Below are 56,166 nucleotides of genomic sequence, written 5' to 3'. Positions count from 1 at the left end.
GTGGACGAGCTGGCCCACAGCAACGCCCCCGGCAGCCGCCACGAGAAGCGCTGGCAGGACGTGGAGGAGCTGCTCGGTGCCGGTATCGACGTCTATACCACCCTCAACGTGCAACACCTGGAGAGCCTCAACGATCTGGTGTGGCAGCTGACCGGCGTCAGGGTCAAGGAGACCCTGCCCGACCAGGTGCTGCTGGAGGCCGACAGCCTGGTGCTGATCGACCTGCCTCCCAAGGAGCTGCTCGGCCGCCTCAAGGAGGGCAAGGTCTATGTGCCCCACCAGGCCAAGGCCGCCCTGCAATCCTTCTTCTCCCTCAACAACCTGACCGCCCTGCGGGAGCTGGCGATGCAGACCGCCGCCAGCCACGTGGAGGGGGATCTGCAACTGCAGTGGCAGGCCGCCGGCAAGACCACGCTGCCGCTGCGGGGCAAGCTGATGGTCTGCCTCGGTGACGAGCACGGCGCCGCCCTGGTGCGCTACGGCCACCGCTTCGCCCAGCGTCGGCAACTGCCCTGGCTGGTGGTGCACGTCGACAGCAAGGGACAGCGTTCGGCCGAGCAGGAACAGGCGCTGGCGCTCGCCTCCCAGCTGGGGGCCAGGGTGCTGACCCTCTCCAGCCCGGCGGTGGCCGACACCCTGCTGGAGACGGCCGAACAGCAGCAGGTGTCGCAGCTGCTGCTGGGCAAACCGCACAAGGCGCCCTGGCGCCGCTCCCTGGCGCAGCACCTGCTCAAGAAAGCTGAGGGACTCGAGATCACCTTGGTGGACACGGAGCAGCAAAAAACCGGACCGAGGTTGCAGCCGCTCCACCCCAAGGATATTCGCCAGAGCCTGCTGGCGGTGGCCATCATGGGGACCACCTCGGCCGCCGTCTGGGGCCTCTCCCACTGGCTGCCGCCCGCCTCCCTGCCCATGCTGTTCGTGCTGGGGGTGCTGGCCACCGCGCTCACCACCAGCCTGGTGCCCGCCATCCTGGCTGCCGTACTGGGCTTCGTCGGCCACAACCTGTTGTTCACCGTCCCCTATTTCTCGTTGAGCGTGGCCAGCCACAGCGACCTGCTCACCCTCTTCGTGCTGCTCATCGTCGGCATCACGGCCGGACGGCTCGCCTCCCGTCAGCGCCAGCAGCTGGTCGGCCTGCGCGAGACCCAGCAGCTGGGCAACGCCCTGCTCTCCCTGAGCCAGGGGCTGGCCACCGCCAGCAGTCCGGTCGAGGTGCTCAGGCAAGGTTGCCAGGCCATCTCGCTGGCGCTGGGCCAGCCGGTGTTCGCCCTCGACCACCACTACCAGTACTGGGCGGGCTCGACCGAGCACAAACCGGGACAGACCGACAAGGCAGCCATCGACTGGTGTCTGGCCCAGAAGCAGAGCGCCGGGGCCCACACTGCTACCCTCAACGCGGCCGAGGCCCAGTACCATCACCTCAGCGATGATCTGGTGCTGGGCATACTGCTGGCCAATCCGCTCGCCTCCTCGGCCGAACATCAGCTGCAGGCGCTGCTCACCGACATCCGCGCCGCCCTGGCACGGATCGACCTCAACGAGCGGCTGGCCGACAGCCAGCTGCAGGCAGAGACCGACCGGATGCGCGCCGCCCTGCTATCTTCTGTTTCCCACGATTTGAAGACGCCGCTCGCCACCATCATGGGCGCCGGCAGCACCCTGCAGGAATATGGCGACCGGATAAGTGCGGAGGACCGCGACGAGTTGCTCCACTCGGTGCAGGAGGAGGCGCGCCGCCTGCACAGCTATGTGCAGAACCTGCTGGACATGACCCGCATCGGCTCACCCGACTTCCAGCTGAAACGGGACTGGGTCGAGCTGGCGGATCTGGTGGAGAATGCCCGCCGCCGGCTCGACTCCTCCTGGCGCCAGCACAAGCTGCTGGTGCACTTCGATCAGCAGATCCCCCGGCTCTATGTGCACGGCGCCCTGATCGAGCAGGTGCTGGTCAACATCCTCGACAACGCCTCCCGCTACTCGCCGGCCGGCACCCCCATCGAGTTCAAGGTGATGCTGGCGGACCCCGACCTCATCATCGATATCATCGACATCGGGGTCGGTATCGCCGAGTCTGACCGGGACAAGATCTTCAACCTCTTCTACACCCAGCCGGTCGGGGATTGCGGCAGCCGCGGCACCGGACTTGGCCTCGCCATTTCCCGCGCTATGATAGAGGTCCACGGGGGCCGCATCTGGGCCTTTTCCGGCCCCAACGGCAACGGCACCTGCATGCGCATCTCACTGCCGCTGGCCCTCAACGCTCCGGCGGCCTGATGGTCGCCGCCCTTTTTCATCTGCGAGCTGGAGGTTGAATGGCTCACATACTGGTCATCGACGACGAGGCGGCCATCCGCCGTTTTTTGCGGATCAGCCTGGTCGCCGAAGGCCATCAGGTCAGCGAGGCGGTCGGCGTCAACGAGGGGCTGGCGCAGTATCGCCACCTCAACCCCGACCTGGTGATCCTGGATCTGGGTCTGCCGGATGGGGATGGCCTTCAGGTGTTGCAGGCCATTCGCAAGCACCATCAGCATCCGGTACTGGTGCTGTCGGCGCGGGACTCGGAGCAGGAGAAGGTGCGCCTGCTGGATGCGGGAGCCAATGACTACATGAGCAAGCCGTTCGGCGTCGGCGAGATGATGGCCCGTATCCGGGTGCTGCTGCGCCAGCGGGCCGGGGTCAGCAGCGGTGAGTGCCGCCACTTCCCCCAATGCGGGCTGACCCTGGACAGCAGCAGCCACAGGGTCACCCTGGGGAAGGAAGAGGTGGCCCTCTCCCGCAAGGAGTTCGCCCTGCTGCAGGCCCTGGTGTGCCACCCCGGCAAGCTGGTGTTGCAGACCCAGCTGCTCAACGACATCTGGGGGCCGAGCCACAAGGAGGACACCCACTACCTGCGCATCGTCATCGCCAGCCTGCGCAAGAAGCTGGGGGATAACCCTCAAGACCCCGCCCTTATCGAGACCGAATCCGGCATCGGCTACCGCTTTATCGGCAGCTGATGTTTCACGTGGAACGTCGCCAGCAACAACACAGGGCCAACAGACCGCAGCCACCGAGCAGCAGACCGAGATCCTGCAAGCTGGCAGCAACCGCCAACCCCAGGCTGAGCAACAGGTAGTAACCGAGCCCGAACAGGGCGCCGGCACTGCCCGCCACCTCCCGATAGGCCAGCAGCGCCTGACTCAGCACATTGGGGATGGCCAGCCCGAATGCCACTACCACTCCCGTCATGGGCAGCAGAAACCAGAGCGACGCCTGACTCGCCCACACCAGCCAACCCGAGCCCAGCGCCAACACGGCGGCGAGCCGGATCAGGGAGGCAGGCGACCAGCCAAGCCCCAACAGACGCTTGTTGAGCAAACTGCCCCCCAGGGTCGCCAGTGCCAGCACGATACCGGAGTAACCAAACTCACCCGCGCTCAACCCCAGCCCGGCAAACAGAAAGGGCGCCAGACTGTAGTAGCCGAACAGCATGGTGTTGAACAGCGCCACCAGAGCGGCGCTGCGCCACAAACCGGTATCACGCACCATCCGGCATGCCAGTGGCCAGAGTGCCACTCGCTGGGTGGTGATCGGCCGGGTTTCCGGCAACTGCCGGCAGGCCATCAACAACAAGCCGATTGCCAGCGCCAGCAGGGCGCCAAATACCCCGAGATAACCAAAACCATCGGCCAGCAGGCCGCCGCTCACCAACCCCAGCACAGGGCTGACGGAGAGCGCTATGCCCATCACCGAAAAGACCCGCGCCAGATCGCTGCCCTGATAGCTGTCGCGCAGCATGGTCTGGGTCACTACTGAGCCCACGGCGGCACCGAAGGCAGCAATGACCCGGGCCAGCAGCAGGGTTTCAAACTGGGTGGCCAGCAACGCCAGCAGGGTGCCGGCGCCATAGGTCAGCAACCCCGCCAGCATGGCTGGGCGCCGACCGATGAGATCGCACAACCGGCCCCAGCAGACCACGCCCGCCGCAAACGCCAGAAAATAGACCGACAGGGTCTGGGACGCCTGCCCTTCGCTCACCCGAAACTGGCTGGCGATATGGGTCAGTACCGGGCTGTAGATGGTCTCCACTATCTGGGGAAACATCATCAGTCCGACCACCAGCCAGAGCGGTGGCAACTTGTTGTTCATGACAAACCTCCTTCACTAGAGGCCGTCATTCTAGAGCGACGCCGATTGTCCGATTACAATAAGCAATACTATAAACATCAAGAATCGGACACATGGCCTTTATTCTTCCCGATCACCCTTTTGATCCGGACCAGCACGACGGCAGTGCCATCGGGATCGCCGCCGCCCTCGGCTGGCACGACTCCGGCCGCCACCAGCACAGGCGCCATCAGCTGCTGTTCGCCCAGGCCGGCTGCATGACCATAGAGCTGGACGATCAGGTCTGCCTGCTCCCGCCGACGCGGGCGGCCTGGTTGCCGGCGGGTCTGCCCCATCGGGTGCTGATGCGCGGGGTGGTGGCCTATCGCTCCCTCTATTTCAGACCCGAGCCCGGCTTGCCGGCCGAGATGGCGGTGCTGGCGGTCAACCCGCTGCTGCGGGAGATCATCGAACGGATGGCGCTCTGGCCGTGGGACAAGCCGGAGGCAGAGCAGACCTGCACGCTGGCATTATTGAAAGAGGAGCTGGCGCAAGCGCCGCGGGAATCCTGGCTGTTGCCGCTGCCGTCAGACGTTCGTCTGGCCGTCTGGCTGCAGGAGGTGAAACAGGGTGGCACCCTGCCCGATCGGCTCAACCGGCTGGCCGAACGGGTGGGGGCCAGTGACAAGACCATAGGCCGCATCTTCATGCGGGAGACCGGCATGAGCTACCAGGCCTGGCGTCAGCAGTGGCGACTGCTGCGGGCTCTGGAGCTGCTGGCAGAAGCCGAGCCCATCAGCCGGGTGGCGGCTGCGCTGGAGTTCGCCAGCGACAGCGCCTTCATCGCCTTCTTCAGGCAACATACGGGGCAGACCCCCTTGCGCTATCTCAACTCTCGGGGTGAGTCGCATCGGCCGAGCTCGCCTCCACCACCAGGGTCTCCAGCGCCAGCGGCTTGAGATTGTGAATGGCTTCCGCCACCACGGCATGGGAGGCCTGCAGCTGCTGGGCCAATATTTCCTGCTCCAGCTTGACGCTGTCCAGTTCGGGTCTGGGGTATTCGTCGGCCATGACGTTCAGGCTCAGGCTGCTGGCAATCAAGGTTGCGATCAGGATTTTCATCTGGTGTGCTCCGGTGTGGTTGAGATGACCAGATAACTAATCCAATAGATGTGCCAGATTTATAAGTTGATGATTTTAATGATATAAGTATTTTTTTATGCTATTGATGACACTCAGATCGTGTCTATTGGTTATTTTAAAACCAACAGATGGTTGTTTTTACCACACCCAGGGAACAACCCCTGTTTCACGTGGAACGCTCCATTTTTTTGATCGACACCCGCTTTTGAAGTGAGCTATGGTGCTAGCTCCCCCCTAACAACTGACTCTGGATTTGCCACCGAATGGAATTCTCCTTGTTCGGCGAGAAGTTCACTCGCCACGCCGGTATTACCCAACTCATGGACGACCTCAATCAGGGACTGCTCAACCCCGACGCCATCATGCTGGGAGGCGGCAACCCTGCTCCCATCCCCGCCATGCTTGAGCGCTTCCAGACCGAGGCAAAGACCCTGCTGGACAACGGCGAACTAATCAAGGCCATGGCCAACTACGACGGCCCGCAAGGCAAGGACAGGTTTACCAGAGCGCTGGCCGGGCTGCTCAGCAAGGAGCTGGGTTGGGAGATCTCGGCCCGCAACATTGCCCTGACCAACGGCAGCCAGAACGCTTTCTTCTATCTGTTCAACCTGCTGGCCGGTGAGTTCGCCGACGGCCGCAAGAAGAAGGTGCTGTTCCCGCTGGCCCCCGAATACATCGGCTATGCCGACTCGGCCCTCTCGGACGATCACTTCGTGGCCTACAAACCCACCATCGAGAAGCTGCCAGACGGCCAGTTCAAATATCACGTGGACTTCGAGAGCCTGCAGGTAGGCGATGACATCGGGGTGATCTGCGTCTCCCGTCCGACCAACCCCACCGGCAACGTGCTGACCGACGAGGAGATCGAGCACCTCGATCAGATCGCCCGCGACAAGGGGATCCCGCTGCTCATCGACAACGCCTATGGCGTGCCCTTCCCCGGCATTATCTTCAGCGAGGCCAAGCCGTTCTGGAATGCCAACACCATCCTCTGCATGAGCCTCTCCAAGCTGGGGTTGCCTGGCACCCGCTGCGGCATCGTCATCGCCGACGAGAAGATCATCCGGGCCATCACCAATCTGAGCGGCATCATCAACCTGGCACCCGGTAGCCTGGGCCCCGCCATCACCATTCCGATGATCGAGAGCGGTGACATCATCACCCTGAGCGAACAGGTGGTGAAACCCTTCTACCAGCAGAAAGCCACCTTCGCGGTGCAGCTGTTGCGGGATGCCATCCCCGATCCCCGCTTCCACATCCACAAGCCGGAAGGCGCCCTCTTCCTCTGGCTCTGGTTCGAAGACCTGCCGATCCACTGCCAGGAGCTGTATGAGCGACTGAAGGCGAAAAACCTGCTGATCGTGCCTGGCCACTACTTCTTCCCCGGCATCGACGATCCCGAGTGGCGTCACAGCCGGGAGTGCATCCGCCTCAACTACTCCCAGAGCGAGGAGCTGGTGCGCCGCGGCATCGCCATCCTGGCCGACGAGATCAACGCCCTCTACGCCGGCTAAGCCAGTCAGGCGTACAAAAACAGAGAGGCCTGCAAATGCAGGCCTCTCTTCTATCGGGTGGTCAGTGATACTGTTTAGCCGGGCAGCGCCAGTTGCTCGGGTTTGCCGATGGGGATGGCGCGGGGCTTGAGCGCCTCCGGCAGCTCCCGGGCCAGCTCTATGGTCAGCAGACCGTGCTCCAGTTTGGCCCCCTGCACTTCCACGTGCTGGCTCAGCTTGAAGGCGAGCTCGAAGTCCCGCTCGGCGATCCCCTGATGAAGGAACTGGCGCTCGCCCATGGAGGCGACCTTGCGCCCCTTCACCTTGAGGGTGCCGTTTTCGGTCTCCAGCTCCAGCTCATTGCGATCGAAACCAGCCACGGCAACCGTGATGAGGTAGCTGTCATGATCGCGTTTTTCGATGTTGTACGGGGGGTAAGCCGAGGTCTTCTGATCGAACAGGCCTTCCAGCTCACGGGCCATCCGCTCGAAGCCGACGGCATTGGAATAGAGATGAGAAAAATCGAGGTTACGCATGATCCTATCCTTCTATAAAGCAACAGGGTTTACTCTCCACGGGCCCGTCAATCGGCACCCGGGAAACATCAACAATGCAACGAGGTCAGGCTGTCAGCCGTTGATTTCGATCTTGCGGGGCTTCATCGCCTCGGGCACTTCGCGCACCAGGTCGATGTGCAGCAGACCGTTTTTCAGGTCGGCGCCCTTCACCCGCACATAGTCGGCCAGCTGGAAGCGACGCTCGAAGCCGCGTTCGGCTATGCCTTGATAGAGGTAGTTGCGCTCGGTGTCGGCCTGTTTGTTGCCCTTCACCGTCAGCAGATTCTCCTGGAAGCTCAGCTCCAGCTCTTCCTGGGTAAAGCCCGCCACCGCCATGCTGATGCGGTAGTCGCTGTCACCCAGCTGCTCGATGTTGTAGGGGGGATAACCGGCATTGCCATTGCTGGCCGCAGATTCGATGAGAGTGGCCAGACGATCGAAACCGATGGCAGAACGATAGAGCGGAGAGAAGTCGATAGAACGCATAGTATTATCCTCTTTTGAGCGATAACGAATTGTTTGCCCTCCTGATGGACGGGCGCCTGGTCGAAACCTCTGCCGAGCGTTCCGGCCTTGTTACCTATATAGGGGCCCGCTCTCGGCTTTCAAGACCCTTGATCGAAAAATCTTCTTGTTGTCCGTTGCAGGCTGTTTTCTCACCATTGCTACAGCCGTTCCTCCAATCCTGCAACCGAATGGGATAAGCGGAGTCCATGTTCCACGTGGAACGAGTGGATGTAGCTCAAGATGCCAAGAACAAAAAGCCGCTCACAAGGAGCGGCTTTTTTTTATCGCACTAACCGTATCGAATTAGACGTCCAGGTTGGCCACGCGCAGGGCGTTGGTCTCGATAAAGTCGCGACGGGGCTCTACGGCGTCCCCCATCAGGGTGGAGAAGAGTTGGTCGGCACCGACGGCATCGTCGATGGTGACGCGCAGCATGCGGCGGGCTTCCGGATCCATGGTTGTTTCCCACAGCTGGTCCGGGTTCATCTCGCCCAGCCCTTTATAGCGCTGGATGTAGATGCCACGCTTGCCTTCCCCCATCAGCCACTCGACCGCTTCCACGAAGTTCGCGACCGGTTTGACCTTCTCGCCACGCTTGATGTAACCGCCTTCCTCGATCAGGTTGGCAATCTCCTTGCCCAGGGAGACCAGTTGACGGTACTCGCCGGATTGCAGGAAGTCGTAGCTGAGCGGGTATTCACGGTCGACCCCGTGCTGGCGCACCACGGCGTGCGGCACGAACAGGCTGCGCTCTTCGTCGCGGCGTACCTGCATCTGGTACTGGATGCCGTGGTTGCTCTCGTTGAGTACGGCTTCCATGCTCTGGCACCAGGCCTGCAGATCGCTCTCGCTGGCCAGCAGGGTTTCGTCCAACTCAGGCTGATAGATCAGCTGGGTCAGCACGGCTTCCGGCGCACGGCGGGACATGCGGGTGATGAGGTGAGAGACGGCACGATGCTGGTTCACCAGACGCTCCAGCGCCTCGCCACCGATGGCCGGGGCAGACTCGTTGACGTGCAGGGTCGCACCGTCCAGCGCCATGGCGGTCTGGTATTGCAGCAGCGCGTCCTCGTCTTTCAGGTACTGCTCCTGCTTGCCCTTCTTCACCTTGTAGAGCGGCGGCTGGGCGATGAAGACATAGCCACGCTCGATGATTTCCGGCATCTGACGATAGAAGAAGGTCAGCAGCAGGGTACGGATGTGCGCACCATCGACGTCCGCATCCGTCATGATGATGATGTTGTGATAGCGCAGCTTGTCCGGGTTGTACTCGTCGCGACCGATGCCGCAGCCCAGGGCGGTGATCAGGGTGCCCACCTCCTGGGAGGAGATCATCTTGTCGAAGCGGGCCTTCTCCACGTTCAGGATCTTGCCCTTGAGCGGCAGGATGGCCTGGTTCTTCCGGTTGCGACCCTGCTTGGCGGAACCACCCGCAGAGTCACCCTCCACTATGTAGAGTTCGGACAGGGCCGGGTCTTTCTCTTGGCAATCCGCCAGCTTGCCGGGCAGACCTGCGATGTCCAGCGCGCCTTTACGGCGGGTCAGTTCGCGGGCCTTACGGGCTGCCTCGCGGGCACGTGCCGCATCGATGATCTTGTTGACCACGATCTTGGCGTCGCCCGGGTTTTCCAGCAGGAAGTCGGCCAGCTTCTCGCCCATCGCCTGCTCGACGGCAGTCTTCACCTCGGACGAGACCAGCTTGTCCTTGGTCTGGGAGGAGAACTTGGGATCCGGCACCTTGACGGAGATGACGGCGATCAGACCTTCACGGACGTCGTCACCACTGGCGGCGGACTTGGCCTTCTTGCTGTAGTCCTCCTTGTCCATGTAGTTGTTCAGCGTCCGGGTCAGCGCGGTACGGAAGCCCACCAGGTGGGTACCGCCATCCCGCTGCGGGATGTTGTTGGTGAAGCAGTAGACCCCTTCCTGATAGGCGTCGTTCCACTGCATGGCGACTTCGACGCCGATGCCGTCCTGCTCTGTGGTGAAATGGAACACCTTGGGGTGGATCGGGGTCTTGTTCTGGTTCAGGTACTCGACGAAGGCCTTGATGCCCCCCTCGTAGCAGAAGTGCGCCTCACGGCCGTCACGCTCATCCATCAGGCGGATGGAAACGCCGGAGTTGAGGAAGGAGAGCTCGCGCAGACGCTTGGCCAGGATCTCGTAGTGGAACAGGGTGTCGCTGAAGATGGTAGGGCTCGGCCAGAAGCGCACCTCGGTCCCGGTGCCGGTGCTGTCGCCGATCTGCTTGAGCGGCGCCTGCGGCTCGCCCAGGTGATAGGTCTGCTCGTAGACGTGACCGTTGCGGCGGATGGTCAGCAGCAGCTTGTCGGAGAGCGCGTTCACCACGGAGACGCCCACGCCGTGCAGGCCGCCGGACACCTTGTAGGAGTTGTCATCGAACTTGCCGCCCGCGTGCAGCACCGTCATGATGACTTCAGCGGCGGAGCGGCCCTCTTCCGGGTGAATGTCCACCGGAATGCCACGACCGTTGTCGCGCACGGAGACGGAGCCGTCGGAGTGGATCTTGACCTGGATATCGGAGCAGTAGCCAGCGAGCGCCTCGTCAATGGAGTTGTCGACGACCTCGAACACCATGTGGTGCAGACCCGATCCATCGTCCGTATCGCCGATGTACATCCCCGGGCGCTTGCGGACCGCATCCAGGCCCTTCAGCACCTTGATATTCGAGGAGTCGTAAGTATTTTCACTCATAGCTTACTCTCTGCCTTCTCTAACGTTTCGGAGATCTTGCCTTGTTCCACGTGGAACAACTTGCAGTCACTCGCATCCATCATGTCTGCGAGCTGGCCGGTATCGATGGCGGTAATGAACACCTGAGACGCACACTGCTTCAGCCTTGCAGCCAGCAGACGACGCTTGTCGACATCCAGTTCAGAGGCAAAATCATCAATTAAAAAAATACAGCCGCGGCTGCTATGTTGATTCAAATAGAGCCCTTGGGCCAGTCGCATGGCGCAGACCAGCAACTTCAACTGACCCCTGGACAAAATATCCTGAGCGGGAACGCCGTTTGCCTTGAGCCGCACGTCCGCCTTCTGCGGACCGACCCCAGTGTACCCCATGGCACGATCCCGTTCGAACCCCGCCTCCAGCAACTCATTGAGAGGCGTGTCTTTTTCCCAGCCTCGATAGAATCCAAGACTGATGTCGAATTCCGGCAGGAAATCTGCCGTCATCTCCTTGATCAGGGGGGTAATGGCCTGACAATAACTGGCGCGAAAGCCGGCCAGCTCACCACCCAGACGTACAAGCTCCTGATCCCAGTACGCCAGCTGGCGATACTGTGTGCTCTGGCGCAGCAGGGCATTGCGCTGCTTCAGCAGCCGCCGCACTCGCCCCCAGAGGGAAAAGAAGGTCGATTCCTGATGAAAGACCCCCCAATCCAGCCAGGCCCGGCGTGCCTGGGGCCCACCGGTCAGCAGGCTGAAACCATCCGGGTGGATCAGCTGCACCGGCAACAGCTCGGCCAGATCGGCCAGGCGCTGGGCCTGGGCGCCGGCAATCTTGAGCTGGGTCTCGCCCCCCTTGTCCTTGGCAAGCCCGATGGGCACCTGACGCCCCTCCAGCTCGCACTGGGCAAACAGGGTAAAGGCCCGTTCGCCCTGGCGGATGACCCGTCCGGTCAAATGAGTACGAAACGAGCGGCCTAGACCAAGGTAATGAATGGCTTCCAGCACGCTGGTCTTGCCGCTGCCGTTGCTCCCGACCAGGATATTGAGGCCGGGCGACAGCGCGAGACTGGCGTGCTGAATGTTGCGAAAGTCGCTGAGCTGGAGTTTGACCAGGGACACGACTAGATCCGCATCGGCATCACCACGTATTGGGCATCTTGGCTGTCAAAATCCTCAATAATGGCGCTGCTGATGGAATCGCTCAGGCTGATCCGGATTTGGTCACATTTTAACGTATTCAACACGTCCAGCACATAGGAGACGTTGAAGCCGATCTCCATCTCGCCAGCGGCATATTGTACGTCAAGCAGCTCTTCGGCTTCTTCCTGTTCCGGGTTGTTGGCGGTGATGCGCAGCAGGTTTTCCTGCAGATTGAGACGCACCCCACGGAATTTCTCGTTGGAGAGGATGGCGGCGCGGGCGAAGGCCTGGCGCAGATCCTCGCGACCGGCGATCAGGGCCTTGTCGCTTCCTCTCGGGATGACGCGACGCCAGTCCGGGAAGCGGCCATCCACCAGCTTGGAGGTGAAAATGAAGCCGTCGAGGGCGGCGCGCAGGTTGCTGCGACCGATCTGCAGGCGCACCGGCTTGTCTTCCGCTTCCAGCAGGCGCACCAGCTCCAGCACCCCCTTGCGCGGCAGGATGACCTGATGATCGGGCAGCGATTCCCCCACCACCTCGCGGCGGCAGGTGGCCAGGCGATGGCCGTCGGTCGCAACCGTGCGCAGGCCGTGGCCCTCGCTCTCGAACAGCATGCCGTTCAGGTAGTAACGCACGTCCTGGCTCGCCATGGAGAACTGGGTGGCGTCGATGAGCTTCTTCAGCTCCAGCTGGCTGATGTCGAACTCGAGCACGGACTCCCAGTCCTCGATGTTCGGGTATTCGGTCGCCGGCAGGGTCGACAGGTTGAAGCGAGAGCGACCGGAGCGGATGATGAGGCGCTCGCCCTCGGTATTGAGACGAATCTCCGCCCCTTCCGGCAGGCCGCGGCAGATGTCCAGCAGCTTGCGGGCCGGCACCGTGGTGCGGCCATCCTGGCTGTCGCTGTTGAGATAAACCTGTCCGATCATCTCCACTTCGAGATCGGTCCCGGTCAGCGACAACAGACCATTGCTGACATCGAGCAGGACGTTGCCGAGGATCGGCAGGGTCGGCCGGCCACCCAGGGCACCGGACACCAGTTGCAGAGGACGTAACAGGGCCTCACGGCTAATTTCGAGCTGCATCTGTGCTCTCCGTTGTTATTGGGAGGAAAGGGTTCGGATCCCGGGCTGCATCGGTGCGCTCCGTTCCGTTATCAGGACGAAAGAGTACGGATCAGGTTGGAATAGTCTTCCTTGATGTCGTGACTCTCCTCCTTCAGCTGCTCGATCTTGCGGCAGGCATGAAGAACGGTTGTATGGTCACGGCCACCGAAGGCATCCCCGATCTCCGGCAAACTGTGGTTAGTCAGCTCCTTGGCCAGGGCCATCGCCAGCTGGCGCGGACGGGCAACGGAGCGGGAACGGCGCTTGGACAGCAGATCCGCCAGTTTGATCTTGTAGTACTCCGCCACCGTCTTCTGAATGTTGTCGATGGTGACCAGCTTCTCCTGCAAGGCCAGCAGGTCGCGCAGCGCCTCGCGCACGAAGTCGATGTTGATGGCGCGGCCGGTGAAGTTGGCGTTGGCGATGACCCGGTTGAGGGCCCCTTCCAGCTCACGGACGTTGGATCTCAGTCGCTTGGCGATGAAGAAGGCCACTTCGTCCGGCAGGTGGATCTGGTTCTCGTCCGCCTTGCGCATCAGGATCGCGACCCGCGTCTCCAGCTCCGGTGGCTCGATCGCCACGGTCAGGCCCCAGCCGAAGCGGGACTTGAGGCGATCCTCGACACCGTTGATCTCCTTCGGATAGCGATCCGAGGTCAGGATGATCTGCTGGTTGCCTTCGAGCAGGGCATTGAAGGTATGGAAGAACTCCTCCTGGGAGCGCTCCTTGTTCGCAAAAAACTGGATGTCATCGATGAGCAGGGCATCGACGCTACGGTAATAACGCTTGAACTCTTCAATGGCGTTATTCTGCAGCGCCTTCACCATGTCCTGCACGAACCGTTCGGAGTGCATGTAGATGACTTTGGCGTCTTTCTTGCGATCCTTGATGGCGTTGCCGACGGCGTGCAGCAGGTGGGTCTTGCCCAGGCCGGTGCCACCGTAGAGGAACAGCGGGTTGTAGGCCCCGCCCGGATTGTCGGCCACCTGACGGGCAGCCGCACGAGCCAGCTGGTTGGACTTACCCTCGACGAAATTCTCGAAGGTATAGTTCACATTGGTATTGCTCTTGTGGTTCGGCTCGGGCTTGGTTTCGGCCTTGTTTTCCCAGCTCTTGGGAGAGTTATTCACAGGATCGACACCGCGCGCCGGGGCCCTTGCGGCCGCGACGGGATGGGGACGATTGCCGATGTCGAAACGCAGGGTAGGCGCATCCGCTCCGCACAGCTCGTTGATGATGCCGTTGACCCGGAGCAGGTACTTGTCGCGTACCCAGTCCAGAACGAAGCGGTTCGGTGCATACAGGGTCAGAGTATTGTCACTCAACTCCGCTTGAAGCGGCCGGATCCACATGCTGAATTCTGCCGAGGGCAACTCATCTTGCAGCCGGTTAAGGCACTGCTGCCATAGCGAAGCAGTCACTCTAGACTCCCGTCAATTGATTAAGTAAAGACCGGCTATTCTACGTTTTTAGTGGCCGGATCTCCAGTTGCCGCCGCACGGATCCAGCAAATAAGATCCTTGACTTTCAAGGATCCAACGCCCCAGGATCTGATTTCATCCCCAAAGTTACCCACAGCCGCCAACCGGCAATGTGGACAGAATGGAACTCTGCGACCACAGTTATTTTATATAACCAAATATCATTTATTTTTTATACTTTATTCCAATAACATCAGCGCCATTCCGTGAATACAACTAAAAATACTGCACTACAGAGAGAGGAATCCCCATGAAATCCACCATCAAGCTGATTTCCGGCGCCGCCATTCTGCTGGCCAGCCTGTCCGGTCAGGCCATCGCCCAGGAAACCATCAAGGTCGGCATGTCCGGCAAGTATTTCCCGTTCACCTTCGTCAAGCAGGACAAGCTGCAAGGCTTCGAGGTGGACATGTGGAACCAGATCGGTGAGCGCACCGGCTACAAGGTCGAGTTCGTGACCGCCAGCTTCTCCGGCCTGTTCGGTATGCTGGAAACCGGCCGCGTCGACACCATCTCCAACCAGATCACCATTACCGACGAGCGCAAGGCCAAGTACGACTTCTCCCAGCCCTATGTCTATGACGGCGCCCAGATCGTGGTGCGCAAGGGCAACAACACCATCCACGGTCTCAAGGATCTGGAAGGCAAGACTGTGGCGGTGAACCTGGGTTCCAACTTCGAAGAGCTGCTGCGCAAGAACGATCCGAACAAGAAGATCGACATCCGTACCTATGACTCCGCCTTCGAACAGGACGTCGCCCTGGGCCGTATCGATGCCTTCGTGATGGACCGCGTCTCCACCGCCCAGCTGATCAAGGAATCCAAGCTGCCGCTGCAACAGGCTGGCGCGCCGTTCGAAACCATCGAGAACGCCCTGCCCTTCCTGAAGACTCCGGAGAAGCAGGCACTGCTGAAGAAGGTCGATGACGCCCTCACCGCCATGCGCAAAGACGGCTCCCTGACCAAGATCTCCGAAAAATGGTTCTCTGCGGACATCACCAGCAAATAAATGATGGAATTTGATCTCGAGTACACACTAGGGCTGTTCCCCATCCTGCTCAAATACCTGGGCACCACGATGGAAATGGCCCTGTGGGGATTCGTATTGGCACTCGTACTGTCGCTGATCCTGGCGATAGTACGGGTCTTTCGCGTTCCCGCAATTCACTGGCTGGCGATGCTCTATATCTCGTTCTTCCGAGGTACCCCCCTGCTCGTCCAGCTGTTCCTGCTCTACTACGGGCTGCCGCAACTCTTCCCTATCTTCGTGGGAATGGATGCCTTCACCGCCGCCATCATCGGCCTGACCCTGCACTTTGCCGCCTACATGGCCGAGTCGATCCGGGCCGCCATCCTCGGCATCCACAAGAGCCAGATGGAGGCCGCCCTCAGCATCGGCATGAGCCGGCTGCAGGCGATGCAGCGGATCATCCTGCCCCAGGCCGCACGCATCGCGACCCCCTCGCTGATGAACTACTTCATCGACATGATCAAGAGCACTTCCCTGGCGTTTACCCTGGGTGTCGCCGAGATCATGGGCAAGGCGCAGATGGAGGCCTCCTCCTCCTTCAAGTTCTTCGAGAGCTTCATGGCGGTGGCCCTGGTCTACTGGGTCGTGGTCATCTTCTTCACCCGCTTGCAGCACCTGCTGGAAGTGCGACTCAACCGCGCCTATTAAAGGAGGGCCATCATGATCAAGCTAACCGGCCTCTCCAAGGCTTATGACGGGAATCAGGTGCTCAACGGCATCGATCTTGAGGTTAAAAAGGGTGAGATTGTCGTCATCATCGGTCCATCCGGCACCGGCAAGTCGACCCTGTTGCGCTGCCTCAACCTGCTGGAAACCCCGGATGCCGGCCGACTCGCCATCGACGATCTGCAGCTGGATCTGGCCAAGGCCAGCGACCAGCAGGCCATCGAGCTGCGCAAACGTGCCTCCTTCGTGTTCCAGAATTACGCCCTGTTTGCCAACAAGACGGCGCTGGACAACATCGCCGAGGGGCTGATCACCGTCTGGAAGCAGCCGAAGGCGGAGGCCCGTGCCACCGCCCTTGGCATCCTCAAGGACATCGGCCTCGCCGAGAAAAAGGATGCCTATCCGGCCTCCCTCTCCGGTGGCCAGCAGCAGCGGGTCGGCATCGGCCGCGCCATGGCAGCACACTCCAAGGTGATCCTGTTTGACGAGCCCACTTCCGCCCTCGATCCCGAGTGGGTCGACGAGGTACTGGGCCTGATGAAGCAGCTCGCCCGCCAGCACCAGACCATGGTGGTGGTGACCCACGAGATCGAGTTCGCCCGTGATGTCGCCGATCGGGTGATCTTCATGGAGGGAGGACGGATCGTGGAGCAGGGTCCGCCGAGCCAGATATTGGTCGATCCGCAGGATCCCCGCACCCGGGAATTCCTGCGCAAAGTACTTAAATAGCTCTCTCTTTGGCGGCTCTGCCGCCTTTTTTCTTGAGGGATCCTTGTTTAACCCCGGGTTGCCAGTATAATTCGGGGCCCTTGATCCTCCGGATCCAGCCAGCTTTTCCTGCTTGTATGACGAGCAGGGCGAGACGGAAGGAACGGCGGATTGACGAGAAGCTGAACTCTGTTTAGAATTCGGCCTCTTTTGCTAGTCGTCACACGCTATAGCTGGCGCGTCGGCTAAGTGTGACAATCAAAACTGTACAGAAATACGGAATCGAATCATGAAACGTACTTTTCAACCGTCCAACCTGAAGCGCAAGCGCTCTCACGGTTTCCGCGCTCGCATGGCTACTGCCAACGGCCGCAAAGTTCTGGCCGCTCGTCGTGCCAAGGGTCGTGCCCGCCTGGTAGTCTAATGCCTACCCAGCACACCTTCTCTCGGGAGTTACGTCTGTTAACTCCCGAACACTTCAAACGCGTTTTCGCCGAGCCTGTCCGGGCCGCTTCTCCGCAAATTACGCTTCTCGCTTGCCCCAATTCCCTCGAACACCCCCGTCTTGGTCTCGCCGTGCCCAAAAAGGCGCTCAAGCGTGCCGTCTGGCGCAACCGTGTAAAACGAGTCGTTCGGGAGAGCTTCCGCCTCAATCAAGCCAATCTGCCCGCTATCGACATCGTCGTGATCGCCAAGGGTGGCGTGAAGGAGATGGACAACGAAGCGCTGTTCAAGTTACTGGAAAAGCTATGGCGCACTCTGTCACGCCGTTGCAATGGGTAGCCATCAAACTGATACGCCTGTATCAGCTAATCATTAGTCCCCTGCTCGGGCCGCGCTGCCGTTTCACCCCGACTTGTTCCCAATTTGCGATAGAAGCAATCCGACTTCACGGTTTCATAAAAGGCGTTTGGTTAGCCAGCAAACGTCTATTAAAATGCCATCCCTTATCCGAGGGTGGTTATGACCCGGTTCCGCAACCAAAGCGAAGAAACTGAAGACTATGGAATCACAACGCAATTTACTCCTGATCGGTTTGCTGTTCGTGAGCTTCTTGCTCTGGCAACAGTGGGAGTCCGACAAGGCTCCGAAGCCGGCCCCGACGACCGTGGCCCAAACCGAACATTTCGTACCTGAAGCCGGTCAGACCGGTGATATTCCTCAGGTTTCCGAGCAAGCAAATGGTAACGCCGCGCGCAAGCTGATCACCGTCTCCTCCGACGTGCTCAAGCTGACCCTGGATACCCAGGGCGGTGACATCGTCTCTGCCGAACTGCTGGCCCACAAGCTGGAAGAAGGCAAGGAACAGCCGTTCACCCTGCTGACCAGCCAACCTGCGCATATCTACGTTGCCCAGAGTGGCCTGGTGGGCCGTAACGGTCCGGACAGCCAGCCAGAAGGCCGTCCGACCTATGAAGCCGCCCAGACCAGCTACCAGCTGGCAGACGGTCAGGATCAGGTCGTCGTCCCGATGACCTGGACCGACAGCAAGGGCGTGGTCTTCACCAAGGAGTTCGTGCTCAAGCGCGGTGACTACGCCGTGGGCGTCGACTACAAGATCGACAACAAGTCTGCCGAGCCGGTCCAGGTGCAGTTCTACGGTCAGCTGAAGCAGACCATGACCACGCCGAAGGATCAGGAAGGTCATGCCATGGTGGCCAGTGCCTACCGTGGTGGTGCCTTCTCCAGCGACGACAGCCGCTACAAGAAGTACACCTTCGACGAGATGAAGGATGCCGACCTGAACAAGACCACCCAGGGTGGTTGGGTCGCCATGCTGCAACACTACTTCGTCTCCGCCTGGGCCCCGAATGCCAACGACAGCAACAGCTTCTACAGCCGCGTGATCCCGGGCAAGGACCAGGCCATCATCGGCTACAAGGCGCCTCTGGTTGACGTCGCTGCCGGCCAGCAGGCCGAGGTGAGCGGCAAGCTATGGATCGGTCCCAAGCTGCAGGATCAGATGGCCAAGGTGGCCAACCACCTGGATCTGACCGTCGACTACGGCTGGCTCTGGTTCATCGCCCAGCCGCTGCACTGGCTGCTGACCGTGTTCCACGGCTTCGTCCAGAACTGGGGTCTGGCCATCATCATGCTGACCCTGCTGGTCCGCGGCATCATGTTCCCGCTGACCAAGGCCCAGTACACCTCCATGGCCAAGATGCGCATGCTCCAGCCCAAGCTGGCGGCGCTCAAGGAACGCTTCGGCGACGATCGCCAGAAGATGTCCCAGGGCATGATGGAGCTGTACAAGAAGGAGAAGGTCAACCCGCTGGGCGGCTGTCTGCCCATCCTGGTGCAGATGCCCATCTTCATCGCCCTGTACTGGGCTCTGATGGAGTCTGTTGAACTGCGCCACGCGCCGTTCGCCCTGTGGATCACCGACCTGTCGGTGAAGGACCCCTTCTTCGTGCTGCCGATCCTCATGGGTGCCTCCATGTGGTACCTGCAGAAGATGAGCCCGACCACCATCACGGACCCGATGCAGCAGAAGGTGATGCAGTTCATGCCGATCATCTTCACCTTCATGTTCCTCTGGTTCCCGGCAGGCCTGACCCTGTACTGGCTGGTGAGCAACGTCATCTCCATCATCCAGCAGACCATCATCTATCGTCAGCTGGAGAAGAAAGGTCTGCATTCCCGCAGCTAATCTTCCCTGATGACAAAAGAGGCGGCCTTCGGGCCGCCTTTTTTATTACAATGTCCGCAATTACCGAACAGACGAGTCAAGCAAGATGACAACAGAGACCATAGTGGCCCAGGCCACCGCTCCCGGCCGTGGCGGCGTCGGCATAGTCCGCGTCTCCGGCCCCGCCGCCGAGCGGGTCGCCGAGATAGTGCTCGGCAGACTCCCCCGCGTGCGTTACGCCGAATACCTGCCGTTCAGGGACGAGCAGGGGCAACCGCTGGATCAGGGCATCGCCCTGCTGTTCAAGGCCCCCAACAGCTTCACCGGGGAAGACGTGCTGGAGCTGCAAGGCCACGGTGGCCCCGTCATCCTGGACATGCTGGTGCGCCGCATCCTGCAGATCGAGGGTGTTCGCCCCGCCCGTCCCGGTGAGTTCAGCGAGCGCGCCTTCCTCAACGACAAACTGGACCTGGCCCAGGCAGAGGCCATCGCCGACCTCATCGAGGCTTCCAGTGAGCAGGCCGCCCGCAGCGCCATGCACTCCCTGCAGGGGCAGTTCTCCGGCAAGGTGCAGCAGCTGGTGGAGAGCCTCACCCGGCTGCGTATCTATGTGGAGGCGGCCATCGACTTCCCGGACGAGGAGATCGACTTCCTCTCCGATGGCAAGGTGGCCGGGGATCTCTACGCCATCATGGCAGAGCTGGACGATGTGCGCGGCGAGGCCAAGCAGGGCGCCCTGCTGCGGGAAGGGATGAAGGTGGTGATCGCCGGTCGTCCCAACGCCGGCAAATCGAGCCTGCTCAACGCCCTCGCGGGCCGTGAGTCCGCCATCGTCACCGAGATCGCCGGCACCACCCGCGACGTGCTGCGCGAGCACATCCACCTGGACGGCATGCCGCTGCACATCATCGACACCGCCGGCCTGCGTGACACCCAGGACAAGGTGGAGCAGATCGGTATCGAGCGCGCCTGGGCCGAGATCGAGCAGGCTGACCGGGTGCTGTTCATGGTGGATGGCACCACCACGGATGCAGTCGACCCCCACGAAATCTGGCCGGAATTTGTCGATCGCCTGCCGAAGAACATCGGCCTCACCGTGGTGCGCAACAAGGCGGACCTGACCGGCGAGGATCTGTCTCCGAGCGAAGAGCTGGGCCACGCCGTCTACCGCATCTCCGCCAAGACCGAGCTGGGGCTGCCCGCCTTGCGCGAGCATCTGAAGGCCTGCATGGGCTTCCAGGGCAACACCGAGGGGGGCTTCATGGCCCGTCGCCGCCACCTGGACGCGCTGGAGCGTGCCGCCGAGCGGCTGCTGGTGGCCAGGGAGCAGCTGGAGGTGTTCGTCGCCGGCGAGCTGGTGGCCGAGGAGCTGCGCCTGGCGCAGGAGTCCCTCTCCGAGATCACCGGCGAATTCAGCTCGGACGATTTGCTGGGCCGGATCTTCTCCAGCTTCTGCATCGGCAAATAACGCCGCACGGCAGGCAATAAAAAGCCCGGGTTCATCCCGGGCTTTTTATTGCATTATTCATCCAAAAACCTAGATTCGGCGCAGGCACCACATGAAGTAAGCACCCCCTAACAGGGTGGAAACCAGACCGACCGGCACCTCCTGGGGGAAGAGGATCTGCTGGCCGACCCAGTCCGCCGACACCATCAAGAGGGCTCCGCAGCCCGCCGCTCCGAGCAGGTGCCAGCGCGCCCGCACCAGTCCCATCATCCTGGCTAGGTGCGGTGCCAGCAGGCCGGCGAAGGAGAGCGGGCCGATCACCATGGTCGCACTGGCGGTGAGCACGGCCACCAGCAGCAGGATGACGAGTTGGGCCCGGCTGAGGCGAATGCCCAGCGCGGTGGCCACCGCCGGCCCCATGGGCATCAGATCCAGCCAGCGGCTCACCAGCAGGCAGCCGGCCAGCATCAGCAGTGCCAATGCGGTCAGGCCAAGGGCCACCGGCTGGGTGACATAGTAGGTGGAGCCGGACATCCAGGAGAGCAGCTGCTGCACCCGCATGTCACCGTTGGCCAGGGCGATGGCCTGCAGCGGCTCGAACAGCGCCGTGATGGCGATGCCGGAGAGCAGGATCCGCTCAGGCTGGAACCCGTTCCTGCGGTTGATCAATACCAGCAGCAGCAGGCAGACGAAGGCACCCAGCACGCCCCCCAGCAGCATCATGGGCAGCGGCAGGGCCGGCAGCAAGACCGCGGTGGCAATGACTCCCATAAAGGTGCCACCACTCACCCCCAGCAGTTCGGGGCTCGCCATGGGGTTGTTGCTGACCCGCTGCAGCAGAGTACCCGCCAGGGCCAGCAGCACACCGGCCGCACCGGCTGCCAGGGTGCGCGGTAGGCGCCACTCCAGCTGGGCCTGCCACCGCAGCCAGCTCGGCCAGCTCCACCCATCCATCCCCTGCCCGAACAGCAGGGAGGCGACCACCGCGGCTACCAGTCCCAAGAACATCAGGCCAAGCAGGCGGGATGGCCCGGGATGCCGCGCCACCACCAATCCGGCGGCAGATCTGGGGGTCGACGACTTCACGCTGAGGCGCGGGATCAGCCAGAGCAGCAGTGGTGCTCCCAGCAGGGCCGTCATGGCGCCGGTCGGGATCAGCACGGGCCAGAAACGGGTCAAGGATTGCAGCAGCAGGTCGGTGGCCGCCAGCAGCAGAGCGCCCAGCACGGGCGCCCACAACAGGCGCAGCCCAAGCCGCCTCACCCCCAGCATGCGTACCATGACCGGCGCCGCCAACCCGATGAAACCGATGAGCCCCACCACGCTCACCACGCAGGCGGTGATGAAGACCGCGAGGCCGAGGCCGGCGAAACGCAGGCGCTTGAGGGAGACTCCCAGGCTGCGCGCGCTGGCGTCATCCAGCTCCAGCACCGTCAGGGGACGGGCCAGCAGCGCAGCCAGCACACCGGCTGCCAGCAGCCGTGGCAGCAGGTAACTCACCCCGCTCCAGCTGGTCTGGGCCAGGGAACCGCTGCCCCATACCAGCAGACCCTTGAGTTCCTCCTGGAAGAACAGCAGCAGCCCCAGGCTGATGGCCGCGAGATAGAGGTTGATCACCAGGCCAGCAAAGACGATGACCACGGGATTGAGCTGGCGGCGCCAGGCCAGGGCGAACACCAGCCCCATGGCCATGCCGCCCCCCGCCATGGCGATCCACTCGCGCCCGATCAGCAGCCAGCCCGGGGCAAACAGGGTCACTACCATCAGTGCCAGCTGGGCGCCGGAGGCGACCCCCAGGGTGGTGGGCGAGGCGAGTGGATTGCGCAGCACCTGCTGCATCAGGGTGCCGGCCAGCCCGAGGGCGGCGCCGGCCAGCAGGCAGAGGAAGAGCCGCGGCAGCCAGCTGAAATGGATCACCGCCTGGCGGGCATCCTCCAGCTGCGGCGCGAAGATCGCCTGCCACCAAGCCCCTTCCGGCAGCTGGTGGGCCAGATCCCAGCCGGCCAGGGCGAGGGTCAGCAACAGCAGGGCCAGGCCGGGGCGCAGCAGGCTGGCGGGAAGCAACGGATTCATCGGGTGGCCCCCTTGGCGGTCACATGGGTTGCCGGTGCGAGAGAAGGCTCCCCTTGCAGGGCCCCGCTCAGCAGATCGGCGAAACGGCGGGCGGCGAGCAGGCCGCCGAAACTCCAGACGGCGGGCAGGTGCACGACCTTGCCCTGCTTCACCAGGGGCAGGTGCTGCCAGAGACCCGGCTCCTGCAGCCGTTCACCCACCCCCACGGGGATGGGGTCGACCACCACCAGTCGGGCGTCTGGCAAGTCCAGGAACTGTTCCAGGCTGACCACGGAGAAGCCCCAGGCATTGGTCTCCCCCTGCCAGGCGTTGCGCAGTCCCAGCCTTTGCATCACCGCCTCGAACAGGCTGTGGCGACCAAACACCCGCACGTGGCGTTCGTCGATGAACTGCACCACCAGCAGGGGTTGCGTGTCGGCGGGCACCTGCTCCTTCATCCGTGCCAGATCCCGCTCCAACGCGGCAAGCAGCTGATCGGCCTCCGCGGTCTTGCCCACCAGGGCGGCTATGGTCAGGGTCGCCTCGTGCAGCCGCTGCCACAGATCGGCATCGGGCTCGTAGAGCGCGATGGATTGTACCGGCGCGATCTGCGACAGGGTCGGCTCCAGCGACGCCATCAGGGGCGAGATGAGGATGAGATCGGGCTTGAGCTCCGCCAGCAACTCGCGATTGGGCTGCATCCGCAGGCCGATGTCCACCACCTTTGCCGGCAGTGCCGGCTCCCCTACCCAAGCGCGGTAGGAAGCCACGTCCCCCATGGCCAGCGGTGTGACGCCAAGGGCCAGCAGGGTTTCCGCGACCGTCCAGTCGACGGTCGCGATGCGGGGGATGGATTGGGCGCGTTGTTCGGTCGCCACAGCTTGTGACTCGGCCAGTGCCGCAAACGGCAACAACAGGCTGACAAGGCAAGGCGCCATCTTCAATAAACGGTTCAAGAGATCCCCCGGTCAGACGATGGCGATGGCGTGGTCATGGGCCGGATGGCGAATGACCTCCATGGGGATGCCGTAAATGTCGTGCAGGGTCTCGCAGGTCATAATCCGCTCGGGCTCGCCGTGGGTCAGCAGGCGGCCGCTGTGCAGCGCCACCAGCCGATCGCAGAAGCGGGACGCCATGTTGATGTCGTGAATGACGATGATGACCCCGAGGTTGAGCTGGCGGCTCAACTGCCTGACGAGGGTGAGCACCTCCACCTGATGAGCCACGTCCAGGGCGGCCAGGGGCTCGTCCAGCAGGATGAAGCGGCTCTCCTGGGCCAGCAGCATGGCGAGCCAGACCCGGCCCCGCTCGCCACCGGAGAGGGTATCCACCAGCCGATCGGCGAAAGTCTCGGTGTGGGTCAGGGCGATGGCCCGATCGACCTGGCGGTGATCCTCAGCCCCCATGCGCCCCAGCAGGCCGCGCCAGGGGTAGCGCCCCATCTCCACCAGCTCGCGGCCGAGCAGGTTCTCGGCGCTTGGCAGGTGCTGGGGCAGATAGGCTACCTGGCGGGCGAAGTCTCGGTTGCCCCACTCGGACAGCGGTTTGTCGTCGAACCGGATCTCGCCACCGCTCAGGGGCTGCTGGCGGGCCAGCAGCTTGAGCAGGGTCGACTTGCCCGAACCGTTGTGGCCGATGAGGCCATAGACCTGGCCCTGTTCGAAGCGCAGGTCGGTGGGGTGGAGCAATGGGCGATCGTTCACCACAAAGCTGGCCGCTTTCATCTCAAACATAATCTGTTCCTGTGCTGGCTTGCTGCCAGTCTCATCGGAGCCAGCATCAGGCCGGCACTTCGCTATCCAGGTGGGCGACCGCATCCCGGCTCACCTGCTCGCGCCGCTCGCCGAGCAGCTCGGTGAGCCGGCCCTGGCGCATCTCCAGCAGGCGATCTGCCTGGGAGAAGTAGAGATCGTCGTGGCTGATGGCGATCACCGTCTTGCCCATCTCCTTGAGACGCGGCAGCAGCACCTGATAGAAGATGCGGCGGAACTGGGGATCCTGATCTGCAGCCCATTCGTCGAACAGCATCACCTCGCGCTGCTCCGCCAGAGCCAGCAGCAGTGCAACCCGCTTGCGCTGTCCCTGGGAGAGGTCGATGTCGGTGATGAAGTCATCCTCGATGCGCAACTTGCTCCCCATCTGCAGACGCTCCAGCCACTCGGCCATCAGCGCGTCCTTGGGCTCGGGCCCCAGCAGATGCTGGAACAGGTGGTAGTCGGTGAAGATGGCGGAGAAGAGCGCCAGGTAGGCGTTGCGATCCGCGATGGGCTCCCCGTCCAGCAGGATCCGGCCAGAGACCGGCTGGTAGAGCCCGGTCAGCAGCATGGCCAGGGTCGACTTGCCGGAGCCGTTGCCCCCGATGATGAAGATCTGCTCTCCCTTCTCGATGGCCAAATTGACGGGGCCCACGGCGAAGCCGCCCTCCCCCGGATAGTGGAAGCTCACCTCCTCCAGCTCGATGCGCCGCCAGGCGCGGGGGGCCGGCGGCAGCGGGAACTCGGAGCTGGGCTCGGCCAGCGTCAGGGCCGCAATCTTGTCAAACGCCACCTGGGCGGCAATCAGGGTCGGCAGGGCGCCGATGCCCTGCAGCAGTGGGGTGCGCAGAAACAGCAGGGTCAGGGCAAAGGTAGCGGCCACATTGGTGTTGGCCCAGCCCAGGCCGTTCGCCAGGAAGAAGACCAGGCCGATGGCCCCCAGCATCATGATGTTCGACCAGTTCACCGCGCTCAGGTGATAGGTGTCGGCGCGGATGATCTCCTGGCGGTAGTCCCGGGCATTCTGTTCATAGAGCTGGTGGTAGACGAAATGCGCCCGCTCGCGATTGAGAGCCAGCTCCTTGCTGCCGGCGATGATGGACTGGTAGTTCTGGTAGAGCTTGTCTTCCGCGAGCCGCATGCGCGACAGATGGCGATAGACATGGTTCACCAGCAGCCAGCCCACCACCATGGTGACGGTGACCCAGAGCGCGGTGACGGTGAGCAGGGAGGGAGAGAGCCAGCCGAGGTAGATGACGGATCCCAGGGTCAGCACCAGCCCCTGCACCAGCTCCGGCAGGCGCACGAAAGCGATGGTGATCTGGCCGATGTCGCTGGAGAGGGAAGCCAGGAGCGGCCCCTGCCCTATCTGGCGAATGCGGGCGACGTCGGTATCCAGCAGCTGCTTGAGCAGGCGACCGCGCAGCTGATAGACGAAGTGGTGGCCCAGGGTGGTCAGGGCCAGCTGGGCGCCCAGGGTGACAACAAGCAGCAGGACAATGAGGCCGAGCAGCTGGCCGAGGATCGGCAGCGGATCGCCAGAAGATTCGATAAGAGATTGATTGATAAAAGCAATGACGCCTATACCGCTCACCGCACTGAGCAGGCTGAGCAGGACGATGGCGATGAAGGGCCAACGGTATTGGCGGTAAACCAGTGACAAGAGTTCCATGACAGGCCTGTAGACAGAAAGAAGGAGGGCGGGAGCCTGATGCCCCCGCCCGGCCTGGATCTTACCAGCGGTAGTTGACGGAGCCGACTATGCTGCGCGGCTCGCCGTAGTAGCAGTAGTAGTCACAGCTCGCCACATAGGTGTCGTCCAGCAGGTTGTTCACGTTGATCTGGGCACGCCAGTTCTTGGCGAAGTCATACCCGATCATCGCATCCCACACGGTCTGGGCCGGCACTTCGGCGGAGCCATAAATGGGATTGTAATTGGCATCCACGGCACCTATGCCGACGCTGGAACCGATGTAGCGTACCCCGGAGCCCACTTCCAGCCCGGCGACCGGACCCTGCTGCACCTTGTAGTTGCCCCAGAAGGAGGCTTGGTGACGCGGGATCAGGCTGGCACGGCGATCGCCGTTGCCGGTGTCGTTGGTCTTGGCATCGGTGTAGGTATAGGCAGCGGTCAGACGCAGGGCCTCGGTGGCCTGCACGCTCCCTTCCAGTTCGATGCCCTGGGAGGTCACTTCACCCGCCTGGGTCTGCTGGCCGGACCCGGTGGAGACGAGGGAGTTGGTCTGCTCCAGATCGAACAGTGCCAGGTTGATGTAGCCATCGAGGAAGCTGGGGGCGTACTTGATGCCTGTCTCGTACAGCTTGCCTTCCAGCGGCTTGTAGGAGTTCTTGGTGTTCGGGTCTATGCCCGGCAACACTTCGAACGACTCCGCATAGGCGAAGTACGGGGAGAGGCCGTTGTCGGCCAGGTACATCAGGCTGCCGGAGAGCGAGAGGTTGTCGTCATACTGCTTCTCGTTCTTGCTGGTGGCCTCGCTGACGTTGTGGGTCTCCACATAGTCGAAGCGGCCACCGGCGGTCAGCAACCAGCGGTCGTCCCAGCGGATCTGGTGCTGGGCGTAGAGGCCGCTCTGACCCTTGGTGTTTTTCTGATAGGTGGCGGTGGATTCGTCGAAGCCGGGGAAGCCGCTGTAATCCGGGTTCATGGTGTTGATGGAGCCCATGCCGTAGTTGTCGGCTTCGTCCCCTTCATTCACATGACGCTGCAGATCGATCCCCATCAGCAGGGTCTGCTCGGTGCGATCCGTGTTCCAGTACCCCACCAGCTGGTTGTCCATGGTGGCACTCTTGGTGTCGCCGTCACGGTAGACCAGGCCGCGATAGGCGGTAGTGCCCTGATAGGTCGGGAAGATGTAGGTCTGGCGCAGCAGCAGCTCGTTGTAGTTGAAGCGGACGTTCTGCTTGAACTCCCAGGTCTGGTTGATCTGGTGAGTCAGCTCGTACCCCGCCGAGATCTGGGTGTTGCGGTTGCGATCGTAGCCCGGCTGGCTCAGGTTGGTGCTGGGATCGATCTGGCCACCCGAGGTATTCAGGGTGCCGTAGACGGGGAAGAAGCCGTTGGTGGGCACCCCTTCATCGTGCAGGAAGCTGGAAAGCAGGGTCAGGCTGGTGCTATCCGAAATATCCAGGGTCACGCTGGGCGCCAGATAGGCGCGCTCGCTGTAGGTACCATCCAGCACGCCGTCCCGCTCCTTATAGAGGGCGACCATGCGATAACGGCTGTTGTCGGCCAGATCGTCGGAGACATCCACCCCGACCTGACGCAGATCCCGACTGCCCAGCTGCAGGTTGACCAGCCCCTGCGGGGTCGCGGTGGGACGCTTGCTGATGGAATTGATCACGCCGCCGGGAGGGGCTTCGCCATAGAGGATGGAGGCGGGGCCCTTCAGCACTTCCACGCTCTCCAGACCGAAGGGTTCCGGGGTCCAGACATAGTAGCCGGTACCGAACAGGCGGTTGCCATCCAGATAGGAGGCAGCATCGAAGCCACGCACCTTGAACCAGTCGGTATTGTTGTCGGAGCCATAGAGGCCGGTGAGGATGCCGGAGCGGTAACGCACGGACTCGTCCAGCTGCTGCACGGCGTGTTGATCCAGCTCTTCGCGATTGACCACGGAGACGGCACGCGGGGTCTCGGCCATGGGCACCTCGACCTTCATCGCTGTCCCGGTCACCACCATGGTCTCGCCGGCCTTGGGCAACTCTTTATCCGCTTGCTCCGCAGCCAGCACCGGCAGGGTCGCCAGCAGGCAGGAGAGCGGCAACAGCCGGGCACCTCGTTTTTGCATCACTGCATTCGGGGTATTTTTTTGCGCAATCATATAAGTGTCTCAAATATCAACAAGTTATGTTTTGGTTTCTTATTATTGGCGCCCTGTGCTGCCGGTCTGCCCGACGCCTTAGGCGAATAAAGCAGCGTCATGCTACTACAGGAGCCATGATCGAATCGATTCAATAATTGCTAATCATTTGCATCTGTATTGTTATCCGTCATATCAACGATGAGTTTTCACGAAGAAGGGACTCATTCGTATGGGGATGGAGAGGAAGGAGAGAAAATGAGGGTCACAGGGGCCGTTTCACCCGAAAAAGTCGGGCAGGATCCTTATCCCCAAGCTTTATCCATATTTATCCACATGCTTTGGCGGTAAGATCCCGGCTCTTCACCCTTTCGATAACATCAGGATCCATTCGATGGCCAAACTCAACCTCGTCGTCGGCTCCATGCTGGGAGCCTCCGAATATGTCGCAGATCATGTGGCCAGCCTGCTGGAACAGGCGGGTCATCAAGCCGAGATCCACAACCCCGCCAGCCTAGCCAGGATCCTGTCCGAGCCCCAGGCCATCCTGCTGGTGATCACCTCCACCCATGGAGCAGGGGATGTACCCGACAATCTGCAGCCCTTCGCCAAGGATCTTGCGGACCAGCGCCCGGATCTCAACACATTGAAATATGGAGTGATCGCATTGGGGGATCGCAGCTATGACACCTTCTGCCAGGGTGGAAAGACGCTGGATCGTCTGCTGGCGGAGTGCGGGGCCGCCAGGATCGGGGACCGTCTGGAGATAGATGTCACCCAGCACGAGATCCCGGAAGATGCTGCCGAAGCCTGGATCCACGACTGGATGGCCTTGATCGCCTGATCAGGGAGCGGGAGATCCGGTCACAGCCCCCGATCTCCCCCGTTTATCCCCAGATCCCTATCCACCAGGTTATTAACAGGTGGATCCGCAGAAGTTGTTCCCGCCTGCTCCCCAGACACCTCCGGATAAATGTGTATAACTACGGTGTAAAGCTCTGCAAAACCTATAGTTATTCATGTATTAGATCCAAACCAAGACCGGTCTGTGTATAAAAACCCGGGTTATCCCCCCGTTCACCGCCCCTGGATCCAAGCTTTTCCACAAGCAGCGATCGCCTTTAAGCGAATGATCTTTATGATCAAAAATGGCTTATCAACAGAAGTCCTGGATCCTAATAAAAGATCCAGTAAAAGATCGATCTAAAGATCCTTAAGATCTATTTAGGAGATCCCTGATCCATACTGATCCTGAAGTAGGCGTTCCCCTCCGGATGCTAAACAGATAGAATGATCCGCCCTTCAGACCAGGCAAATAAAGATCTTCAGGCGTGCAGATCAAGGTGATCCCCAATGCAATACCATGAACAATTTGATGTGATCGTCGTCGGTGGCGGTCACGCAGGAACCGAAGCAGCAACAGCGGCAGCCCGGATGGGCCTCAACACCCTGTTGCTGACCCACAACATAGATACGCTGGGACACATGTCCTGCAACCCGGCGATCGGCGGGATCGGCAAGGGACACCTGGTCAAGGAAGTGGATGCCCTTGGCGGGATCATGGCGCAGGCCATCGATCTCGGCGGGATCCAGTTCCGTACGCTCAACTCTTCCAAAGGCCCGGCAGTACGAGCTACCCGTGCCCAGGCGGATCGCCTGCTCTACAAGGCCGTGGTTCGCCAGACTCTGGAAAACTACCCGAACCTGAAGATCTTCCAGCAAGCCTGCGACGATCTGGTCATGGACGGGGATCGGGTTGCCGGTGTCGTCACCCAGAGCGGGATCCGCATCAGCGGCAAGACGGTGGTACTGACCGTCGGTACCTTCCTGAACGGCCTGATCCACATCGGCATGGAAAACTACAAGGGCGGTCGCGCCGGGGATCCTCCCTCGATCGCTCTGGCCCAGCGCCTGCGCGAAATGCCGCTGCGCATCGATCGCCTCAAGACCGGCACGCCGCCGCGTATCGATGCCCGCACCGTCGACTTCTCCGTGATGCAGCAACAACACGGTGACGATCCTCGTCCGGTCTTCTCTTTCATCGGCAACGCCAGCCAGCACCCCCGTCAGGTGCCCTGCTACGTGACCCATACCAACGAGCAGACCCACGAGGTGATCCGCAACAACCTGGATCGCAGCCCCATGTACGCCGGGGTGATCGAAGGAATTGGCCCGCGCTACTGCCCGTCGATCGAAGACAAGATCACCCGCTTCGCCGACAAGACGGCACACCAGATCTTCGTCGAGCCGGAAGGGCTGACTACCCACGAGCTCTACCCGAACGGGATCTCCACCAGCCTGCCGTTCGACGTGCAGGTGCAGATCGTCCGCTCGATCCGTGGCTTCGAGAACGCCCACATCACCCGCCCCGGCTACGCCATCGAATACGACTTCTTCGATCCGCGGGATCTCAAGGCCAACATGGAGAGCAAGTGCATCGAAAACCTGTTCTTCGCCGGCCAGATCAACGGCACCACAGGCTATGAAGAAGCCGCTGCCCAGGGGCTGATGGCCGGTCTGAACGCGGGCTTGCGCGCCCAGGGCAAGGAAGCCTGGCACCCGCGTCGGGATCAGGCCTATATGGGCGTGATGATGGACGATCTCTCGACCCTGGGAACGCGCGAGCCCTATCGCATGTTCACCAGCCGCGCCGAATATCGCCTGCTGCTGCGGGAAGACAACGCGGATCTGCGTCTGACCGCTATCGGCCGCGAACTGGGTCTGGTGGATGATCACCGCTGGAGCCTGTTCAATGCCAAGGTGGAACTGGTGGAGCAGGAACGCCAGCGCATGCGTTCGACCTGGATCCACCCGCAACATCCCTCCCTGGAAGCGGTCAATGCCCTGGTCAACACTCCGCTGACCCGGGAACAGAGCCTGGAAGAGCTGCTGCGCCGCCCCGAGGTAGCCTACGATGCCCTGATGGCCATCGAGGGGATCGGTCCGGCCCTGAACGATCCGGCCGCCGCGGATCAGGTGGAGATCCAGATCAAGTACGCCGGCTACATCGAGCGTCAGCACGACGAAGTGGAGAAGCAGCTGCGCAACGAGAACACCCTGTTGCCGCTGGACATGAACTACCGCGACGTGAACGGTCTCTCCAACGAGGTGATCGCCAAGCTGAACGATGCCAAGCCAGAGACCATTGGCCAGGCGTCCCGCATCTCCGGCATCACCCCTGCGGCCATCTCCATTCTGCTGGTGCACCTGAAGAAACACGGCCTGCTGCGTAAAACCGCCTGAGGAATTCCCCGTTGGAAAACATGCTGGAAAGATTGAACGGCCTGCTCATGCAGGCCGGAATTGTTATCACCGATACCCAGAAGACCCAGTTGGTGCAGTTGGTCGAGTTGCTGCACAAGTGGAACAAGGCTTACAATCTCACCTCGGTGCGAGATCCGGACGCCATGCTGGTCAAGCATATCCTCGACAGCCTGGTGGTGAGCCCTCACCTGCACGGTGAGCGCTTCATCGATGTGGGCACAGGCCCGGGTCTGCCCGGACTGCCGCTGGCCATCATCAATCCGGACAAAGAGTTCGTGCTGCTCGACAGCCTGGGCAAGCGGATCAACTTCATCCGCCAGGTGATCCTGGAGCTGGGGTTGACCAATGTGACCCCCGTCAAATCCCGGGTGGAGGAGTATCAACCCGAGACGGGATTTGATGGTGTACTGAGCCGGGCCTTCGCCTCCCTGGAGGACATGCTGAGCTGGTGCCATCATCTGCCGTCACCCGAGGGCTGCTTCCTGGCGCTCAAGGGACAATACCCCGAGCAGGAACTGGCACAGCTGCCTGCCAGCATTCGTCTGGTCGCCACCCACAAACTGGTGGTGCCGGAACTGGAAGGCGAACGCCATCTGCTGGAGTTTAAAGCCATCCAGCCCGAATAGGGCCGCCGCATTCATTTAGGGGATAGTGTGGGAAAAGTCATTGCCATAGCCAACCAGAAGGGTGGAGTGGGTAAAACCACCACCTGTGTGAATCTGGCCGCCTCCATGGCCGCCACCCGGCGCAAGGTGCTGGTGATCGATCTGGATCCGCAGGGCAATGCCACCATGGGCAGCGGTGTCGACAAGTACGACGTCGAGCGCACCGCCTATGAACTGCTGATCGAAGATACCCCCATCGGCGAGGTGATCATCCCCGAAACCACCGGGGGGTATCACCTGATCGCCGCCAATGCCGACGTGACCGCGGCAGAAATCCGCCTGATGGAGTTTTTTGCCCGGGAGATCCGTCTGCGCAATGCCCTGGCCTCGGTCCGGGACAAATACGACTACGTCTTCATCGACTGCCCGCCTTCTCTCAACATGCTGACCGTCAACGCCATGGCCGCCGCCGACTCCGTGCTGGTGCCCATGCAGTGCGAGTACTACGCGCTGGAAGGGCTGACCGCCCTGGTGGACACCATCAGCAAGTTGGCCGCCGTGGTCAACCCGGAGCTGAAGATCGAGGGGGTGCTGCGCACCATGTTCGATCACCGCAACCGGCTGGCCAATGATGTGTCCGATCAGCTGAAACAGCACTTCGGGGACAAGGTCTACCGCACCATCATCCCCCGCAACGTAAGACTGGCCGAGGCACCGAGCTTTGGTGCGCCGGCCATGCACTATGACAAATCATCGGTGGGGGCCAAGGCCTATCTGGCCCTGGCTGGCGAGATCCTGCGTCGCCAGGAACAGGAGTCCCAGCCGATCACCGCAGACCGAGAGAGCATATGACGCCGAAAAAACGTGGGCTGGGCAAGGGGCTGGACGCCCTGCTCAGCACCAGCACGGCCGCCCGCCAGAAACAGGTGATGAGCGACCAGCGCACCGAGCAGGCCATGGCCCCCACCAACCAGGGGGAGCTGCGCAAGCTGCCGGTGGAGTGGTTGCAGTCCGGCAAGTACCAGCCGCGCAAGGATATGTCACAGGATGCGCTGGAAGAGCTGGCCAACTCCATTCGTGCGCAAGGTGTGATTCAGCCCATAGTGGTACGCTCCATCGGCGAGAACCGTTTCGAGATCATCGCCGGTGAGCGGCGCTGGCGGGCCTCCCAGCTGGCCAGGCTCGAGGTGGTTCCCTGCCTGGTCAAGGACGTGCCTGACGAGGCTGCCGTCGCCATCGCGCTCATCGAGAACATCCAGCGAGAAGACCTCAACGCCATCGAGGAGGCGGTGGCCCTGCAGCGGCTGCTGACCGAGTTCGAGCTGACCCACCAGCAGGTGGCCGAAGCGGTGGGCAAGTCCCGCACGACTGTCACTAACCTGCTGCGCCTGAACCAGCTCAACGAGGATGTGAAGCGCTTCGTGGAGCACGGCGATCTCGACATGGGCCACGCTCGTGCCCTGCTGGCCCTGAGCGGCCAGGCCCAGTCCGACCTGGCCAAACTGGTGGCCCAGAAGGGGCTGACCGTGCGAGATACCGAGAAACTGGTGCAAAAAGCGCTGGAACCGGCAAAAACCAAGAGTGAACCCGTCCGCGATCCGCAGTTTGGTTACCTCGAGCGCCAGATTTCAGAAAAAATTGGCAATCAGGTGCAACTTCAGCCGGGCAAGAAGGATAGCGGCAAGTTAGTAATAAGTTACGATAACTTGGCAGATTTGGACCGAGTATTGGGCTATTTTGGCCTGTCAGAATCGTGATTTTTACGCTTTTTGTAGTAATAAAACATCCATTCCTTTCGTTATGAACATAACCTTAATTTCGCGCGGAAAGCCGCAAAAATTAAGGATTTTTGCCATGTTGCAATAGCCGTCTTCACGGGTATAATTTGACCGGCTTTTTGAGCTGTGAACCTGGGGTCTTCGGATCCCGATTTTTTACAGTTCTGTAATGTTCAGGGGTAGGTTGGTGAAGCAGAAAATAGCCTTGGAAGGTTTGACGCTGGCCTTGGCTATGCTCGTTTGTCAGCTGGTCCTGATCCTGGCAATCAGCTCCGTCTGGTTTTACCAGAAGGGAGCCTTTGCCGGACAATCCTCTCTCTACGGAGGGGGGATGTACTGGGTTCCTCAAGCCCTGTTCACTCTCTGGGTTCTGCGCCGCAAGGTGACGAAAGAGAGCGTGGGCCTGGTCTTGCGGGACTTTTATGGTGGGGCAGGGATTAAGCTCATTACTACAACAGGACTTTTCGCCCTGATGTTTGGCTCCGGGATCGAGGTCGACACCGCTTCGTTCTTCGCCACTTATATCCTCGCCCTCGTTGTACAGTGGATAGTTTCATTCACGCTTAACAACCACTATTAGGAAAACTCATGTCTGCAACCGGAGAAGTCCTGACTCCTCAGGGATATATCTCCCACCACCTGACCCACCTGCAAGTCGGGTCCGGGTTCTGGACGGTGAATATCGATTCCATGATATTTTCCGTCGTGCTAGGCGCCCTGTTTATCTGGTTGTTCCGCAAGGTTGCCGTCAAGGCCACCAGCGGTGTACCCGGTAAGCTTCAGTGCTTTGTGGAGATGCTGGTCGAGTTTGTGAATGGTAACGTCAAGGACATCTTTCATGGTCGCAACAAGGTCATCGCACCTTTGGCCCTGACGGTGTTCGTGTGGATCTTCCTGATGAACCTGATGGATCTGATCCCCGTTGACTTTATCCCTCACGCTGCACAGTTGATGGGTGTTCCCTATCTGCGTGTGGTTCCCTCTGCTGACGTTAACATCACCATGTCCATGGCTTTGGGCGTGTTCTTCTTGATCCTGTATTACAGCATCAAGGTCAAGGGTATCAGCGGGTTCGTGAAGGAGCTGACGCTTCAGCCTTTCAACCACCCTGCTGCCATCCCGGTTAACTTCATCCTTGAAACCGTCACGTTGATTTCCAAACCTGTTTCATTGGGTCTGCGACTGTTCGGCAACATGTATGCTGGCGAACTGATCTTCATCCTGATTGCGGGTTTGTTACCCTGGTGGTCACAGTGGATTCTGTCCGTGCCTTGGGCAATCTTCCACATCCTGATCATCACTCTGCAGGCGTTTATCTTCATGGTTCTGACCATCGTCTATCTGTCGATGGCGCAGGAAGACCATGGTTGATGCAACTCAAATAATCCTTTTTATACAATCAATTACATCTAAATAAATGGAGATCCTCATGGAAAACTTGAACATGGACCTGCTGTACATCGCCGCTGCAATGATGATGGGTCTGGCGGCTATCGGCGCCTCCATCGGTATCGGTATCCTGGGTGGCAAGTTCCTGGAAGGTGCTGCTCGTCAACCTGACCTGATCCCTGTTCTGCGTACCCAGTTCTTCATCGTGATGGGTCTGGTGGATGCGATCCCGATGATCGCCGTTGGTCTGGGTCTGTATGTGATGTTTGCGGTTGCCTAAGTCGTAAAGACCCACGCATAACCCATTAACTAACTAAAGAGGACATCGGCTGTGAATATCAACGCCACCCTCCTCGGCCAAGCAGTTGCTTTTTTCATCTTCGTAGTGTTTTGCATGAAGTACGTATGGCCGCCGCTGATGGCTGCCATCGAAGCCCGTCAGAAAGAAATCGCTGACGGCCTCTCTTCTGCAGATCGTGCCAAGAAAGATCTGGAGCTGGCCAAGGCCAACGCCACCGATCAGCTGAAAGAAGCCAAGCTTCAGGCTGCTGAAATCATCGATCAGGCCAACAAACGCAAGGCACAGATCATTGATGAGGCTGCTGTTGGAGCCCAAGCTGAGCGGGAGAAAATCCTGGCTCAGGGCCGTGCAGAGATCGAAGCTGAACGTCATCGTGCCAAAGAAGAACTGCGCAAGCAGGTTGCTGCTCTTGCCATCGCGGGTGCAGAGAAGATCCTGGCACGCCAAATCGACCAGGCTGCCAACAGCGACATCGTCGACAAACTGGTAGCAGAACTGTAACGGGAACGGGGCTATGTCTGAACTGACTACAATCGCTCGCCCCTACGCCAAGGCTGCTTTCGAGTTTGCCGTTGAGCACAAGGCGGTTGACCAATGGCTGGAGATGCTCGATTTCGCCGCTCAGGTGGCAGAAAACGAGACCATCCACAGCCTGGTAAACGGCTCTGTGGCTGCCGAAGAACTGGCAAAGCTGTTTGTCGGTGTCTGCGGTGAGCAGCTCAACGAGCACGGTCAGAACCTGATCCGGGTGATGGCCGAGAATGGTCGCTTGGGTGTGCTGCCGGCGGTCGTTGCCGAATTCGTCGCGCTCAAGGCTGAACTGGACAAAGAGGTTCAGGCTGACGTGATTTCGGCGATCGAACTGACCGACCAGCAGAAAGCCAATATTCAGGCTTCTCTGGAACAACGTCTCGCGCGCAAAGTGAAGCTGAATTGCAGCACAGATGCGTCCTTGATGGCCGGGGTGCTCATCAAGGCCGGTGATCTGGTTATCGACGGCACGGTCCGCGGTAAGCTGGATCGCATGGCCGATGCGCTGCAATCTTGATTGGGGTATTAGAGCATGCAACTGAATTCCACTGAAATCGCCGAGCTGATCAAGCAGCGCATTGCGCAGTTTGATGTCAAAAGCGAAGCGCGTAACGAAGGTACCATCGTTTCTGTAAGCGACGGCATCATTCGTATCCACGGTCTGGCCGATGCCATGCAGGGTGAGATGATCGAGCTGCCGGGCAACCGCTTCGCTCTGGCATTGAACCTGGAGCGTGACTCCGTTGGTGCCGTAGTAATGGGTCCCTACGCCGATCTGGCCGAAGGGATGAAAGTAAAGGGTACCGGCCGTATTCTGGAAGTGCCGGTCGGTCGTGGTCTGTTGGGCCGGGTGGTCAACACCCTGGGTCAGCCGATCGACGGTAAGGGTCCGGTAGACAACGACGGCTTCTCGCCGATCGAAGTGATCGCCCCGGGCGTTATCGAGCGTAAGTCTGTTGACCAGCCAGTCCAGACCGGTCTGAAAGCCATCGATGCCATGATCCCCATCGGTCGTGGCCAGCGTGAGCTGATCATCGGTGACCGTCAGGTAGGTAAGACCGCCATCGCGATCGACACCATCATCAACCAGAAAGACTCCGGCATTAAGTGCGTCTACGTTGCGATCGGCCAGAAGGCCTCTACCATCGCCAACGTGGTGCGCAAGCTGGAAGAGCACGGCGCCCTGGCCAACACCATCGTGGTCGTGGCTTCTGCCTCCGAAGCGGCTGCCCTGCAGTACCTGGCTCCCTACGCCGGTTGCTCCATGGGTGAGTACTTCCGTGACCGCGGCGAAGACGCACTGATCATCTATGATGACCTGTCCAAGCAGGCCGTTGCCTACCGTCAGATCTCCCTGCTGCTGCGCCGTCCGCCTGGACGTGAAGCCTACCCGGGTGACGTCTTCTATCTGCACTCCCGTCTGCTCGAGCGTGCCGCTCGCGTGAACGCCGAGTACGTCGAGAAGTTCACCAAGGGTGCCGTGAAAGGCCAGACCGGTTCCCTGACCGCCCTGCCGATCATCGAAACCCAGGCCGGTGACGTGTCCGCGTTCGTTCCGACCAACGTGATCTCCATCACCGACGGCCAGATCTTCCTGACCTCCCAGCTGTTCAACTCCGGTATTCGTCCGGCGGTTGATCCGGGTATCTCCGTTTCCCGTGTGGGCGGTGCTGCTCAGACCAAGATCGTCAAGAAGCTGTCCGGTGGTATCCGTACCGCGCTGGCCCAGTACCGCGAACTGGCCGCATTCGCCCAGTTCTCTTCCGATCTTGATGACGCGACCCGCAAGCAGCTGGACCACGGTCAGAAAGTGACCGAGCTGATGAAGCAGAAGCAGTACACCCCGATGAGCGTGGCACAACAGTCCCTGGTACTGTTCGCCGCCGAGAAGGGTTATCTCGCCGATGTCGAACTGAGCAAAATCGTCGACTTCGAAGCCGCTCTGCTCTCTTACGCCAATACCCAGCATGCCGAGCTGATGGCTGAAATCAATGCCAAGGCCGACTACAACGACGCGATCGTTGGCAAGCTGACTGCGTTGCTGGATGACTTCAAGGCAACCCAGACCTGGTAAGCGTGTGTGGCAGCGCAAGCTGCCACCTGATGGAGAGAAGAGATGGCCGGCGCAAAAGAGATACGTAACAAGATCGGGAGTGTGAAGAACACTCAGAAGATCACCAGCGCTATGGAAATGGTGGCAGCAAGCAAGATGCGCCGTGCGCAGGAACGCATGTCTGCCAGCCGTCCGTACGCTGAAACCATGCGCAAGGTGATCGGCCATATCGCTCAGGGGAACTTGGAATACAAGCACCCCTACCTCATCGAACGTGAGGTGAAGCGAGTGGGTTACATCGTCGTCTCCACCGACCGTGGCCTGTGTGGTGGTCTGAACATCAACCTGTTCAAGGCTGCCCTCAATGATATGAAGCAATGGAGCGCGAAAGGTGCCAAGGTTGACCTGGCATTGATCGGTAACAAGGCCTCCAACTTCTTTGAACGGCACGGCGCCAAGGTGAAAGCCCACGTCTCCGGACTGGGCGACAACCCGAGCGTCAATGACCTGATCGGTTCAGTGAAGGTCATGCTGAAGGCTTACGACAACGGTGAGATTGACAGGCTGTATCTGGTGTACAACAAGTTCGTCAACACCATGGTTCAGCAACCAAAAGTCGATCAACTGCTGCCTTTGCCCGTAACAGAAGACAGCAAGCTCGCCAAGAAGCACCACTGGGACTACCTCTATGAGCCGGATCCCAAGCAACTGCTGGATACCCTGCTGATTCGCTACGTCGAATCCCAGGTCTACCAGGGTGTGGTAGAAAACTTGGCAAGTGAACAGGCAGCCCGAATGGTTGCCATGCAAGCCGCGACTGACAACGCCGGCAACCTGATTAACGATCTGCAACTGGTATACAACAAGGCCCGTCAGGCCAGTATTACCCAGGAGCTCACAGAGATCGTTTCCGGTGCTGCTGCGGTGTAAGGCAAGGGTTATCAAAGGTTTAGAGGATTTGACATGAGTAACGGTTTCATCGTCCAAATCATCGGCGCTGTGGTGGACATCGAGTTCCCGCAGAATGCCGTGCCCCAGGTGTACGATGCACTGAAGGTTGTCAGCGAAGGCCAAGGCCAGGGTCTGGTACTGGAAGTTCAGCAACAGATCGGCGGCGGCGTCGTGCGTTGCATCACCATGGGTTCCTCCGACGGTCTGCGTCGTGGGTTGGAAGTAGTTAACAGCGGCAAGGCCATCCAGGTACCGGTCGGTACCTCGACCCTGGGCCGTATCATGAACGTACTGGGCGACCCCATCGACGAGAAGGGTCCGATCGGCGAAGAAGAGCGTTGGTCCATCCACCGCGAAGCCCCCAGCTACGAAGATCAGTCCAACAGCACCGAGCTGCTGGAGACCGGCATCAAGGTTATCGACCTGGTATGTCCGTTCGCCAAGGGTGGTAAGGTTGGTCTGTTCGGTGGTGCCGGTGTAGGCAAGACCGTCAACATGATGGAGCTGATCCGTAACATCGCGATCGAACACAGCGGTTACTCCGTGTTCGCCGGTGTGGGCGAGCGTACCCGTGAGGGTAACGACTTCTACCACGAGATGATGGAGTCCAACGTACTGGACAAAGTATCTCTGGTTTACGGTCAGATGAACGAGCCGCCCGGAAACCGTCTGCGCGTGGCGCTGACCGGTCTGACCATGGCCGAGAAGTTCCGTGACGAAGGTCGTGACGTGCTGTTCTTCGTGGACAACATCTACCGTTACACCCTGGCCGGTACTGAAGTATCCGCACTGCTGGGCCGTATGCCCTCCGCAGTAGGTTACCAGCCGACCCTGGCCGAGGAGATGGGTGTTCTGCAAGAGCGCATCACCTCCACCAAGACTGGTTCCATCACCTCCGTACAGGCCGTTTACGTGCCTGCGGATGACTTGACTGACCCGTCTCCGGCGACCACCTTCGCCCACCTGGATGCGACCGTCGTACTGTCCCGTCAGATCGCGGCACTGGGTATCTACCCGGCCGTTGACCCGCTGGACTCCACCTCCCGTCAGCTGGATCCGCTGGTGGTTGGTAAGGAGCACTACGAGACCGCTCGTGGCGTTCAGACCGTACTGCAGCGCTACAAGGAGCTGAAGGACATCATCGCCATCCTGGGTATGGATGAACTGTCAGAAGAAGACAAACTGACCGTAGCCCGTGCCCGTAAGATCGAGCGTTTCCTGTCCCAGCCGTTCTTCGTGGCCGAAGTATTTACCGGTTCCCCGGGCAAATACGTGCCGCTGAAGGAAACCATCCGTGGCTTCCAGGGCATCCTGAAGGGCGAGTACGACGATCTGCCGGAGCAGGCGTTCTACATGGTTGGCGGCATCGACGAAGTCGTCGAGAAGTCCAAGAAACTGTAAGCCTCGATAGGAGGGCCCATGGCTGAGATGATCTCCTTTCACCTGGATGTGGTGAGCGCCGAAGGAAAACTGTTTTCCGGTCGCGTGCAATCCGCCCAGGTATCAGGCTCCGAAGGTGAGCTGGGTCTCCGCCACGGTCATGCTCCGTTGCTGACTGCCATCAAGCCGGGCCTGGTCCGCTTGATCAAGCAAAATGGTAGCGAAGAGGTGCTGTACATCTCCGGCGGCATGCTGGAAGTACAACCCGAAGCCGTGACCGTGCTGGCCGATACCGCCATTCGCGCCGATGACCTGGATGAGGCGAAAGCCCAGGAAGCCAAGCGTCGTGCCGAAGAGCGGATCAACAGCTCCCATGGTGATATCGACTATGCTCAGGCGTCTGCCGAGCTGGCCAAAGCGATGGCCCAGCTGCGGGTTATCGATATCGTCAAAAAGAATTACCGCTAATCACGGTGATGCAAAAAGCGACCTTCGGGTCGCTTTTTTTTTGCCCGTTGGATAGACTCCGCCCAGCATTTCCACCTGTTTCAAAGGCTAGCTATGTCTCTCAATGTCGTGATCCTGGCTGCGGGTAAAGGTACTCGTATGCGTTCTGTTCTCCCCAAGGTGCTGCACCCCGTGGCCAACAAGCCCATGGTCTCCCATGTGATCGATACCGCTCGCCAGATCGGTGCCGAACAGTTGCACCTGGTCTATGGCCACGGAGCCGAGCTGCTCAAGGAGCGGATCGTCGCGGAAGATGTGAACTGGGTTCTGCAGGCCCAGCAGCTGGGAACCGGTCACGCGGTGGCCCAGGCCATCCCGTTCTGGAACGACGAAGACGACGTGCTGGTGCTCTATGGCGATACCCCGCTGATCCAGCCCGAGACCCTGCAGCGGCTGCTGGCCGCCAAGGCGGCAGGTGGAATGGCCCTGCTGACCGTGGTGCTGGATAACCCCACCGGCTATGGCCGCATCGTGCGCGACAGCGGCCAGGTGGTCGGCATCGTCGAGCAGAAGGATGCCAACGCCGAGCAGCTCGCCATCCGCGAGGTGAACACCGGCGTGCTGGTGGCCAACGGTGGCCAGCTGCGCAGCTGGCTGTCGCGTCTGGACAACAAGAATGCCCAGGGCGAGTTCTATCTGACCGACGTCATTGCCATGGCCCACGCCGACAACTGCCCTATCGCCGCGGTTCATCCGGACAGCGCCATGGAAGTGGAAGGCGCCAACAACCGGGTGCAGCTGGCCCAGCTCGAACGCAGCTACCAGCAGATGCAGGCCGAGAAGCTGATGATCGCCGGTGCCACCCTGATCGACCCGGCCCGCTTCGATCTGCGCGGCACCCTGGAGATCGGGGAAGAGGTCGTCATCGACGTCAACGTCATCATCGAAGGCAAGGTGGTGCTGGGCAACCACGTGCGCATCGGGGCCGGCAGTGTGCTGAAGGATTGCGTGATCGGCGATCACACCGAGGTGAAACCCTACTCCGTCATCGAAGGGGCACAGATCGCGGATCAGTGCTCGGTCGGCCCTTTCACCCGTCTGCGCCCGGGCGCCGTGCTGGAGCAGGATGCCCACGTCGGCAACTTCGTCGAGATGAAGAAGGCCCGCCTCGGGGTGGGGTCCAAGTGCGGTCATCTGACCTACCTGGGGGATGCGGAGATCGGTGCCAAGGTGAACATCGGCGCCGGCACCATCACCTGCAACTACGACGGGGTGAACAAGTTCCAGACCATCATCGAGGATGACGTCTTTGTCGGCTCCGACACCCAGCTGGTGGCGCCGGTGCGGATCGGCAAGGGGGCGACCCTGGGGGCCGGCTCCACTATCACCAAGGACGTGGCGGAAAACGAGCTGGTGATAACCCGGGTGCCCCAGCGCCATATCCAGAACTGGGCGCGCCCGGTCAAGAAGAAATGATATCCGATCAATGAAATGCAAACCGGCGCCTGATGGCGCCGGTTTTGTTTTCAGCTCTCCTGCCCGCTGGCAGGGGGCGTCGGGGCATTCCCCATCACCCGATACCAGTCCAGCTTGCGGGTCAGCACCATGACCAGCGCCAGGATGGTGAACAGCAGCAGGGCGCCGAGCAGCAGGGCTATCTCCTCGGCCTGCAGCAAGCCGAACAGGATGGCGTAGACCAGCCCCAGCAGGGCCGCGAAGCCGAGCCCCTGTTTGGGGCCGCCCAGCACATGGCTGAGGTAGAAGCCGTTGAGGGTCACGCTGGCCAGGGCGGCAATCAGATAGGCCCAGGCAAAGCCGAGGTGTTCGGTCAGTGCCAGCAGCACCAGATAGAAGATGGCCAGCCCCATGCCCACCAGGGCGTACTGGATCGGGTGCACCCGCAGCCCCTTGAGCAGCTCGAACATGAAGAAGCTGAGGAAGGTGAGGCCGATGAACAGCAGCGCATACTTGGCGGCCCGCTCGTTCTGCTGATAGTGATCCACCGGCTGCACCAGGCTGACGCTGAAGGCGGGCAGATCGCCGCTGGCACCCTTCATCATCCGGTTGAAACGGCTCTCCATGTCGGTGGCAAACCAGCTGCTCTGCCAGCTCGCCTCGAAGCCGCTGGCGGTGAGGGTACGGCTGCCCGGCAGAAAGTCGCCGATGAAGTTGGGGTGGGGCCAGTTGCTGGCGAGGTTGAGCCTGCTGTCCTGGCCTAGCGGCACAACTTCCAGCTGGTTCATCCCCTGCAAATCCAGCTCGATGTGAAAGGCGCCGCCCTCCCCCGGCAGGGCCGCGAGCGGCGCATGGATGCCGGCCAGTCCGTCACCCAGCAGGGCGCCGGGGGCGAACGGGATGCGCTGCTCCCCCAGTTGCAGCTCGGGTACCCGGTTGATGCCGCGGGCATCGGACAGCACCAGGCTCAGATAGGGTTTGCCTGCCACCAGCGCGGGATCGGTTCCATCGACGGCCAGATCCGGCTCGCCGCTGATCAGGGTTTTACCGTTCAGCTCGGCAGGCAGTCGCCCGGAGAGGGAGAGCCGGGTGTGATAGACCTGGGCCTGGTAGATGCCGAGCTTGCGCGGGGTCACCTCCATGCTCGCCTGCACATCCAGCTGCTCCGGCAGCAGGTAGCGGTAGAGCGGCAGCTTGCGCTCGAAGCGCTTGCCATCCTGCTCTACCGTGACGGTGCGGGTATAAGGCTGCACCACGACCGGCCCCAGCAGCCGCTGCGGCCCGCTGCTGCTGGCCATGATGCTGTGGATGGCCTGGCTGCGATAGGCCTGGCGCTCCCGGTTCAGCTCCATGATGGATTGCACCGGCACCATCAGCAGCAGGCTGAGCAACAGCAGCAGAAAGATCTTGTGGCTGAATATCTGTTTGACCATGACACGTCTCCTTGTTGATGGAGCGAGTGTGGCTGGGTCGGGTGAAGGGGGGATGGGGCTGTGTGAAGTGGAGGTGAAGGGGGATAAAAAAACCGGCGCAGAGCGCCGGTCTCGGTATCACAGGGTTTTCAGTTTGGCCGGCAGGGCGGCCAGCACCTCTTCCTTGGCCTTGAGGGAGGCGAACTGCTTGCCGGGTTTTTGCACCACGGTATGGACGAAGATGAGCTGCTTGCCCGGTTTGCTGGCCCAGCCGACGAACCAGCCTATTTGCTGATCCCGGTCGAGGCTGCCATCCAGTTTTTTCGGGTAGCCCATGCCGGTCTTGCCGTGGATCTGCCAGCCGTCGATCTCGCTCACCTTGAGGATATTGGCGGTGTACTGCAGGGTTTGGGCGGAGACCGGCAGCTTGCCGCTCACCATCCTGCCGAGGAAGCGGGCCTGCTCCTGGGGGCTGATGGTCAGGCTAGAACTGAGCCAGGCCTGGGTCAGACCATCGTGCTTGCCCAGGTTGCCCGAGAGATCCCGGTTGCCATAATCGAAGCGGTCGACGTAGTGCTGGAAGCGCGCCTCCCCCAGCCATTCGGTGAGGCGCTGGGAATACCAGATCACCGAATAGGTCATCCAGCGGCTCGGGGTGGCGGTCTCACGCCATTCGGGCAGAAAGTCGGCATCGCCGGGTTTGAACGGCAGGGCGGGCAGCTGTTCATCCACCAGGAAGCCGCTGTCATAACCCATCAGGGCCAGCGGGATCTTGAAGGTGGAGGCGGGGGTCAGCTGGGCGGCACACTCTCCCTCGGCACTGAGGGGTTTGCCTGTGCCATCGGCAAACAGCATGCAGCCTGAGGCTGCGCTGGCGGGAAAGGCACAGAAGAGTCCGGCGGCAAGCAGGCCGGGCAACAGAATACGGGACATCACTCTCTCCTTGATTCATGGGAATGCGCATCGACGGGGAAGGGTCGGCATCGAGAGGGCGCAGCTTAGCCCGGCTCTGTGTGTTCAGTGTGAAGTGCCTTAGCTGGCGGGGAGCCAGAGTTCTGCCAGCACGCCGCCGTCAGGCTGGTTGGTCAGGGTCAGCCGGCCGCCGTGCTGGCGGGCCACCTCCAGAGCGAAGCTGAGCCCGAGGCCGCTGCTCTTGCCCTTGTCGGGTCTGGGTAGCGAATAGAAGCGCTCGAAGATGCGCGGCAGGGCGTAGGCCGGGATACCCGGCCCCTGATCCCGTACCCGGAAGCAGTACCCCCCCTCCTCCATGGTGCCACTCAGCCTGAGGGTGCTGCCGACGGGGGAGAAGTCGAGGGCGTTGTCCAGCAGGTTGCCGAGGGCCTGCTCCACCAGCAGGGGATCCCACTTCTGTTTCTGGGCTTCGTCCAGCGCACTCAACAAGGTGATCTGGCGACGCTCGGCGGCGATCTGGCGGGCATCGATCGTTCGCCTGCCCAGCCGGGCGGGTTCCACCGATTGTCTGTCCAGCCCCTGCCCCGACTCCAGCCTGGCCAGCTGCAACATCCGCTCGATCAGCTGCTGCATGCGGGCCGTCTCCAGATTGATGTTGCCGATAAAGCGCGTCGCTATTTCGGCTGGCGGCGCCTCGGCCAGGATCTCCCCTGCCCCGCGGATGGCGGCCAGCGGGCTCTTGAGCTCGTGGGTCAGGCTGTGCACATAGGCTTCGATGTAGGCCTTGCCGTCCAGCTGGCGACGCATGGTCTCCAGGGAGCGGCCGAGCCGATCCAGCTCCGGACTGTAGAGGCGTGGCAGAGTGGCGGGCTGGCCCTGGCTGACCGCATCGGCGTAGTGCGCCAGCTTGCCGATGGCACGGTTGAGCCACCACACCAGCAGGGCACCGATGAGCAGGGAGATGCACAGCAGCAGAGCCGCCCCCTGCAGCAACTGGTGCTCGCTGCGCTCTATCATGGGCAGCAGGGTGCGGTTGGGCTTGGCGACGGTGAGGGAACCCAGGATGTCGTCCCCTTCCCGTAGCGGGGCGGCGACGTGCATCACCGAGCTGGCGGGATCGTCAGGATCGCTGCGGGTGCTGCGGGCGCCGTATTCGCCGCGCAGGGTCAGGTAGACGTCGTTCCAGCGAGAGTAGTCCTTGCCCAGATCCACCCCGTCCGAGTCGTAGACCACCTTGCCCCAGCGGTCGACCACATAGATGCGGTACTCCGCCTGCTGCTTGAGGTGGCCGTCGATGAGGGCGTTGATGGGGTTCTGGTTGAGGCGGGCGAAGGCGCTGGCGAGCCGGCCATTCGCCATCTTCCCTTCCTGCATGTCGTCCAGGGCCAGGGGGGCCAGCATCTGGGCCATGTCCACCAGGGTGTCTTCGGTGGCGCTGCGTACCCCGGGTTTGATCTCCTCGACGAAGATCTCCAGCACGAACCAGGCGGCCAGCGCAAAGATCAGCACCAGCCCGCACAGCAGTTGCAGTCCGATCCTCATGTCAGCCTCCGGCAGGTGCCCGGCAGCTGGGCGTTCATGCCAGCTCCAGGCTGTAGCCCAGCCCGCGGTGGGTCAGGATCAGGTTGGCTTCCGGGTCCCGTTCCCTCAGCTTGGCGCGCAGGGTCTTGATGTGGGTATCGACGGTGCGGTCCAGGCTCTCCTCCGCGTCCTGCCACACCAGCTCCATCAGCTGCTGGCGGGAGTAGACCCGGCCGGGGGACTGCATGAGCGTCTTGAGCAACAGGTATTCGTAGCGGGTGAGGGCCAGCGGCTGCCCCAGGAAGCAGATACGGGCCCGCTCCTCGTCCAGCACCAGGAAGTACTCCTGCCGGGGGGCGGTTGGCTGGCTGCGGCGCAGGATGACCCGCACCCGGGCGCACACCTCCCGCGGAGAGAAGGGCTTGGCCACATAGTCGTCGGCCCCGATCTCCAGCCCGATCAGGCGGTCTATCTCCTCGCTGCGGGCGGTGAGGAACATCAGCGGAACGTCGCAACGGGTCCTAACCTGCTTGCACAGCTCGAAGCCGCTGATGTCCGGCAGCCCCACATCCAGAATGAGGAAGTCCGGTCGCGTCTGTTCCAGTCGCGCCAGCAACGGCTGGCCGAGGGGGAACCACTCCACCTCGAAACCGTCGGTCTGCAGGGCGTAGATCAGGGTGTCGGCAATGCTGGCCTCGTCTTCCACCAGCCAGATGAGTCGTTTTTGCATGATGTCCTCGTCGCAAATCGGCTTGCCCATTCTGGCATCGAACCAAATTGGATCCTATTTGCCGTTTGATTTTTCCCGAAAAGGTATTAATATTTCGCCATTCTTTCGAATCGAAACTTATAGATGACCAAACGCAACACTCAACAGCGTCGCCACACCATCGTCAGCCTGGTACAGGAACAGGGTGAAGTGAGCGTCGACGCCCTTGCCAGGCACTTCTCCACTTCCGAAGTGACCATCCGCAAGGATCTAGCCGTGCTGGAGACCGGCGGTCTGCTGCTGCGCCGTTACGGTGGTGCCGTGCCCCTGCCCAGCGAGATGGTGGTGGACAGCAATCCGGATCAGGTTTCGAAACGAAAGCTGGCCATTGCCCGCGCCGCCGCCGAGCGGATCCGCGATCACAACCGCGTCATCATCGACAGCGGCAGCACCACCAGCGCCATGATCCCCATGCTGGGCAACAAGCGCGGCCTCATCGTCATGACCAACTCCCTCAATGTGGCCGGCGCCCTGCGCGAGCTGGAAAATGAGCCTACCCTGTTAATGACCGGAGGCACTTGGGACCCACATTCCGAGTCCTTCCAGGGCCAGGTGGCGGAGCAGGTGCTGCGATCCTATGACTTCGACCAGCTCTTCATCGGCGCCGACGGCATCGACCCTGAGCGTGGTACCACCACCTTCAACGAGCTGGTGGGCCTCTCCCGAGTGATGGCCGAGGTGTCGCGGGAGGTCATCGTCATGGTGGAGTCGGAGAAGATCGGCCGCAAGATCCCCAATCTCGAGCTGCCCTGGTCCAGCATCCATACCCTAGTGACCGATGAGGGGCTGGCTGGTGAGGCCAGAGAACAGATCCAGGCCAGGGGGATCACGCTGATTTGCGCCCCCGTGGCCGTTTGACCTGAACAATCCATTATCCAATCGAATTAACGTCTTACGTCTCAAGGAGAAGTCTATGTGTGGCATCGTCGGGGCCGTCGCCCAACGTGATGTGGCTGAAATTCTGGTAGAGGGCCTGCGCCGTCTTGAATACCGTGGCTATGACTCTGCCGGGGTCGCCGTGTTCAGCGCCGATCGTCCGCTGCAGCGGGTGCGCCGTCTGGGCAAGGTGGCCGAGCTGGCCAAGGCGCTGGAAGAGCAGTCCGTACACGGCGGTACCGGCATCGCCCATACCCGCTGGGCCACCCACGGCGAGCCGTCCGAGCGCAATGCCCACCCCCACGTCTCCGAGCATATCGTGGTGGTACACAACGGCATCATCGAGAACCACGAAGAGCTGCGTGAAGAGCTCAAGGCGCTGGGTTATGTGTTCAGCTCCGACACCGACACCGAGGTGATCGCCCACCTGGTGCACCACGAACTGAAATCCGCCCCCAACCTGCTGGCGGCCATGCAGGTCGCGGTGAAGCAGTTGCGCGGCGCCTACGGCACCGTGGTCATGGACAGCCGTGACGACAGCCGTGTGGTGGTGGCCCGTTCCGGTTCTCCCCTGGTGATCGGTCGCGGCATTGGCGAGAACTTCATCGCCTCCGACCAGATGGCGCTGCTGCCGGTGACCCGTCGCTTCATCTTCCTGGAAGAGGGTGACGTGGCCGAGGTGACCCGCCGCGACGTGCACATCTTCGACACCCACGGCGAGGCCGTGGTGCGCGAGGAGCTGGAGTCCGAGCTCTCCCACGATGCCGGTGACAAGGGCGAATACCGCCACTACATGCTCAAGGAGATCTACGAGCAGCCCAAGGCCATCACCAACACCCTGGAAGGGCGTCTGGGCAGTGATCACGTGGTGGTCGAGTCCTTCGGCAACGGTGCGCGCGCCATCTTCGACAAGGTCGAGCACGTGCAGATCGTCGCCTGTGGCACCTCCTACAACTCCGGCATGGTGGCCCGCTACTGGTTCGAGGAGATCGCCGGCGTCTCCTGCGACGTGGAGATCGCCTCCGAGTTCCGCTACCGCAAGTCCGTGGTGCGCCCCAACAGCCTGCTGGTGACCCTCTCCCAGAGCGGTGAGACCGCCGATACCCTGGCCGCCTTGCGCCTGGCCAAGGAGTCCGGTTACATGAGTTCCCTGGCCATCTGCAACGTGCCGGGCTCCTCCCTGGTGCGCGAGTCGGACCTGGCCTTCATGACCCGGGCCGGTGCCGAGATCGGCGTGGCCTCCACCAAGGCGTTCACCACCCAGCTGGCGGGCCTGCTGATGCTGGTGGCCTCCATCGGTCACTGCCGTGGCAACCTGAGTGCCGCGGCCGAGGCCGAGCTGGTCAAGGCGCTGCAAGCCCTGCCGCTGCGCATCAAGGAGAGCCTGGCGCTGGCCAAGCAGATCGAGACCCTGGCCGAAGAGTTCGCCGACAAGCACCACAGCCTGTTCCTCGGCCGTGGCAGCCAGTACCCCATTGCCATGGAAGGGGCGCTCAAACTCAAAGAGATCTCCTACATCCACGCCGAGGCCTATGCTGCCGGTGAGCTGAAGCACGGTCCGCTGGCCCTGATCGATGCCGAGATGCCCATCATAGTGGTGGCGCCGAACAACGATCTGCTGGAGAAGCTCAAGTCCAACGTGGAAGAGGTGCGTGCTCGCGGCGGCATCCTCTATGTGTTCGCCGATGCGGATACCGGCTTCAAGAGCGATGAGACCATGCGAGTGATGTGCCTGAACCACGTGGAAGAGGTGATCGCACCCATCGTCTATACCGTGCCGCTGCAACTGCTCTCCTACCACGTCGCCCTCATCAAGGGTACAGACGTGGATCAGCCGCGCAACCTGGCGAAATCCGTGACCGTGGAATAAGCCGTTGTCAGGAATGAAAAAAGAGCCGCATTGCGGCTCTTTTTTATTGGCTGTGCCGCCGGGCCGGCGTCACGACAACCGCAGGTTGGTGATGGTCACGTCATCTAGGGAGGGCACTATGATGCCGCTGGAGATGCTCTTGGCGATCGCCTGGTTGCGGTTCTTCGAATCCGTCTTGTTGGTGACCTGATTGAGGTGGAAGTTCACGGTGCGCTCGCTGATCCCGAGGATGGTGGCGATCTCCCAGGAGGTCTTGCCCTCGCTGGCCCAGAACAGGCATTCCTTTTCCCGATCCGACAGCTCGGTCAGGTGCCTCATCAGCTCGGGTCTGCTTTTTATCAGCTGAAGTGCCGAGTTGAAGATGTAGCTGGCACAGAACGACAGCAAGGGAACGTTTTCAAACATCAGGTCGGAGCTGGATTTTTCCTTGCTGATGAAGGAGAGGATGCCGTGCTCCCCCTGCGGGGTGTGGAGCGGGAAGGAGACCCCGTTTCTGACTCCGAAGTCGGCGGCCAGGTTCATGACTTCCTGGCTGGCACTGGGCAACCAGGGGGAATCGCAGTCGAGCTTGTTCCAGAAGATGGGCTGGGTCTGTTTCAGCCCGAGGAAGACCACAGGATCCTGGGTCAGGTAGTGGCGCTCCGAGTAGGCATCGAACCAGCTGGTGGGGCAGTTGTTGAACAAGGCGACATGTGACTTTTGCATGCTGATGGGAAAAATGATCAGCAGCCGGAAGTAATCAAAACCCATCTGGTGACTGAAACGCTCCAGTTGCTGCTGGATGTCGCAAGTCTTCTTGGCCTTCGTGAACCGATCTATGTGTTCCCAGATCGCATCGTTAAACATGTAAATCTCCTTTTTCGACCACTTATCATCCTGATCGAAAAGACATTTTTTAGTTATTTAGAATGGAGTTGCGACTTCCAACGCCAGTTAATCCCGTACTTGTCTAAAAAGTATCCTGTTTTTTCGGTCGCAGGCCAAGAAAATCATCTGATTGCCACTGGCGCGACTCTCTGAGACAATGAGAATAGTTATCATTGTTAAGATTTATATCATGAACAAGTTTTGGGGTCTGGCCTTGTTGCCATTGGCCGTTCATTTCGTCGCCTCTGCCGACGATATGGTCGCGCCCGAACTGAAAAAAAGCATAGCCGACGGGAAGTCTTCCCAATTACGTGTGGAAAAAGCCGCAGATGCGGCCGTTGCCGCCAGGGCGGAGCTGCAAAATGCGCAGCTGCAACTGCGGGATCTGGAAGCCTACAACCGCTACATGCAGACGCTGGTGGCCGATCAGCAGCAGGAGTTGAGCAAGCTCACCCAGCAACTGGAGGCGGTACAGGAGACTCGACAGGGCTTGGTTCCGCTGATGCTGCAGATGCAGGCGGACCTGGAACAGCTGGTGGAGAGCGACATTCCGCTGCGCAAGGAAGATCGCCTGGCGCGAGTTGAACAGCTGAAAGCCACCCTGGCCAGGGCCGATGTGAGCGAGGCGGAGAAATTCCGCCAGCTGCTGCAGGCCTACCAGATCGAAGCCGAATACGGCAGCCGGCTCGACAGCTATGTCGCCGAGCTTGTACTGGACGGCGCACCGCGCCGGGTCGATGTGCTGGCGGTGGGCCGCGTCTCCCTGCTGGCCATGACTGCCGATCGCAGCCAGGCGTGGCGCTGGTCTGCGCAGAACAAGCAGTGGCAGTCCCTCGATAGCCAGTGGCTCTCCCCCATCGCCGAGGCGCTGGAGATGGCCGCCGACAAGAAGGTTCCCCAGTTGTTGAATGTCCCCCTTTCCGTCAGCCGTGGTCAGGAGGCCCAGTCATGAGCGTCACCATGAAGTGGTTCCCCCTCGCCCTCGTCCTCACTCTTGGCACTACTGCCGCCGTGGCCGACGAAGCCTGGCAGCAGCAAGAACAGGCCCGTGAACAGCAGGCACAGCAGGATCTGGCGTCCGTCTCCAAGGAGCTGAACAGTGCCCGCGCCAAGCTGGCCGAGGCCCAGCGCCTGAGCAAGGAGCTGGCCAGCCAGTTCGCTACCAATGAGAAGCAGCTGGTGGAGCTCAATACCCAGTGGGAGCAGGCCTCCGGTGACATGAACGAGATCTTTGCGGTCACCCGTCAGGGGGCCAGCGATGCGGTCAAGCTGCTGAGCGAATCCGCGGTCGAAGGTCAGTACCCCGAGCGCCTCGCGCCGCTCAAGGCGATGGCACAGGAGAAGCAGGTACCGGATCGCGCCGCCCTCGCCCTGCTGCCTGCCACCCTGCAGCAGGAGATCCGCGAATCGGGCCGGGTTGCCCAGTTCAACGGCAAGGTGCTGGATGCCCAGGGGACGGCCAGCGAGCAATCACTGACCCGGGTCGGCAGCTTCGCCCTGTTTGGCGAGCAGGGGGTCCTGCAGCCAACCGTCGAAGGCCTGAGCCCTGTGCTGGGCCTGCCCGGCAACGTGCTCTCCGCCGCGGCCGCCTATCAGGGCCAGGAAGGGGAAGCGCTGCCGCTGGATCCCTCCCACGGCACCCTGCTGGCGATGCTGGCACAGGTGCCCACCTTCTGGCAGCAAGTCCAGCAGGGTGGTCAGGTTGGCGCCATCATAGTGCTGCTGGCCGCCATCGGCCTGGGGATAGCTGGAGTACGGCTGTGGAGCCTCTCTCGTGAGCTGACATTGGTGCGCCGCCAGCTCAAGAGCGGTGAGTATCACGCCGATAACGCCCTCGGCCGGGTGCTGACGGTGGCGGACAAGCATCCCGAGCTGAGCATGGAGACCCTCGAGCTGCGTCTCGACGAAGCGATCCTGCAGGAGACCCCTCGCATGGAGCGCGGCATCGGCATGGTCAAGGTGATCGCGGCCATCGCCCCCATGCTGGGGCTGCTTGGTACCGTGACCGGGATGATCGGCACCTTCCAGGCCATCACCCAGTTTGGCACCGGCGATCCCAAGATCATGGCCGGCGGCATCTCCATGGCGCTGGTCACCACGGTACAGGGTCTGGTGGCGGCCATTCCGCTGATCCTGGCCCACAGCCTGCTGCAATCCCGCTTCACCGAACTCTCCAACGTGCTGGAGCAGCAGGTGGCCGGCATTCTGGCCGAGCGGGCTGAAAGCAACCGTGACGGGATGGAGCGGGCGGCATGATGCTCGACATCTGGCAACAGCTGCAGAGCTTCATGGGCCGTGGCGGTCCCGTGCTCTGGGTCATTCTGGCCCTGCTGGTGCTGATGTGGATTCTGATGATCGAGCGACTGCTCTACCTCAACCTGGGGTTTGCCCCGCTGCAGAGCCAGCTGCTCGACCGCTGGCAAGCGCGCAGCGAGCGCCACAGCTGGCACGCTCGGGCGATTCGCGGGCGCTGGCTGGCCGAGGCCGAGCTTGAGCTCAATCGTCATCTGATCTTCATCCGTACCCTGGTGGTGCTCTGCCCCATGCTGGGGCTGCTGGGTACAGTGACCGGCATGATAGGTGTATTCGATGCGTTGGCTGCGGCCAACCGCTTTAACCCGGAGAGCATGGCGGGGGGGATCTCCCGCGCCACCATCCCCACCATGGCTGGCATGGTGGTCGCCCTCTCCGGCGTGTTGTTACTCAGCCGGCTCGAGAGCCAGGCCAAGCGTGCGCTGGCCAAGACCCGGGACGGCCTGCAAGAAGAGAAGGTAATGCAATGAGACGGCAGTCCAAACGTCAGCGCGATGAAGTGCAGATCGACATGACTCCCATGCTGGATATCGTGTTCATCATGCTGATCTTCTTTATTGTTACCACCTCCTTCGTGCGCGAAGCCGGACTCGAGGTGCACAGGCCCCAGGCCAGCCAGGCCAAGGCGCAGAAGTCCTCCAGCATCATGCTGGCGATCGGCCCCCAGGGGCAGATATTCCTCGACCGCAAGCAGATCGACGTGGAGCGGGTACAGGCCAGCGTCGCCCAGCTGCTGGCGGAGCAGCCCGATGCCAGCCTGGTGATCCAGGCCGACGAGCGGGTACCCCACGGCAAGGTGGTGCGGGTGATGGATGAGGCCAAGGCAGCAGGCATCGCCAACATCGCCGTGGCGGTGGCACCGAAATGAAATACAAGCTGATGAGCCTGGGACTGGGGATTGCCCTCAGCCTGGGGATCCTGCTGTTTATGGCCACGTTGGTTGAACCACCCCGAGGCGAGAAGGTGGCGAGCGAGCAGAAGTCCATCGTCATCAACATGCAGAACGAGGTGACAGAGGTGCAGGTGCGCGAGCGCCCGGTACCCCAGGAACCGGAGCCCCTGCCGGAGCCGCCTGCCGCGCTGGCCTCGACGCCGCTGCCCATGCCGGCGGCGGCCCCGCTGCCCTCGGTGCAGCCGAGCCTGGATCTGGTTTCCAGCCTCAGCGCGGTGCAGGTCTATGCCCCCGGCGTCGCGACCAGTCCCACCCCGGTCGCGAGCGGCAACTTCCATGGCCAGCAACAGGGGGCCGGGATCGGCGCCGGCGACATGCTGATGCCATTGCAGCGGATCGAGCCTGTCTATCCCTATCGGGCCCAGCAGGCAGGCATCGAAGGGGCTGTCACCTTACGTTTCAGCGTCGATGCCGACGGCCGGGTACAGGATGTGGAAGTGGTCGAGGCCAAGCCGAAGCGTCAGTTTGAGCGGGCGGCCATTCAGGCGATCAACAAGTGGCGCTATCAGCCGAGACCCGGCGCCACCGACAAGCTGGTGCAGGTCATCACGCTCAAATTCAAGCTGGAGTCATAACCATGTTGCGGATCTGGATCTGTCTGCTGGCCCTGGTCAGCCAAGCCTGTCTGGCGATGGAGGTGAGCCCTCATTTCTCCCGCCAGCTGGAGCCCGTGATGAAACTCTATCAGTCCGGCCAGTGGCAACAGGCCCAGAGCAAGGCGGCGGGGCTCAAACCAAACTCCGAAGCCGAACGCGCCTGGCTTGCCCAGTTGCAGGCATCCCTGGCGGCCAACCTGCAACAGACCGCACAGGCAAGCCGCTATGTCGAACAAGCCCTGGCCTATAAAGAGTGGCCAGAGCAGCAACAACTTCAGCTGTTGCGTCTGCGCGGCGACATTCAGGCCCAGCAATCCAACTGGACCGGCGCCATCGCTAGTTACAAGGCCGCGTTGGCCATCAAGGCTGATGATGCCTTGCGCCTGCGTCTGGCCGGCCTCTATTACCACAACAAGCAGTACGGTGAGGCGGCCAGCCAGAGCGAACAGCTGTTGAAGAAGAGCTGGCAGAAGCAGACCGCCGTCATCCGCCTCTCCGCCCTTACCGCGCTGCAGCGCTACGGTGTGGCGGCCGATCAGGCCGAAGAGCTGATCCGCCACGAGCCGAAAGAGAGCAAGTGGTGGCAACAGGCGGTGTCGCTCAACCTCTCCGCCAAGCGCGGCGATCAGGCGCTGGCGTTGCTGCAGACCGCCATCAACAGAAAACTGATGGATGACGCCGCCGCTCGCAACCAGCTGATCCGTCTGTATGCCTGGCAGGGGTTGCCCTATCGCGGCGCCCGCCTGCTGGAAGCGGCCATGGCGAAGGGACAGATGAAACAGAGCGCCGACAATCGCCAACTGCTGGCCCAATTGTGGGAAGGGGCGCGCGAGTGGCCGAAGGCTGTCGACAGCTGGCAGCTGCTCGCCCGTGAGCATGCTCATCCCAAGGCGGCCATGCGCGCCGCCGAGCTGCTGTTGCAGCAAGGCAAAACGGATGAGGCTATGACTCAGCTCGCGGCCATCAAGTCGGTGAAAGGGGAGCAAGGCAACAGGGCCAAGGCGCTGCTGGTGCAAGCACACCTTAATAAGGAGCAGTATGCCGAGGCGTTGGCGCTGGCCCGTGAACTGCAGCAGCAGGGCAACTGGCAGCAGCGGGCGACCAGCTGGGTCAACTACATTCAGGCGCAGACCGATGGAGCGAACAAAAATGCGGCGTGAAATTGGGCAAAAACGCGCATTTCATGGGCTTTAGCCTGCTTTTTCAGCAAACGAACGCATTTCCACAAAAAGCCCTTGTCATCGCGGCGCCGCTCCCTATAATGCGCCCCTACCAGCACGGCGGTCCACGCCGAACTGATGAGCCAGCTTCCTTGTGAAGTCGGCGCCGAAAGAAAAGCGAAAACAAGCGCTTGACTTTCGAAGTGAGGTCGGTATTATACGCCACCTCAGCGCGACAAGCGCCACGCTCTTTAACAATTTGAATCAAGCAATCTGTGTGGGCACTCACAGCATCGAGCATCAAAAGCAATTTTTGATTTTCAATGTCTGATGAAGTGACCAAAGCAACTTTTAGTTGCAGCAGTTAATTCAGCAATTCATTGAGCCGCCTTTATAGGCAACCAAACTTAAATTGAAGAGTTTGATCATGGCTCAGATTGAACGC

At 61.2% G+C, this 56,166-nt stretch carries 53 protein-coding genes (1 of these 53 only partly in view); 35 read left to right on the top strand and 18 right to left on the bottom strand.

Features of this window, described 5'->3' with window-relative positions:
* Nucleotides 1–2,277, top strand: partial view of a sensor histidine kinase KdpD gene (locus tag J9885_RS12855; RefSeq protein ID WP_210549687.1) — the 3' portion only. The gene continues 312 nt to the left of window position 1, outside the view; only the last 2,277 of its 2,589 coding nucleotides appear in the window; the start codon falls outside the window, past its left edge; it ends in the stop codon at nt 2,275–2,277.
* A 38-nt stretch (nt 2,278–2,315) separates the two neighbouring features.
* Nucleotides 2,316–2,999 carry a response regulator gene (locus J9885_RS12850; protein ID WP_210549686.1) on the top strand — a complete coding sequence of 228 codons (684 nt, stop codon included), beginning with the start codon at nt 2,316–2,318 and terminating at the stop codon, nt 2,997–2,999.
* Between the two features lie 4 nt (nt 3,000–3,003).
* Here J9885_RS12850 and J9885_RS12845 read toward each other — a convergent pair whose 3' ends face one another.
* Nucleotides 3,004–4,131, bottom strand: a complete 1,128-nt coding sequence (locus J9885_RS12845; protein WP_210549685.1) for a multidrug effflux MFS transporter — start codon at nt 4,129–4,131, stop codon at nt 3,004–3,006.
* Nucleotides 4,132–4,223: 92 nt separating this feature from the next.
* Between J9885_RS12845 and J9885_RS12840 the strand changes: the two genes are divergently transcribed.
* Nucleotides 4,224–5,048, top strand: a complete 825-nt coding sequence (locus J9885_RS12840; RefSeq protein WP_210549684.1) for a helix-turn-helix transcriptional regulator — start codon at nt 4,224–4,226, stop codon at nt 5,046–5,048.
* Here the strand turns inward: J9885_RS12840 and J9885_RS12835 are convergent.
* A complete protein-coding gene (locus tag J9885_RS12835; protein ID WP_210549683.1) occupies nt 4,978–5,211 on the bottom strand; it encodes a hypothetical protein in 234 nt (77 codons plus the stop codon). The two genes, J9885_RS12840 and J9885_RS12835, sit on opposite strands and share 71 nt — an antisense overlap.
* 284 nt (nt 5,212–5,495) lie before the next feature.
* Between J9885_RS12835 and J9885_RS12830 the strand changes: the two genes are divergently transcribed.
* Nucleotides 5,496–6,746, top strand: a complete 1,251-nt coding sequence (locus tag J9885_RS12830; RefSeq protein WP_210549682.1) for a valine--pyruvate transaminase — start codon at nt 5,496–5,498, stop codon at nt 6,744–6,746.
* Nucleotides 6,747–6,820: 74 nt separating this feature from the next.
* On the opposite strand, the gene J9885_RS12825 is transcribed toward J9885_RS12830, so the two are convergent.
* The 6 genes from J9885_RS12825 to dnaA all read right to left on the bottom strand — a co-directional run bounded on the left by J9885_RS12825 (nt 6,821) and on the right by dnaA (nt 14,152).
* Entirely contained in the window at nt 6,821–7,261 is a 441-nt protein-coding gene (locus J9885_RS12825; protein WP_042027063.1) for an Hsp20 family protein, read from the bottom strand.
* A 93-nt stretch (nt 7,262–7,354) separates the two neighbouring features.
* A complete protein-coding gene (locus tag J9885_RS12820; RefSeq protein ID WP_043808971.1) occupies nt 7,355–7,768 on the bottom strand; it encodes an Hsp20 family protein in 414 nt (137 codons plus the stop codon).
* Between the two features lie 324 nt (nt 7,769–8,092).
* Nucleotides 8,093–10,504 (bottom strand): DNA topoisomerase (ATP-hydrolyzing) subunit B, encoded by a 2,412-nt coding sequence (gyrB, locus tag J9885_RS12815; protein WP_210549681.1) that lies wholly within the window; start codon nt 10,502–10,504, stop codon nt 8,093–8,095.
* On the bottom strand, nt 10,501–11,604 hold the full coding sequence (recF, locus tag J9885_RS12810) for a DNA replication/repair protein RecF (protein ID WP_210549680.1): 1,104 nt from the start codon (nt 11,602–11,604) through the stop codon (nt 10,501–10,503). The genes gyrB and recF overlap by 4 nt, the downstream gene beginning before the upstream one ends.
* Before the next feature lie 2 nt (nt 11,605–11,606).
* Entirely contained in the window at nt 11,607–12,710 is a 1,104-nt protein-coding gene (gene dnaN / locus J9885_RS12805; protein WP_043763782.1) for a DNA polymerase III subunit beta, read from the bottom strand.
* Between the two features lie 71 nt (nt 12,711–12,781).
* Complete coding sequence (dnaA, locus tag J9885_RS12800; protein WP_043763786.1) at nt 12,782–14,152, bottom strand: chromosomal replication initiator protein DnaA; 1,371 nt, start codon at nt 14,150–14,152, stop codon at nt 12,782–12,784.
* A gap of 310 nt (nt 14,153–14,462) precedes the next feature.
* Here dnaA and J9885_RS12795 point away from each other — a divergent pair, with 310 nt between their 5' ends.
* The 8 genes from J9885_RS12795 (at nt 14,463) to mnmE (ending at nt 20,713) form a co-directional block, all read left to right on the top strand.
* Entirely contained in the window at nt 14,463–15,221 is a 759-nt protein-coding gene (locus J9885_RS12795) for an amino acid ABC transporter substrate-binding protein (protein ID WP_134695584.1), read from the top strand.
* A complete protein-coding gene (locus J9885_RS12790) occupies nt 15,222–15,890 on the top strand; it encodes an amino acid ABC transporter permease (RefSeq protein ID WP_081843891.1) in 669 nt (222 codons plus the stop codon).
* 12 nt (nt 15,891–15,902) lie between these two features.
* Nucleotides 15,903–16,637, top strand: coding sequence for an amino acid ABC transporter ATP-binding protein (locus J9885_RS12785; RefSeq protein WP_043763792.1), 735 nt, complete (start codon nt 15,903–15,905; stop codon nt 16,635–16,637).
* A gap of 268 nt (nt 16,638–16,905) precedes the next feature.
* Entirely contained in the window at nt 16,906–17,040 is a 135-nt protein-coding gene (rpmH, locus tag J9885_RS12780; protein WP_005307156.1) for a 50S ribosomal protein L34, read from the top strand.
* Complete coding sequence (gene rnpA / locus J9885_RS12775; protein WP_010672281.1) at nt 17,040–17,399, top strand: ribonuclease P protein component; 360 nt, start codon at nt 17,040–17,042, stop codon at nt 17,397–17,399. The genes rpmH and rnpA overlap by 1 nt, the downstream gene beginning before the upstream one ends.
* Nucleotides 17,366–17,614, top strand: coding sequence for a membrane protein insertion efficiency factor YidD (gene yidD, locus J9885_RS12770; RefSeq protein ID WP_010672280.1), 249 nt, complete (start codon nt 17,366–17,368; stop codon nt 17,612–17,614). Before rnpA ends, yidD begins: the two co-directional genes overlap by 34 nt.
* A gap of 5 nt (nt 17,615–17,619) precedes the next feature.
* Entirely contained in the window at nt 17,620–19,266 is a 1,647-nt protein-coding gene (gene yidC / locus J9885_RS12765) for a membrane protein insertase YidC (protein WP_043763794.1), read from the top strand.
* An 85-nt stretch (nt 19,267–19,351) separates the two neighbouring features.
* Nucleotides 19,352–20,713: a tRNA uridine-5-carboxymethylaminomethyl(34) synthesis GTPase MnmE gene (gene mnmE, locus J9885_RS12760; protein ID WP_210549679.1), complete on the top strand. Its 1,362-nt coding sequence runs from the start codon at nt 19,352–19,354 to the stop codon at nt 20,711–20,713.
* Between the two features lie 69 nt (nt 20,714–20,782).
* Here mnmE and fhuB read toward each other — a convergent pair whose 3' ends face one another.
* The 5 genes from fhuB to J9885_RS12735 all read right to left on the bottom strand — a co-directional run bounded on the left by fhuB (nt 20,783) and on the right by J9885_RS12735 (nt 28,340).
* Nucleotides 20,783–22,765, bottom strand: a complete 1,983-nt coding sequence (gene fhuB / locus J9885_RS12755) for a Fe(3+)-hydroxamate ABC transporter permease FhuB (RefSeq protein ID WP_210549678.1) — start codon at nt 22,763–22,765, stop codon at nt 20,783–20,785.
* Nucleotides 22,762–23,682, bottom strand: coding sequence for an ABC transporter substrate-binding protein (locus J9885_RS12750; RefSeq protein ID WP_210549714.1), 921 nt, complete (start codon nt 23,680–23,682; stop codon nt 22,762–22,764). Before J9885_RS12750 ends, fhuB begins: the two co-directional genes overlap by 4 nt.
* Before the next feature lie 30 nt (nt 23,683–23,712).
* Nucleotides 23,713–24,477: an ATP-binding cassette domain-containing protein gene (locus J9885_RS12745; protein ID WP_210549677.1), complete on the bottom strand. Its 765-nt coding sequence runs from the start codon at nt 24,475–24,477 to the stop codon at nt 23,713–23,715.
* Nucleotides 24,478–24,523: 46 nt separating this feature from the next.
* Entirely contained in the window at nt 24,524–26,170 is a 1,647-nt protein-coding gene (locus J9885_RS12740; RefSeq protein WP_210549676.1) for a multidrug ABC transporter permease/ATP-binding protein, read from the bottom strand.
* 61 nt (nt 26,171–26,231) lie between these two features.
* Nucleotides 26,232–28,340: a TonB-dependent siderophore receptor gene (locus J9885_RS12735; RefSeq protein ID WP_210549675.1), complete on the bottom strand. Its 2,109-nt coding sequence runs from the start codon at nt 28,338–28,340 to the stop codon at nt 26,232–26,234.
* Between the two features lie 373 nt (nt 28,341–28,713).
* Between J9885_RS12735 and mioC the strand changes: the two genes are divergently transcribed.
* The 15 genes from mioC (at nt 28,714) to glmU (ending at nt 42,494) form a co-directional block, all read left to right on the top strand.
* Entirely contained in the window at nt 28,714–29,163 is a 450-nt protein-coding gene (gene mioC / locus J9885_RS12730; protein WP_210549674.1) for an FMN-binding protein MioC, read from the top strand.
* A gap of 509 nt (nt 29,164–29,672) precedes the next feature.
* Complete coding sequence (mnmG, locus tag J9885_RS12725) at nt 29,673–31,562, top strand: tRNA uridine-5-carboxymethylaminomethyl(34) synthesis enzyme MnmG (protein ID WP_210549673.1); 1,890 nt, start codon at nt 29,673–29,675, stop codon at nt 31,560–31,562.
* A 20-nt stretch (nt 31,563–31,582) separates the two neighbouring features.
* Nucleotides 31,583–32,209 carry a 16S rRNA (guanine(527)-N(7))-methyltransferase RsmG gene (gene rsmG / locus J9885_RS12720; RefSeq protein WP_210549672.1) on the top strand — a complete coding sequence of 209 codons (627 nt, stop codon included), beginning with the start codon at nt 31,583–31,585 and terminating at the stop codon, nt 32,207–32,209.
* A gap of 27 nt (nt 32,210–32,236) precedes the next feature.
* Entirely contained in the window at nt 32,237–33,040 is an 804-nt protein-coding gene (locus J9885_RS12715; protein ID WP_210549671.1) for a ParA family protein, read from the top strand.
* Nucleotides 33,037–33,945 carry a ParB/RepB/Spo0J family partition protein gene (locus tag J9885_RS12710; protein WP_043763820.1) on the top strand — a complete coding sequence of 303 codons (909 nt, stop codon included), beginning with the start codon at nt 33,037–33,039 and terminating at the stop codon, nt 33,943–33,945. Before J9885_RS12715 ends, J9885_RS12710 begins: the two co-directional genes overlap by 4 nt.
* A gap of 190 nt (nt 33,946–34,135) precedes the next feature.
* Entirely contained in the window at nt 34,136–34,546 is a 411-nt protein-coding gene (locus J9885_RS12705; RefSeq protein WP_043763823.1) for an ATP synthase subunit I, read from the top strand.
* Between the two features lie 8 nt (nt 34,547–34,554).
* Nucleotides 34,555–35,337, top strand: coding sequence for a F0F1 ATP synthase subunit A (gene atpB / locus J9885_RS12700; protein WP_043763825.1), 783 nt, complete (start codon nt 34,555–34,557; stop codon nt 35,335–35,337).
* 58 nt (nt 35,338–35,395) lie between these two features.
* Nucleotides 35,396–35,635, top strand: coding sequence for a F0F1 ATP synthase subunit C (gene atpE / locus J9885_RS12695; RefSeq protein ID WP_010672265.1), 240 nt, complete (start codon nt 35,396–35,398; stop codon nt 35,633–35,635).
* 51 nt (nt 35,636–35,686) lie between these two features.
* Nucleotides 35,687–36,157 (top strand): F0F1 ATP synthase subunit B, encoded by a 471-nt coding sequence (gene atpF, locus J9885_RS12690; RefSeq protein WP_043763829.1) that lies wholly within the window; start codon nt 35,687–35,689, stop codon nt 36,155–36,157.
* A 13-nt stretch (nt 36,158–36,170) separates the two neighbouring features.
* Nucleotides 36,171–36,704 carry a F0F1 ATP synthase subunit delta gene (gene atpH, locus J9885_RS12685; protein ID WP_043763833.1) on the top strand — a complete coding sequence of 178 codons (534 nt, stop codon included), beginning with the start codon at nt 36,171–36,173 and terminating at the stop codon, nt 36,702–36,704.
* Between the two features lie 15 nt (nt 36,705–36,719).
* Nucleotides 36,720–38,261 (top strand): F0F1 ATP synthase subunit alpha, encoded by a 1,542-nt coding sequence (atpA, locus tag J9885_RS12680; protein ID WP_043763835.1) that lies wholly within the window; start codon nt 36,720–36,722, stop codon nt 38,259–38,261.
* Nucleotides 38,262–38,303: 42 nt separating this feature from the next.
* Nucleotides 38,304–39,170, top strand: a complete 867-nt coding sequence (gene atpG / locus J9885_RS12675) for a F0F1 ATP synthase subunit gamma (RefSeq protein WP_010672261.1) — start codon at nt 38,304–38,306, stop codon at nt 39,168–39,170.
* 33 nt (nt 39,171–39,203) lie between these two features.
* Entirely contained in the window at nt 39,204–40,592 is a 1,389-nt protein-coding gene (atpD, locus tag J9885_RS12670; RefSeq protein ID WP_010672260.1) for a F0F1 ATP synthase subunit beta, read from the top strand.
* An 18-nt stretch (nt 40,593–40,610) separates the two neighbouring features.
* A complete protein-coding gene (locus tag J9885_RS12665; protein ID WP_010672259.1) occupies nt 40,611–41,039 on the top strand; it encodes a F0F1 ATP synthase subunit epsilon in 429 nt (142 codons plus the stop codon).
* Nucleotides 41,040–41,132: 93 nt separating this feature from the next.
* Nucleotides 41,133–42,494: a bifunctional UDP-N-acetylglucosamine diphosphorylase/glucosamine-1-phosphate N-acetyltransferase GlmU gene (glmU, locus tag J9885_RS12660; protein WP_210549670.1), complete on the top strand. Its 1,362-nt coding sequence runs from the start codon at nt 41,133–41,135 to the stop codon at nt 42,492–42,494.
* Nucleotides 42,495–42,544: 50 nt separating this feature from the next.
* Here the strand turns inward: glmU and creD are convergent, their stop codons facing one another.
* From creD to blrA, 4 genes are all read right to left on the bottom strand, one after another.
* Nucleotides 42,545–43,906 (bottom strand): cell envelope integrity protein CreD, encoded by a 1,362-nt coding sequence (gene creD, locus J9885_RS12655; RefSeq protein WP_210549669.1) that lies wholly within the window; start codon nt 43,904–43,906, stop codon nt 42,545–42,547.
* Nucleotides 43,907–44,023: 117 nt separating this feature from the next.
* The gene (blaOXA, locus tag J9885_RS12650) at nt 44,024–44,818 is read right to left on the bottom strand and encodes a class D beta-lactamase (RefSeq protein ID WP_210549668.1); all 795 of its coding nucleotides are present in this window, start codon (nt 44,816–44,818) and stop codon (nt 44,024–44,026) included.
* Between the two features lie 99 nt (nt 44,819–44,917).
* Entirely contained in the window at nt 44,918–46,339 is a 1,422-nt protein-coding gene (blrB, locus tag J9885_RS12645) for a beta-lactam sensor histidine kinase BlrB (protein WP_210549667.1), read from the bottom strand.
* Nucleotides 46,340–46,373: 34 nt separating this feature from the next.
* Nucleotides 46,374–47,048: a beta-lactam response regulator transcription factor BlrA gene (gene blrA / locus J9885_RS12640; protein ID WP_210549666.1), complete on the bottom strand. Its 675-nt coding sequence runs from the start codon at nt 47,046–47,048 to the stop codon at nt 46,374–46,376.
* A 123-nt stretch (nt 47,049–47,171) separates the two neighbouring features.
* On the opposite strand from blrA, the gene J9885_RS12635 reads away from it, so the two are divergent.
* Nucleotides 47,172–47,945: a DeoR family transcriptional regulator gene (locus J9885_RS12635; protein ID WP_043763850.1), complete on the top strand. Its 774-nt coding sequence runs from the start codon at nt 47,172–47,174 to the stop codon at nt 47,943–47,945.
* A gap of 55 nt (nt 47,946–48,000) precedes the next feature.
* Nucleotides 48,001–49,833, top strand: a complete 1,833-nt coding sequence (gene glmS, locus J9885_RS12630; RefSeq protein ID WP_210549665.1) for a glutamine--fructose-6-phosphate transaminase (isomerizing) — start codon at nt 48,001–48,003, stop codon at nt 49,831–49,833.
* Nucleotides 49,834–49,902: 69 nt separating this feature from the next.
* Here the strand turns inward: glmS and J9885_RS12625 are convergent, their stop codons facing one another.
* On the bottom strand, nt 49,903–50,679 hold the full coding sequence (locus tag J9885_RS12625; protein ID WP_043763855.1) for a LuxR family transcriptional regulator: 777 nt from the start codon (nt 50,677–50,679) through the stop codon (nt 49,903–49,905).
* A 211-nt stretch (nt 50,680–50,890) separates the two neighbouring features.
* On the opposite strand from J9885_RS12625, the gene J9885_RS12620 reads away from it, so the two are divergent.
* The 6 genes from J9885_RS12620 to J9885_RS12595 are packed head-to-tail and all read left to right on the top strand — an operon-like array spanning nt 50,891 to nt 55,721.
* Complete coding sequence (locus J9885_RS12620; protein WP_210549664.1) at nt 50,891–51,652, top strand: DUF3450 domain-containing protein; 762 nt, start codon at nt 50,891–50,893, stop codon at nt 51,650–51,652.
* Nucleotides 51,649–52,956: a MotA/TolQ/ExbB proton channel family protein gene (locus J9885_RS12615; protein ID WP_210549663.1), complete on the top strand. Its 1,308-nt coding sequence runs from the start codon at nt 51,649–51,651 to the stop codon at nt 52,954–52,956. The genes J9885_RS12620 and J9885_RS12615 overlap by 4 nt, the downstream gene beginning before the upstream one ends.
* Nucleotides 52,953–53,483 carry a MotA/TolQ/ExbB proton channel family protein gene (locus J9885_RS12610; protein ID WP_210549662.1) on the top strand — a complete coding sequence of 177 codons (531 nt, stop codon included), beginning with the start codon at nt 52,953–52,955 and terminating at the stop codon, nt 53,481–53,483. The genes J9885_RS12615 and J9885_RS12610 overlap by 4 nt, the downstream gene beginning before the upstream one ends.
* Complete coding sequence (locus J9885_RS12605; RefSeq protein ID WP_210549661.1) at nt 53,480–53,881, top strand: biopolymer transporter ExbD; 402 nt, start codon at nt 53,480–53,482, stop codon at nt 53,879–53,881. Before J9885_RS12610 ends, J9885_RS12605 begins: the two co-directional genes overlap by 4 nt.
* Entirely contained in the window at nt 53,878–54,540 is a 663-nt protein-coding gene (locus J9885_RS12600) for an energy transducer TonB (protein ID WP_210549660.1), read from the top strand. The genes J9885_RS12605 and J9885_RS12600 overlap by 4 nt, the downstream gene beginning before the upstream one ends.
* 2 nt (nt 54,541–54,542) lie before the next feature.
* On the top strand, nt 54,543–55,721 hold the full coding sequence (locus tag J9885_RS12595) for a hypothetical protein (RefSeq protein WP_210549659.1): 1,179 nt from the start codon (nt 54,543–54,545) through the stop codon (nt 55,719–55,721).
* Nucleotides 55,722–56,166: the final 445 nt, after the last annotated feature.

The organism is Aeromonas sp. SrichE-2G (assembly GCF_017939565.1).
Classification (GTDB): Bacteria; Pseudomonadota; Gammaproteobacteria; order Enterobacterales; family Aeromonadaceae; genus Aeromonas; species Aeromonas taiwanensis.
Note: the sequence above shows the minus strand (reverse complement) of the source record. Positions and strands in the feature narration are given on the sequence as shown.

What these genes read in the sequence shown, in the direction of transcription:
- J9885_RS12850 (WP_210549686.1), top strand. Translation starts at nt 2,316, where the DNA reads ATGGCTCACATACTGGTCATCGACGACGAGGCGGCCATCCGCCGTTTT.
- J9885_RS12845 (WP_210549685.1), bottom strand. Translation starts at nt 4,131, where the DNA reads ATGAACAACAAGTTGCCACCGCTCTGGCTGGTGGTCGGACTGATGATG.
- J9885_RS12840 (WP_210549684.1), top strand. Translation starts at nt 4,224, where the DNA reads ATGGCCTTTATTCTTCCCGATCACCCTTTTGATCCGGACCAGCACGAC.
- J9885_RS12835 (WP_210549683.1), bottom strand. Translation starts at nt 5,211, where the DNA reads ATGAAAATCCTGATCGCAACCTTGATTGCCAGCAGCCTGAGCCTGAAC.
- J9885_RS12830 (WP_210549682.1), top strand. Translation starts at nt 5,496, where the DNA reads ATGGAATTCTCCTTGTTCGGCGAGAAGTTCACTCGCCACGCCGGTATT.
- J9885_RS12825 (WP_042027063.1), bottom strand. Translation starts at nt 7,261, where the DNA reads ATGCGTAACCTCGATTTTTCTCATCTCTATTCCAATGCCGTCGGCTTC.
- J9885_RS12820 (WP_043808971.1), bottom strand. Translation starts at nt 7,768, where the DNA reads ATGCGTTCTATCGACTTCTCTCCGCTCTATCGTTCTGCCATCGGTTTC.
- gyrB (WP_210549681.1), bottom strand. Translation starts at nt 10,504, where the DNA reads ATGAGTGAAAATACTTACGACTCCTCGAATATCAAGGTGCTGAAGGGC.
- dnaN (WP_043763782.1), bottom strand. Translation starts at nt 12,710, where the DNA reads ATGCAGCTCGAAATTAGCCGTGAGGCCCTGTTACGTCCTCTGCAACTG.
- J9885_RS12795 (WP_134695584.1), top strand. Translation starts at nt 14,463, where the DNA reads ATGAAATCCACCATCAAGCTGATTTCCGGCGCCGCCATTCTGCTGGCC.
- J9885_RS12790 (WP_081843891.1), top strand. Translation starts at nt 15,222, where the DNA reads ATGATGGAATTTGATCTCGAGTACACACTAGGGCTGTTCCCCATCCTG.
- J9885_RS12785 (WP_043763792.1), top strand. Translation starts at nt 15,903, where the DNA reads ATGATCAAGCTAACCGGCCTCTCCAAGGCTTATGACGGGAATCAGGTG.
- rpmH (WP_005307156.1), top strand. Translation starts at nt 16,906, where the DNA reads ATGAAACGTACTTTTCAACCGTCCAACCTGAAGCGCAAGCGCTCTCAC.
- rnpA (WP_010672281.1), top strand. Translation starts at nt 17,040, where the DNA reads ATGCCTACCCAGCACACCTTCTCTCGGGAGTTACGTCTGTTAACTCCC.
- yidD (WP_010672280.1), top strand. Translation starts at nt 17,366, where the DNA reads ATGGCGCACTCTGTCACGCCGTTGCAATGGGTAGCCATCAAACTGATA.
- yidC (WP_043763794.1), top strand. Translation starts at nt 17,620, where the DNA reads ATGGAATCACAACGCAATTTACTCCTGATCGGTTTGCTGTTCGTGAGC.
- mnmE (WP_210549679.1), top strand. Translation starts at nt 19,352, where the DNA reads ATGACAACAGAGACCATAGTGGCCCAGGCCACCGCTCCCGGCCGTGGC.
- fhuB (WP_210549678.1), bottom strand. Translation starts at nt 22,765, where the DNA reads ATGAATCCGTTGCTTCCCGCCAGCCTGCTGCGCCCCGGCCTGGCCCTG.
- J9885_RS12750 (WP_210549714.1), bottom strand. Translation starts at nt 23,682, where the DNA reads ATGGCGCCTTGCCTTGTCAGCCTGTTGTTGCCGTTTGCGGCACTGGCC.
- J9885_RS12745 (WP_210549677.1), bottom strand. Translation starts at nt 24,477, where the DNA reads ATGTTTGAGATGAAAGCGGCCAGCTTTGTGGTGAACGATCGCCCATTG.
- J9885_RS12740 (WP_210549676.1), bottom strand. Translation starts at nt 26,170, where the DNA reads ATGGAACTCTTGTCACTGGTTTACCGCCAATACCGTTGGCCCTTCATC.
- J9885_RS12735 (WP_210549675.1), bottom strand. Translation starts at nt 28,340, where the DNA reads ATGATTGCGCAAAAAAATACCCCGAATGCAGTGATGCAAAAACGAGGT.
- mioC (WP_210549674.1), top strand. Translation starts at nt 28,714, where the DNA reads ATGGCCAAACTCAACCTCGTCGTCGGCTCCATGCTGGGAGCCTCCGAA.
- mnmG (WP_210549673.1), top strand. Translation starts at nt 29,673, where the DNA reads ATGCAATACCATGAACAATTTGATGTGATCGTCGTCGGTGGCGGTCAC.
- rsmG (WP_210549672.1), top strand. Translation starts at nt 31,583, where the DNA reads ATGCTGGAAAGATTGAACGGCCTGCTCATGCAGGCCGGAATTGTTATC.
- J9885_RS12710 (WP_043763820.1), top strand. Translation starts at nt 33,037, where the DNA reads ATGACGCCGAAAAAACGTGGGCTGGGCAAGGGGCTGGACGCCCTGCTC.
- J9885_RS12705 (WP_043763823.1), top strand. Translation starts at nt 34,136, where the DNA reads ATGTTCAGGGGTAGGTTGGTGAAGCAGAAAATAGCCTTGGAAGGTTTG.
- atpB (WP_043763825.1), top strand. Translation starts at nt 34,555, where the DNA reads ATGTCTGCAACCGGAGAAGTCCTGACTCCTCAGGGATATATCTCCCAC.
- atpE (WP_010672265.1), top strand. Translation starts at nt 35,396, where the DNA reads ATGGAAAACTTGAACATGGACCTGCTGTACATCGCCGCTGCAATGATG.
- atpH (WP_043763833.1), top strand. Translation starts at nt 36,171, where the DNA reads ATGTCTGAACTGACTACAATCGCTCGCCCCTACGCCAAGGCTGCTTTC.
- atpA (WP_043763835.1), top strand. Translation starts at nt 36,720, where the DNA reads ATGCAACTGAATTCCACTGAAATCGCCGAGCTGATCAAGCAGCGCATT.
- atpG (WP_010672261.1), top strand. Translation starts at nt 38,304, where the DNA reads ATGGCCGGCGCAAAAGAGATACGTAACAAGATCGGGAGTGTGAAGAAC.
- atpD (WP_010672260.1), top strand. Translation starts at nt 39,204, where the DNA reads ATGAGTAACGGTTTCATCGTCCAAATCATCGGCGCTGTGGTGGACATC.
- J9885_RS12665 (WP_010672259.1), top strand. Translation starts at nt 40,611, where the DNA reads ATGGCTGAGATGATCTCCTTTCACCTGGATGTGGTGAGCGCCGAAGGA.
- glmU (WP_210549670.1), top strand. Translation starts at nt 41,133, where the DNA reads ATGTCTCTCAATGTCGTGATCCTGGCTGCGGGTAAAGGTACTCGTATG.
- creD (WP_210549669.1), bottom strand. Translation starts at nt 43,906, where the DNA reads ATGGTCAAACAGATATTCAGCCACAAGATCTTTCTGCTGCTGTTGCTC.
- blaOXA (WP_210549668.1), bottom strand. Translation starts at nt 44,818, where the DNA reads ATGTCCCGTATTCTGTTGCCCGGCCTGCTTGCCGCCGGACTCTTCTGT.
- blrB (WP_210549667.1), bottom strand. Translation starts at nt 46,339, where the DNA reads ATGAGGATCGGACTGCAACTGCTGTGCGGGCTGGTGCTGATCTTTGCG.
- blrA (WP_210549666.1), bottom strand. Translation starts at nt 47,048, where the DNA reads ATGCAAAAACGACTCATCTGGCTGGTGGAAGACGAGGCCAGCATTGCC.
- J9885_RS12635 (WP_043763850.1), top strand. Translation starts at nt 47,172, where the DNA reads ATGACCAAACGCAACACTCAACAGCGTCGCCACACCATCGTCAGCCTG.
- glmS (WP_210549665.1), top strand. Translation starts at nt 48,001, where the DNA reads ATGTGTGGCATCGTCGGGGCCGTCGCCCAACGTGATGTGGCTGAAATT.
- J9885_RS12625 (WP_043763855.1), bottom strand. Translation starts at nt 50,679, where the DNA reads ATGTTTAACGATGCGATCTGGGAACACATAGATCGGTTCACGAAGGCC.
- J9885_RS12620 (WP_210549664.1), top strand. Translation starts at nt 50,891, where the DNA reads ATGAACAAGTTTTGGGGTCTGGCCTTGTTGCCATTGGCCGTTCATTTC.
- J9885_RS12615 (WP_210549663.1), top strand. Translation starts at nt 51,649, where the DNA reads ATGAGCGTCACCATGAAGTGGTTCCCCCTCGCCCTCGTCCTCACTCTT.
- J9885_RS12610 (WP_210549662.1), top strand. Translation starts at nt 52,953, where the DNA reads ATGATGCTCGACATCTGGCAACAGCTGCAGAGCTTCATGGGCCGTGGC.
- J9885_RS12605 (WP_210549661.1), top strand. Translation starts at nt 53,480, where the DNA reads ATGAGACGGCAGTCCAAACGTCAGCGCGATGAAGTGCAGATCGACATG.
- J9885_RS12600 (WP_210549660.1), top strand. Translation starts at nt 53,878, where the DNA reads ATGAAATACAAGCTGATGAGCCTGGGACTGGGGATTGCCCTCAGCCTG.
- J9885_RS12595 (WP_210549659.1), top strand. Translation starts at nt 54,543, where the DNA reads ATGTTGCGGATCTGGATCTGTCTGCTGGCCCTGGTCAGCCAAGCCTGT.